Origin of the sequence: Paenibacillus caseinilyticus (assembly GCF_027533645.1) — a bacterium.
Taxonomy (GTDB): Bacteria; Bacillota; Bacilli; order Paenibacillales; family NBRC-103111; genus Paenibacillus_G; species Paenibacillus_G caseinilyticus.
This window is the reverse complement of record NZ_JAQAGY010000022.1, coordinates 55444-112834: the sequence shown is the minus strand read 5'-3', so window position 1 is coordinate 112834 and position 57391 is coordinate 55444. Positions and strand designations below refer to the sequence as shown.

55 protein-coding genes and 1 riboswitch (1 of these 56 cut by a window edge) are annotated in these 57391 nt (G+C 58.5%); of the genes, 41 read left to right on the top strand and 14 right to left on the bottom strand.

Translation table 11 applies throughout. The annotated features are described in order from the left end of the window. The first annotated feature begins 131 nt into the window (after window positions 1-131). The 4 genes from O9H32_RS25750 (at window position 132) to O9H32_RS25735 (ending at window position 3981) form a co-directional block, all read left to right on the top strand. Window positions 132-785: an MOSC domain-containing protein gene (locus O9H32_RS25750; protein WP_269868993.1), complete on the top strand. Its 654-nt coding sequence runs from the start codon at window positions 132-134 to the stop codon at window positions 783-785. Window positions 786-901: 116 nt separating this feature from the next. Next, the gene (gene mobA / locus O9H32_RS25745) at window positions 902-1567 is read left to right on the top strand and encodes a molybdenum cofactor guanylyltransferase (protein ID WP_269868992.1); all 666 of its coding nucleotides are present in this window, start codon (window positions 902-904) and stop codon (window positions 1565-1567) included. A gap of 125 nt (window positions 1568-1692) precedes the next feature. After that, window positions 1693-2700 carry a GTP 3',8-cyclase MoaA gene (gene moaA, locus O9H32_RS25740; RefSeq protein WP_269868991.1) on the top strand — a complete coding sequence of 336 codons (1008 nt, stop codon included), beginning with the start codon at window positions 1693-1695 and terminating at the stop codon, window positions 2698-2700. A gap of 6 nt (window positions 2701-2706) precedes the next feature. Beyond that, window positions 2707-3981 (top strand): molybdopterin molybdotransferase MoeA, encoded by a 1275-nt coding sequence (locus tag O9H32_RS25735; RefSeq protein ID WP_269868990.1) that lies wholly within the window; start codon window positions 2707-2709, stop codon window positions 3979-3981. Window positions 3982-4095: 114 nt separating this feature from the next. Here the strand turns inward: O9H32_RS25735 and O9H32_RS25730 are convergent, their stop codons facing one another. Together O9H32_RS25730 and O9H32_RS25725 are read right to left on the bottom strand one after the other, a co-directional pair. Next, the gene (locus tag O9H32_RS25730; protein WP_014368624.1) at window positions 4096-4188 is read right to left on the bottom strand and encodes a sporulation protein YjcZ; all 93 of its coding nucleotides are present in this window, start codon (window positions 4186-4188) and stop codon (window positions 4096-4098) included. 135 nt (window positions 4189-4323) lie between these two features. Next, window positions 4324-5547, bottom strand: coding sequence for a C40 family peptidase (locus O9H32_RS25725; protein ID WP_269868989.1), 1224 nt, complete (start codon window positions 5545-5547; stop codon window positions 4324-4326). Window positions 5548-6223: 676 nt separating this feature from the next. Here O9H32_RS25725 and O9H32_RS25720 point away from each other — a divergent pair. The 7 genes from O9H32_RS25720 to O9H32_RS25690 all read left to right on the top strand — a co-directional run bounded on the left by O9H32_RS25720 (window position 6224) and on the right by O9H32_RS25690 (window position 14053). After that, complete coding sequence (locus O9H32_RS25720) at window positions 6224-7408, top strand: GNAT family N-acetyltransferase (RefSeq protein WP_269868988.1); 1185 nt, start codon at window positions 6224-6226, stop codon at window positions 7406-7408. A gap of 430 nt (window positions 7409-7838) precedes the next feature. Continuing rightward, complete coding sequence (locus O9H32_RS25715; protein ID WP_269868987.1) at window positions 7839-8609, top strand: HalD/BesD family halogenase; 771 nt, start codon at window positions 7839-7841, stop codon at window positions 8607-8609. Then, window positions 8581-9333: a class I SAM-dependent methyltransferase gene (locus tag O9H32_RS25710; RefSeq protein WP_269868986.1), complete on the top strand. Its 753-nt coding sequence runs from the start codon at window positions 8581-8583 to the stop codon at window positions 9331-9333. The genes O9H32_RS25715 and O9H32_RS25710 overlap by 29 nt, the downstream gene beginning before the upstream one ends. A gap of 13 nt (window positions 9334-9346) precedes the next feature. Continuing rightward, window positions 9347-10606, top strand: a complete 1260-nt coding sequence (locus O9H32_RS25705; RefSeq protein ID WP_269868985.1) for an ATP-grasp domain-containing protein — start codon at window positions 9347-9349, stop codon at window positions 10604-10606. Between the two features lie 12 nt (window positions 10607-10618). Further along, window positions 10619-11821, top strand: coding sequence for an ATP-grasp domain-containing protein (locus tag O9H32_RS25700; protein ID WP_269868984.1), 1203 nt, complete (start codon window positions 10619-10621; stop codon window positions 11819-11821). A 7-nt stretch (window positions 11822-11828) separates the two neighbouring features. Continuing rightward, a complete protein-coding gene (locus O9H32_RS25695; RefSeq protein WP_269868998.1) occupies window positions 11829-13082 on the top strand; it encodes an MFS transporter in 1254 nt (417 codons plus the stop codon). Between the two features lie 179 nt (window positions 13083-13261). Further along, the gene (locus O9H32_RS25690; protein ID WP_269868983.1) at window positions 13262-14053 is read left to right on the top strand and encodes a VOC family protein; all 792 of its coding nucleotides are present in this window, start codon (window positions 13262-13264) and stop codon (window positions 14051-14053) included. Window positions 14054-14100: 47 nt separating this feature from the next. On the opposite strand, the gene O9H32_RS25685 is transcribed toward O9H32_RS25690, so the two are convergent. Further along, window positions 14101-14589 (bottom strand): hypothetical protein, encoded by a 489-nt coding sequence (locus tag O9H32_RS25685; RefSeq protein ID WP_269868982.1) that lies wholly within the window; start codon window positions 14587-14589, stop codon window positions 14101-14103. 241 nt (window positions 14590-14830) lie between these two features. Between O9H32_RS25685 and O9H32_RS25680 the strand changes: the two genes are divergently transcribed. The 9 genes from O9H32_RS25680 to O9H32_RS25640 all read left to right on the top strand — a co-directional run bounded on the left by O9H32_RS25680 (window position 14831) and on the right by O9H32_RS25640 (window position 21156). Next, window positions 14831-15130, top strand: coding sequence for a LiaF transmembrane domain-containing protein (locus tag O9H32_RS25680; RefSeq protein ID WP_269868981.1), 300 nt, complete (start codon window positions 14831-14833; stop codon window positions 15128-15130). Between the two features lie 80 nt (window positions 15131-15210). After that, window positions 15211-15879 carry a PspA/IM30 family protein gene (locus tag O9H32_RS25675; RefSeq protein ID WP_269868980.1) on the top strand — a complete coding sequence of 223 codons (669 nt, stop codon included), beginning with the start codon at window positions 15211-15213 and terminating at the stop codon, window positions 15877-15879. After that, window positions 15876-16385, top strand: a complete 510-nt coding sequence (locus O9H32_RS25670) for a PspC domain-containing protein (protein WP_269868979.1) — start codon at window positions 15876-15878, stop codon at window positions 16383-16385. Before O9H32_RS25675 ends, O9H32_RS25670 begins: the two co-directional genes overlap by 4 nt. A gap of 2 nt (window positions 16386-16387) precedes the next feature. Continuing rightward, a complete protein-coding gene (locus tag O9H32_RS25665) occupies window positions 16388-17083 on the top strand; it encodes a PspA/IM30 family protein (protein WP_269868978.1) in 696 nt (231 codons plus the stop codon). Window positions 17084-17259: 176 nt separating this feature from the next. Next, window positions 17260-17910: a cell wall-active antibiotics response protein LiaF gene (liaF, locus tag O9H32_RS25660; protein ID WP_269868977.1), complete on the top strand. Its 651-nt coding sequence runs from the start codon at window positions 17260-17262 to the stop codon at window positions 17908-17910. A 68-nt stretch (window positions 17911-17978) separates the two neighbouring features. Next, a complete protein-coding gene (locus O9H32_RS25655) occupies window positions 17979-19055 on the top strand; it encodes a sensor histidine kinase (RefSeq protein ID WP_269868976.1) in 1077 nt (358 codons plus the stop codon). Beyond that, complete coding sequence (locus O9H32_RS25650; protein WP_269868975.1) at window positions 19036-19683, top strand: response regulator; 648 nt, start codon at window positions 19036-19038, stop codon at window positions 19681-19683. Before O9H32_RS25655 ends, O9H32_RS25650 begins: the two co-directional genes overlap by 20 nt. 247 nt (window positions 19684-19930) lie before the next feature. Then, window positions 19931-20575, top strand: a complete 645-nt coding sequence (locus tag O9H32_RS25645; RefSeq protein ID WP_269868974.1) for a hypothetical protein — start codon at window positions 19931-19933, stop codon at window positions 20573-20575. Between the two features lie 290 nt (window positions 20576-20865). Then, complete coding sequence (locus tag O9H32_RS25640; protein WP_269868973.1) at window positions 20866-21156, top strand: hypothetical protein; 291 nt, start codon at window positions 20866-20868, stop codon at window positions 21154-21156. Window positions 21157-21266: 110 nt separating this feature from the next. Here the strand turns inward: O9H32_RS25640 and O9H32_RS25635 are convergent, their stop codons facing one another. After that, window positions 21267-21629 carry a hypothetical protein gene (locus O9H32_RS25635; protein WP_269868972.1) on the bottom strand — a complete coding sequence of 121 codons (363 nt, stop codon included), beginning with the start codon at window positions 21627-21629 and terminating at the stop codon, window positions 21267-21269. Between the two features lie 398 nt (window positions 21630-22027). Here O9H32_RS25635 and O9H32_RS25630 point away from each other — a divergent pair, with 398 nt between their 5' ends. Both O9H32_RS25630 and O9H32_RS25625 read left to right on the top strand, forming a co-directional pair. Then, the gene (locus O9H32_RS25630) at window positions 22028-22474 is read left to right on the top strand and encodes a GNAT family N-acetyltransferase (RefSeq protein WP_269868971.1); all 447 of its coding nucleotides are present in this window, start codon (window positions 22028-22030) and stop codon (window positions 22472-22474) included. Window positions 22475-22754: 280 nt separating this feature from the next. Further along, window positions 22755-26345 (top strand): S-layer homology domain-containing protein, encoded by a 3591-nt coding sequence (locus O9H32_RS25625; protein WP_269868970.1) that lies wholly within the window; start codon window positions 22755-22757, stop codon window positions 26343-26345. 142 nt (window positions 26346-26487) lie between these two features. Here O9H32_RS25625 and O9H32_RS25620 read toward each other — a convergent pair whose 3' ends face one another. Beyond that, a complete protein-coding gene (locus tag O9H32_RS25620; protein WP_269868969.1) occupies window positions 26488-26844 on the bottom strand; it encodes a hypothetical protein in 357 nt (118 codons plus the stop codon). A 285-nt stretch (window positions 26845-27129) separates the two neighbouring features. Here O9H32_RS25620 and zwf point away from each other — a divergent pair, with 285 nt between their 5' ends. From zwf to O9H32_RS25570, 10 genes are all read left to right on the top strand, one after another. Next, window positions 27130-28656: a glucose-6-phosphate dehydrogenase gene (gene zwf / locus O9H32_RS25615; RefSeq protein WP_269868968.1), complete on the top strand. Its 1527-nt coding sequence runs from the start codon at window positions 27130-27132 to the stop codon at window positions 28654-28656. 56 nt (window positions 28657-28712) lie between these two features. Then, window positions 28713-29336, top strand: coding sequence for a cyclase family protein (locus O9H32_RS25610; protein WP_269868997.1), 624 nt, complete (start codon window positions 28713-28715; stop codon window positions 29334-29336). Window positions 29337-29587: 251 nt separating this feature from the next. Next, on the top strand, window positions 29588-30631 hold the full coding sequence (locus tag O9H32_RS25605; protein WP_269868967.1) for a metallophosphoesterase family protein: 1044 nt from the start codon (window positions 29588-29590) through the stop codon (window positions 30629-30631). A gap of 55 nt (window positions 30632-30686) precedes the next feature. Then, entirely contained in the window at window positions 30687-32270 is a 1584-nt protein-coding gene (locus tag O9H32_RS25600) for a peptide chain release factor 3 (protein WP_269868966.1), read from the top strand. Between the two features lie 264 nt (window positions 32271-32534). Next, window positions 32535-33659, top strand: coding sequence for a glycosyltransferase family 4 protein (locus O9H32_RS25595; RefSeq protein WP_269868965.1), 1125 nt, complete (start codon window positions 32535-32537; stop codon window positions 33657-33659). A 6-nt stretch (window positions 33660-33665) separates the two neighbouring features. After that, window positions 33666-34433, top strand: a complete 768-nt coding sequence (locus O9H32_RS25590) for a YheC/YheD family protein (protein WP_269868964.1) — start codon at window positions 33666-33668, stop codon at window positions 34431-34433. A 315-nt stretch (window positions 34434-34748) separates the two neighbouring features. Beyond that, on the top strand, window positions 34749-35822 hold the full coding sequence (locus tag O9H32_RS25585) for a LacI family DNA-binding transcriptional regulator (RefSeq protein ID WP_269868963.1): 1074 nt from the start codon (window positions 34749-34751) through the stop codon (window positions 35820-35822). A gap of 35 nt (window positions 35823-35857) precedes the next feature. Further along, window positions 35858-37018: a Gfo/Idh/MocA family protein gene (locus tag O9H32_RS25580; protein ID WP_269868962.1), complete on the top strand. Its 1161-nt coding sequence runs from the start codon at window positions 35858-35860 to the stop codon at window positions 37016-37018. A 44-nt stretch (window positions 37019-37062) separates the two neighbouring features. Further along, window positions 37063-37782, top strand: a complete 720-nt coding sequence (locus O9H32_RS25575) for a ThuA domain-containing protein (protein ID WP_269868961.1) — start codon at window positions 37063-37065, stop codon at window positions 37780-37782. Between the two features lie 24 nt (window positions 37783-37806). After that, window positions 37807-38913, top strand: coding sequence for a Gfo/Idh/MocA family protein (locus O9H32_RS25570; protein WP_269868960.1), 1107 nt, complete (start codon window positions 37807-37809; stop codon window positions 38911-38913). A gap of 131 nt (window positions 38914-39044) precedes the next feature. On the opposite strand, the gene sspI is transcribed toward O9H32_RS25570, so the two are convergent. Continuing rightward, window positions 39045-39248 (bottom strand): small acid-soluble spore protein SspI, encoded by a 204-nt coding sequence (gene sspI, locus O9H32_RS25565; RefSeq protein ID WP_269868959.1) that lies wholly within the window; start codon window positions 39246-39248, stop codon window positions 39045-39047. Window positions 39249-39420: 172 nt separating this feature from the next. On the opposite strand from sspI, the gene O9H32_RS25560 reads away from it, so the two are divergent. From O9H32_RS25560 to O9H32_RS25545, 4 genes are all read left to right on the top strand, one after another. Further along, complete coding sequence (locus O9H32_RS25560) at window positions 39421-40080, top strand: potassium channel family protein (protein WP_406627380.1); 660 nt, start codon at window positions 39421-39423, stop codon at window positions 40078-40080. A gap of 12 nt (window positions 40081-40092) precedes the next feature. Further along, window positions 40093-40926 (top strand): TrmH family RNA methyltransferase, encoded by an 834-nt coding sequence (locus tag O9H32_RS25555; RefSeq protein ID WP_269868958.1) that lies wholly within the window; start codon window positions 40093-40095, stop codon window positions 40924-40926. 288 nt (window positions 40927-41214) lie between these two features. After that, window positions 41215-43626 carry a heavy metal translocating P-type ATPase gene (locus tag O9H32_RS25550; protein ID WP_269868957.1) on the top strand — a complete coding sequence of 804 codons (2412 nt, stop codon included), beginning with the start codon at window positions 41215-41217 and terminating at the stop codon, window positions 43624-43626. Window positions 43627-43701: 75 nt separating this feature from the next. Continuing rightward, on the top strand, window positions 43702-44571 hold the full coding sequence (locus O9H32_RS25545) for a hypothetical protein (protein ID WP_269868956.1): 870 nt from the start codon (window positions 43702-43704) through the stop codon (window positions 44569-44571). 84 nt (window positions 44572-44655) lie between these two features. Here O9H32_RS25545 and O9H32_RS25540 read toward each other — a convergent pair whose 3' ends face one another. Beyond that, entirely contained in the window at window positions 44656-45906 is a 1251-nt protein-coding gene (locus O9H32_RS25540; protein ID WP_269868955.1) for an MDR family MFS transporter, read from the bottom strand. Between the two features lie 252 nt (window positions 45907-46158). Here O9H32_RS25540 and cls point away from each other — a divergent pair, with 252 nt between their 5' ends. After that, on the top strand, window positions 46159-47607 hold the full coding sequence (gene cls, locus O9H32_RS25535; RefSeq protein WP_269868954.1) for a cardiolipin synthase: 1449 nt from the start codon (window positions 46159-46161) through the stop codon (window positions 47605-47607). 46 nt (window positions 47608-47653) lie between these two features. Next, window positions 47654-48979 (top strand): TrkH family potassium uptake protein, encoded by a 1326-nt coding sequence (locus O9H32_RS25530; protein WP_269868953.1) that lies wholly within the window; start codon window positions 47654-47656, stop codon window positions 48977-48979. A 127-nt stretch (window positions 48980-49106) separates the two neighbouring features. Here the strand turns inward: O9H32_RS25530 and O9H32_RS25525 are convergent, their stop codons facing one another. The 6 genes from O9H32_RS25525 to O9H32_RS25500 form a co-directional block, all read right to left on the bottom strand. Then, entirely contained in the window at window positions 49107-49973 is an 867-nt protein-coding gene (locus O9H32_RS25525; protein WP_269868952.1) for an energy-coupling factor ABC transporter ATP-binding protein, read from the bottom strand. Next, window positions 49970-50770, bottom strand: coding sequence for a cobalt ECF transporter T component CbiQ (gene cbiQ / locus O9H32_RS25520; protein ID WP_269868951.1), 801 nt, complete (start codon window positions 50768-50770; stop codon window positions 49970-49972). The genes O9H32_RS25525 and cbiQ overlap by 4 nt, the downstream gene beginning before the upstream one ends. Continuing rightward, window positions 50767-51063, bottom strand: coding sequence for an energy-coupling factor ABC transporter substrate-binding protein (locus O9H32_RS25515; RefSeq protein WP_269868950.1), 297 nt, complete (start codon window positions 51061-51063; stop codon window positions 50767-50769). Before O9H32_RS25515 ends, cbiQ begins: the two co-directional genes overlap by 4 nt. Beyond that, window positions 51056-51832 (bottom strand): energy-coupling factor ABC transporter permease, encoded by a 777-nt coding sequence (locus O9H32_RS25510; RefSeq protein WP_269868949.1) that lies wholly within the window; start codon window positions 51830-51832, stop codon window positions 51056-51058. Before O9H32_RS25510 ends, O9H32_RS25515 begins: the two co-directional genes overlap by 8 nt. A 138-nt stretch (window positions 51833-51970) precedes the next feature. Next, window positions 51971-52167: riboswitch (cobalamin riboswitch) on the bottom strand. 202 nt (window positions 52168-52369) lie between these two features. Beyond that, the gene (locus tag O9H32_RS25505; RefSeq protein WP_269868948.1) at window positions 52370-52618 is read right to left on the bottom strand and encodes a hypothetical protein; all 249 of its coding nucleotides are present in this window, start codon (window positions 52616-52618) and stop codon (window positions 52370-52372) included. Window positions 52619-52705: 87 nt separating this feature from the next. Then, entirely contained in the window at window positions 52706-55381 is a 2676-nt protein-coding gene (locus O9H32_RS25500; protein WP_269868947.1) for a YhgE/Pip domain-containing protein, read from the bottom strand. Between the two features lie 186 nt (window positions 55382-55567). On the opposite strand from O9H32_RS25500, the gene O9H32_RS25495 reads away from it, so the two are divergent. The 3 genes from O9H32_RS25495 to O9H32_RS25485 are packed head-to-tail and all read left to right on the top strand — an operon-like array spanning window position 55568 to window position 56969. Beyond that, complete coding sequence (locus tag O9H32_RS25495; RefSeq protein ID WP_269868946.1) at window positions 55568-56014, top strand: hypothetical protein; 447 nt, start codon at window positions 55568-55570, stop codon at window positions 56012-56014. 15 nt (window positions 56015-56029) lie between these two features. After that, a complete protein-coding gene (locus tag O9H32_RS25490; protein ID WP_269868945.1) occupies window positions 56030-56533 on the top strand; it encodes a hypothetical protein in 504 nt (167 codons plus the stop codon). Continuing rightward, window positions 56496-56969 carry a hypothetical protein gene (locus O9H32_RS25485; RefSeq protein ID WP_269868944.1) on the top strand — a complete coding sequence of 158 codons (474 nt, stop codon included), beginning with the start codon at window positions 56496-56498 and terminating at the stop codon, window positions 56967-56969. Before O9H32_RS25490 ends, O9H32_RS25485 begins: the two co-directional genes overlap by 38 nt. Window positions 56970-57018: 49 nt before the next feature. On the opposite strand, the gene O9H32_RS25480 is transcribed toward O9H32_RS25485, so the two are convergent. Further along, on the bottom strand, window positions 57019-57391 hold the 3' portion of the coding sequence (locus O9H32_RS25480; protein WP_269868943.1) for a hypothetical protein. The gene runs 98 nt beyond the window's last position; only the last 373 of its 471 coding nucleotides appear in the window; its start codon lies off the right edge, out of view; it ends in the stop codon at window positions 57019-57021.

Sequence of the window (57391 nt, the reverse complement as noted above, 5' to 3'; positions counted from 1 at the left end):
GATATCTCGTCAGGGCTCTATCCTGTAATCTTATATATCTTATCAGCGCGCACTGTCCTTAAAGGACGGGGAAGCCGTTTATCTGGTATAGTAAGAAGAAAATGGCGATTCACGAAAAGGAGAGCAGGACTATGAAGCTCGTCTCTTTGAATACGGCAATGCCGGTGAGCATGCCTTACGGGGCCCAAGCGGTGGAAACGGGAATTGGCAAAAAGCCGGTCAGCGGACCGGTGCGGCTCGGATGGGAACAGCTGGCGGGGGACGGTCAGGGCGACCGTGTCCATCACGGCGGCCCGGACAAAGCGGTCTGCGTGTACGCGGCCGAACATTATCCTTACTGGCGGGGGCAGCTTGGTCAGGAGATGCCATACGGGGCATTCGGCGAGAATTTCACCGTAACGGGCTTGACTGAAGACAAGGTGCACATCGGAGACATCTTTGCCGTCGGAACGGCCAAGGTGCAGATTACTCAGCCGCGGCAGCCCTGCTACAAGCTGGCAGCCAAGCACGAGGTGGCGGATCTGGTATTGCAGGTGCAGCATACCGGATACACCGGCTATTACTTCCGGGTGATCGAAGAGGGGATCGTGGAGGCGGGGCTGGAGATTATTCTCGTGGAACGCCACCCTCTGGAAGTCACGGTTGCGGAAGCCAACCGGCTGATGTACCGGGACAAGCGGGACGATGCGGGGATCCGCCGTCTGCTCGAAGTGGATGCACTGTCGGAGAGCTGGCGCAGCGGGTTCGAGAAGAGGCTGGCGGAGGCGAGTAAGCAGCAGGATTGAGACGCGGGAAGATCCGTTCACCCAACCCTAACAGGTGAGAACGGAAAGCGGCCGCGAGCTCGGAATAAAAGCGAGCGGCAGGGCAGCCCGGAACGAGAGAAGGGTGGGGAAGGCACTTGGATGCGGATAAGCAGGTCCACGAGACGGAATCGGTGACCGGCGTGGTTTTGGCTGGAGGCCAAAATCGGCGGATGGGGGGGCAGGTCAAAGCCTTCCTGGCCGTGGAAGGGGAATCCTTCCTGCTCCGGCAGGTGAAAGAAATGGCGGGGAGCTGCAGCGAAATTCTAATTGTTACCCAGAATCCCCCGCTGTATGCCGCAGCGTTGGAGAGCGGGGGTGATAAGGATTGGCCGGTTACGGTTCGGATCGTGCCGGATCTTGTACCTGCCAGGGGACCGCTTGGCGGGCTTCATTCCGCTCTGCATACCGCAAAATCCGACTTACTATGGGTAGTCGGCTGCGATATGCCGTTGATCTCTTCCCGGGCGGCCGGCGAGCTCGTCAAGATCCTCCGCCGGACCGGTGCAGCCGCGGCGGTGCCCCGAATAGGCGGCAAGGTTCATCCGCTGCACGGAATATACCGGAAGGACATCCTACCTCAGGTGGAGCAGATGCTTGAGGCCGGGGACTACCGGATGATGGGTGTGTTCCAACTCACAGCCTGGGAGGCGGTAGATGAGGTAGTATGGAACAAGCTGGGAGTCACGCTTGAATTCGTGCGAAACATCAATACACCAGACGAATATGACGAGCTGCTCCGGGATTGTTCGCTGTTTCCGTGAGATATTTGTCAGAATTCATAACGTGGTTGTGTTCACATACTAGGAATGAGGCCCTTTTTGTGACATAATAAGAAGATAACTTAGACGCGTGAAGATCAAGAGGGGTTCCGAGAGGAGGGACGGGAATGACACAACTACTGGTGGACCGCTTCGGCCGCGTGCACGACTATCTGCGGATATCGGTTACGGACCGCTGCAATCTGCGCTGTGTCTACTGCATGCCGGAGGAGGGAATGGAATTCGAACCGGACGAGAAACTGCTTACCTTCGACGAGATTGCAGACGTTGTCCGGGTACTGGCCGGTTATGGGGTCCGGAAGCTACGGCTGACCGGCGGGGAGCCGCTCGTACGCAAGAACCTGGAGGTTCTTGTCGGCATGCTGTCGGCGATCCCCGGCATCGATGATATCGCACTGACGACCAACGCCATCTATTTTGCCTCCCGCGCGGAGAAGCTCCGGAGAGCGGGATTGACCCGCATCAATGTGTCGCTCGATTCGCTGCGGCCGGACCGGTTCTCCCTCATCACCCGGGGAGGAGACCTCACCCGCGTGCTGGAGGGGCTCGATGCCGCGTACCGTGTCGGACTCGACCCCGTGAAGTTGAACGTGGTACTCATGAAGGGTCTGAACGATGACGAGATCGAAGACTTCCTGGAACTGAGCTTGGAGAAGAACATCCATGTGAGGTTCATCGAATATATGCCGATCGGTCATGAAGACGAAGGCTGGAGAGCCAGGTACCTGCCGCTGCAGGCGGTTCTGGAGCGTGCGGCGCACCGCGGCTGGAAGGTAGAGGGGCTCGAGACGCGAATCTCAGGTAACGGGCCGTCCCAGAATTACCGGATCGAGGGGGCGGTAGGCACCTTCGGGCTGATCCATCCGGTAAGCGACCACTTCTGCCAAACCTGCAACCGGCTGCGCTTGACGGCAGACGGCAATATCAAACCGTGCCTGTACTGGTCCGATGAGTTCAATGTGCGGCGGTATATCGGAGACGACGAAGCGCTGGCCGCGATGTTCTTCCGTGCCCTGGACGTGAAGCCCGAGAGCCACGAGATGGCGCAAGCGCTGCTGAGCCAGTCGCAGAGCCACACGCCGACGGTACGGCGAATGTCACAGATCGGGGGATAATGGGTGGTGAGCGCGTTACGATTCGGACGCCGGACAGTTACGCTGGAGACGGCACAGGCGATGATACTTAAGCAAGCAAAACCCCTTGAGACCGAGGATGCGGAGCTCGGCGAAGCGTACGGTCGGCGGCTGGGCGTGCCCGTAGCGGCGGATTCGCCTGTACCGCACTTCCGCCGGTCGGGCGTGGACGGGTACGCCGTCAGAGCAACGGATACCCGCGGCGCTGCCGGCGGCTGTCCGGTACGGCTGAAGGTCATCGAGACGATTCCTGCGGGAGCGGTGCCGCGGCATGCGGTGAGCGCCGGAGAAGCTTCCCGGATTATGACGGGAGCGGTAGTGCCTGAGGGTGCAGATACGGTGATCATGCTAGAGATGACGGATGCGCCTGAGGGACACCGGCCGGAAGCGGACGTGGGGGTGTTCAAGGAGATGAATCCCGGCGATAACATCACGGAGATCGGCCGGGAGACGGCAGCCGGTGAACCGTTGCTGGAGCCGGGGAGCATCATTGGGCCCGGAGAGGCGGCGATCTTGGCCACCTTCGGCTGGAGCCGGGTCCCGGTCTTCCGCAGGCCGGTCGTGGCCATCTTCTCTACAGGCTCGGAACTACTGCCTGTAGAGGCGGCGCTGGAGCCCGGACGGATCCGGGGCAGCAACTCTTATATGCTGGCCTATCAGGTGCAGGAGGCGGGCGGAACGCCGCGGGTGATGCCCATCCTGCCCGATGATGCGGGCCGGGTGGAAGCGGAGCTGCTGTCCGCCCTGGAATGGGCGGATGTTGTTATCACCACCGGCGGCGTCTCTGTCGGGGACAAGGACGTGCTGGTCGAACTCTTCGACCAGTGGGACGGCGAACTGTGGTTCAACAAAATCGCCATGCGTCCCGGCAGTCCCACCTCGGCAGGAAAGTGGCGCGGAAAGCCCTTGTTCGCCTTGTCCGGAAACCCGGGGGCATGCTATGTAGGCTTCGAGCTTCTGGTGCGCCCCTGCCTAAGAGCGGCAACAGGTTCTTCTTCGCCGCTGCCGCGGGCAAGTCAGGCAGTATTGGGCTGCGACTACGGTAAGGGTTCGGCTTATCCGCGCTATGTGAGAGGAACCACGTATGTACAGGACGGCGTGCTGTATGCCGTTCCTGCCGGACTAGACAAATCGAGCATCATGGTGTCAATAAAAGATGCCGACTGCCTGATTCATCTGCCCGCGGGAGGCCGCGGAACCGCAAAGGGCACGCAGGTTCGAATCGTACAGATAGGTCAGGAAAAAAACAACGGCATATGCTAAGATGAAGAAAACCCCGGAGGGACGCTTGACGTCTCCCGGGGTTTTGTCGCTTGAGACAAACCAGGGGCGCAGTGCCTGGAAGACACTGCGCCCCCTGATCTTACGTGTGTGCAATTAGATAACCAGTGCACGGGAAACGATTACGAGCAGGATAAAGAGTACCAGAATAACACCCGTCGTTGTGTAGTATCCGCCAACTGCGCTCATGTGACATCCCCCTTTCAGAAGACATAACATAACATATGTCTGCGGGATCCCTGCTGATTGGACGTAAGCCTGGTTATCCGCAAGAAAAACACCTGTCTCCCCAGGGGAAACAGGTGTGAGTTATAATCGATATCATTAGTAAGTGGAGCCGCCGAACAAGAAGCGCTTCTCCCACTGGGAACCGGCGATCGTATCGATACGGACCCCGCCGGATTCGATGGAGTAGGTATGCAGCATACGGCCGTCGCCAAGGTAGATCCCGACGTGGGTAATGGTTTCGGTCGTCTTGTCGATGCCTGTATAGCTGGCAGCGCTGGAGCCTTTATAGGACATGAAGAACATGAGGTCGCCGGCTTTCAGCTGTTTCCAGTCGCCGGATGTCTTGCCGACGGATTGAACGTAAGAACCTTGGCTGCGGGAATCCCCCGGCAGCAGCTGGCCGGTGCCGTCAAGGAAACTCTGGCGCACGAAATCGGAGCAGTCGAAGGTCGACAAATCGTAGCGGTTCGAACCGAATTCATAAGGCACGCCGATATACTTCATCCCGGCATCAATGACCTTCTGGGCGGCTACCGCAGGGTCGAGCAGCTTGTACGGCTCAACGAATGTCGTGCTGATATACTGGGAGCCTGTGCTCACATAGCCGATTACGCCGTTCTGGTCCTGGACATTATACCAGTAGTTGTTGGTTTTGTTCAGGATGAGCAGCTTCTCGCCCTTCGCCAAATAGCGGATCCGTGAAGAGTCCGTGGACGGGGCGCTCCGGAACGATACGGAAGACAGTGCGGTGGCATTGGGCTCCGATTGGAACAGCGATTCGGTCGGTTCTTCTTCTACAGCCTGTTCAGCCGCGCCTTCAAACGTAGTGGTGATATACTGCGATGAGGAGCTGACATACCCAACTACGTCATTGGCATCCTGTACCTTGTACCAATAGGCATTGGGACGCTCAAGCACAAGCAGTTTCTCCCCTTCCGCGAGATAACGGATGCGGCTGTCGTTCGTGGACGGGCCTGTACGGAAGGACACGGAAGCGGCAACCTCAGCGTTCGGTTCGGTGTCCACCTGTACCGTAGTCATCCGCACATAAGTGGAAGAATCGGATACATAGCCTACTTGTCCGGAAGCATCACGTACGAGCAGCCAGGAGCTGTTGTAGACGCTGACGAGGTCGAGGAGCTCGCCGACTCGCAGCAGCCGGATCTTTTCGCCGGACGTTGTGGACGGTTGGGTGCGGAAGTTAACGCCCTGCACCACTTTTACTTTGGTTACCTCCGTAGAGAAAGCAAGTGCGTTGTATGGGACGGTAGAGAAGGTTACGGCAGCGCCGAGGACAAGAGCAAGCAGTTGTTTTTTCATGGTGTAGTGAGCCTCCGTTAGTTGTGTTATTCCTCTGCTTATGTAAGGGGCAGTGGTGGTTGATTTGATGAACTGATCATAGCACAGAAAAAACGACAAAAGCATCGGCAAAAGATGTCATAGAAACATTGGAAATCAAGGCGATTGTGGGCAAAAAGGCAGGGGATTCGGCAGAATTTATCCGATTTTTTAGAGCATTCGGAATCATTTTCATGGGACAACGAGCCGAAATCCGGTGTAAATCATTCCAGCAGCAAGGGTGGGGGACGCAAAGTTACGCCAGAAGTCACGGACGGAAACAGGGCTGTGGGGGGCGTTCGCCGCAGAGGTGGGGAGCCCGATTGGAAATGGGGTAAATGATTGGCATGGGCTGACGGATTGACAAAGTGCGCGGGGTAACCGAATCGGGACTAAAGGGCATGAGAAGTCCGGGGTGTGTACTGCAGTGAAAGATACTGCGACGGGGAGGATGTGGAAGTTCGGCTTGCGGCTAGTGAGAAGCCAGGCAACGGAAAGCCGTTGTACGGAGGGGGATAAGGCCTGAGGATTCGGCAAGGAAGATCAGGACAAAGAGGTGCGAAGCTAAGGAGGCGGTAATGGCCTGCGCAGCAGGAGGGAAGGAACGCCTGTTAGGGTGTTCCTTCCCTCCTCCAATTCCCGGGAGAGGATGAGGACGATGAATGATGACCAAGTAACTGTTCGCAAGATCGGCGAGGAAGACTGGAACGAGAGCCTGGACCTGCATTCTTTTGCCTTCCAATACCCATTAACGCCAGAAGAGCGGAAGAAGAAGCTGGCCAAGATGGAGTTTGGCGATCTATGGGGGGCTTATGCAGGGGGGCGCCTCGCGGCGAGGATGTCCGTGCTCAGCCTCCAAACTTGGGTGCAGGGCAAAGTATACGAGTTCGGCGGGATCGCCGGGGTAGCGACTTGGCCCGAATACCGGAGGAGCGGGCTGGCAGCCAAACTGCTCTGCCATGCTTTGACTGTCATGCGCGAACGGGAACAAACGATTTCCTTGCTGCACCCGTTTCAGTTTGCTTTCTACCGCAAGTATGGCTGGGAAATCTTCGCGGAGTACAAGCAGTATGAGATCACTACGGCAAAGCTGCCAAGATTCGAGGCGCAGAGAGGAAGGGTTGTCCGCACCGGGAAGGACGCGAAGCTGCTTCACGGAATCTATGAACGGTATGCCGCAAGCTATAATGGAACGCTGGTGAGAAGCGAAGCGTGGTGGAACAACCAGGTATTCGGGAATACCGGTACGACGGCCGTGTACTATAATCCGGAGGGAGAGCCGACGGGGTATGTATTCTACGAGGTCAAGGAGCGGGTATGCACGGTGCACGAATTGATTCACTTGGATCATGAAGCCCAGCTGGCGCTGTGGCGGTTTCTCTCCGATCATGACTCCATGATCGAGACCCTGACCATCCGGGTTCCTGCCAATGACCGGCTGCCCTTCCTTCTCGCCGATCCGCGGATCAAGCAGGAGATTGTTCCTTACTTTATGGCCCGTATCGTGGATGCCCGATCATTCATCGAAAAATATCCTTTTGTATCGGGGGCCGAAGCCACTTGGGTTCTGAAGATTAGGGACGAGCATGCTCGATGGAATGACGGATGCTTCGCGATAGCCGTCGATGAATCAGGTACGGCCAGGGTGGCGCCCCTTCCCTCCGGTGGAGGCGATCTGCCATATGTCGCCTGCGATATCCAAACCTTGACTGCGCTCTTGATGGGATATCAGCGTCCTTCCTTCTTGCAAGCCATAGGCAGACTGCAGGGAACCGTCGAGGGGCTCGGCATGCTGGAGCGGCTGGTTCCGTACCGGCCGACCTACCTTGCGGATTTCTTCTAAAACAGCGTCGGTTATCAGAAGTTCCTATACGCCACATCGGCGGTAGGAGCTTCTTTTCTTGATGGAAGAAACTAATGTAAAATTAGTATGTTAAATAAGGTTACATACGAATTAAAATATTATACTATATTAACAATATTTAGTTGACAGAATAGAATATTTTCCCATAATATAAATTCAGGTTGCTGGAGAATGGGAGGGATTTCATAATATTATATAAAACATCACACGCGAACCATTTCCTTATGACAGGTTTCTTCCCTTATCTGCAAACGAATAAGAACAGAAAACGCCTGCGGATTTCGCTTGGAGGCATGAATCCGCAGACGTTCAGGCAGGAACTTCCTTGACCGGGAAGCGCCTTCCTCCATTGTAATTTAAAAGCTGCCATAGCCGCAAACTTTTCATTATGCTTAGGAGGATGAGTGTTATGTTCAAAAGCCAATATGACATTATCGTTGAGAATCATCTGAATAGCCTTTCTCCGGATTACGTGGAAGGTCTCAAAGAAGAGTTCAAAAAAAATCAGGTGGTCATCCTGGAAGCGCTCCTCCCCGATCCAATCAAACGGGGGATGATGGCCGAAGCAAAAGTTCTTCTGAACGAGCATGCGGCCAGACGCGATCTGAACATGCGTGTGACCGAGGATACGCCGAGGCATTACTTAAGCGTGGGACGCGACAGTATTCAAGCTCATGGACACCTCATTCCATCGTTCTTCCGCAGCCCGAGCATCGTGAAATTCCTCTCTGAAGTCAGCGGTGAGCCCGTATACCGAGTACCGTATGAGCCCGAGGAGTTCATTATTAACAGCCAGCGCAACCTTGGAGACACCCACGGCTGGCATTGGGACGATTATGCCTTCGCGCTGATCTGGATCGTCGAGGCTCCGGCTGTAGGCGACGGCGCGTTGGTGGAATACATCCCGCACACGGTATGGGACAAGTCCGACCCCGACAACTGTGTATCCAAAGTGCTGAAAGAGCATACGGCGAACAGCATGTATGTGCCGGAAGGCGTATGTTATCTGATGAAGGCCAACACCACGCTTCACCGCATTAGTCCACTGACGGGCGATTCCAAGCGCTCCGTGATTATCTACAGCTATGCGTCCCAAGCGGATCTGGATTCCAATGACATCTCACACGAAACCATGGAGGAGATCTATCCTGATGACACCAGAACAGTCGCTATGGTCTGATAATGTAATTCCGGTGGACAACCCGGCGGATGGATTCAGCATGTCGTTCGTCCAGGCTTCGAAGGGCCTGAACCGTTATGTAACGACGGAAGAAGACGCCCGGCACATCTCCAAGCTTCTCCCCAAAGAAACGTACCCCTGTCTCTTAGACGTATGCTGCGGTTTCGGCCGTTTCAGCGGTGCCCTCCATAAGCTCGGCTATCAGGTGACGGGACTGGACTTGTCCCAGGATCAGATCGAAGAAGCCAGGCGCTCGAATCCGGGTCCGGATTATATCGTGACGGATATGTGCCATCTCCCGGACCGTAGATTCGATGCCGTTATCAATATGTACACAAGCTTTGGCTACTACAAGACCGAAGAAGAAGATCTGCGTGCGCTTGATGCTTGGGGCGCCGCCTTGCGCAGCGGCGGGAAGCTGGTTATGGAACTGGCCGACATGGACCGGGCACGGGCCAAACTGGACCGGACGAAACCGATCATCTACCGTTATACCGGCGACGTCACGGAAGAAGTCCGGATGGACTGGACGAACCGGATTCTGGAGGTTACTTACCTTCAGGAAGACCGCCGATTCACCTGCCACACCCGGCTGTATGAGAAAGAATTTCTGGTTGGCTACCTTCGGGGGATCGGATTCGGCGAAGTGGCGGTCTACGGAGATCTCGAGGGCAAACCCAAAGCGCTTGAGGATAATCTGATTCTTATCGCAACCAAGAAGTGAGGAGAAGAAGAACATGCAGCAACCATTCATCTGTATAGTCGATGCTTATTCGACGGGGGCCGAGCTCGCTTCCGAATTCGCCAAGTATGGGTACCGGGCTGTTCATGTCAAATCTTCTCCTTCTATAGGAGAAGAGTTTGAAGCGGCGTATCGTTCCCATGAATTCGCGGCGTCTTTCGTTCATCTGGGCGACCCCGCCGAAACGGCGGAGAGTCTCCGGGAATTCTCGCCCGCGTATGTCATCGCAGGTACCGAGACAGGGGTCATTCTTGCCGACCAGCTGGCCGATCTCCTCGGGGTGCCCGGCAATCCTCCAAGCTCTTCGGAGCGCAGACGCAACAAGTATAAAATGAACGAAGCTCTCGCGGCCTGCGGCGTACAGGCCGTCCGGCAGGCCTGCTTCACCGAAGCGGGCTCCGCCTCGGCGTGGGCGGATGCCGAGGGGGTATGGCCGCTGGTAGTCAAGCCGCTGGACAGCGCGGGTACCGATGGGGTCTACTTCTGTCATACGCCCCACGAAGTGGAGACGGCCCTCGGCCGCATTCTGTTCCAGACCAACCGGATGGGCTCCTATAACGCCGAGGCCTTGGTCCAGGAACTGCTGGTGGGGCAACAATACTTCATCAATGCGGTAAGCGTGGACGGTACACATGTCATCACGGAAATTTGGAAGGACAACAAAAAGAGCGTGGACGGCGCTTCGATGATCTGCGATGTCGAGGAGCTGCTGCCTTACCACGGGGAAGTGCAGGAACAGATCCGCAGCTATGTGTGTTCCGTATTGGATGCGCTGGAGATCCGGGAGGGGGCTTCGCACACGGAGATTATGTTCACGGACCGGGGACCTATCCTGATCGAAACGGGAGCGAGGATGCAGGGGACGATTCTGCACGAAGCCTTGGTGGAATCGATCGGCAGCAGCCACGTGACCACTTCCGTACTGCGGTATGCCGACCCGGAGCGTTTCCTGAAGGAGCATGCCTCCGGTTATACGCTGCATAAACAGTTGTACTGCGTGACGCTCGCTTCGGAGGAAACAGGGACGCTGGTGGAAAGCTTCCTGGAGACCAAACTGACCTCCCTGCCTTCCTATTATGCCATGTTCCATACCCCCGAGGTAGGCGACCATGTAGAGAGGACCGTGGATTTGTTCTCGAACCCCGGCATTATTTATTTGATGCATAGCGACCGCGATCAGATTCTGGCCGACTACGCGAGAATCCGGGAATGGGAAGCGAACAAAGAGATATTCCGGTTAGCGACACTGGTGTGAGCGAGGGACGGAATGGATACGAGACCCAAGAACAGGCTGGTCATGATCGGCGGTTGGGGAGACCTCTATAAGAAGGCGAAGGATAGAGGGTTCGAACTGACCTTGATCCAGGACAAAGCAAGCCTGAAGGCTGAAGATTACGCTTATATCGATCATTTATTCACAAGCAAGATTGATGACGACCGCATTCCGGCTCTGGTGGAAGCCCTCCATGGCTTCGAGCCGTATGACTGCGTCGTATCCTTTCAGGAGATGGGCGTGCTTAACGCTGCCCTTGTCCAGGAAAGGACGGGGATCCATGGGAACCCCTTGAAGCCAGTCCTGTTGACCAAGGATAAGGGCATGATGCGCAAGCACATGGCGGAGGAAGGGATTCCCTCTATTCCGTATGCCCTGATCCGAACGGTGCAGGAGGCCCACGGTTTCATTGAGGCTCATGGATTGCCCGTCATCATGAAGCCGGTGAAGGGAGCGGGCAGCTTCCAGATTCACAAGATTGAACGGATGGAGGAAGTGGAGGCGGCCGTAAACGGTACGAAGCAGGGGCTCTTCGGCCAAGACGTCATTCTCATCGAGAAGTTCATGGAGGGGACCGAGATTAGCGTCGAGGCCTTCTCCTGCGGGGGGGAGCATGCCATAATCGGGATGACGGACAAGCTGACAACCGGCGCCCCTTACTTCGTCGAGACCGGGCATACCGTTCCGTCGCTGCTTCCGCCGGAACAGCTGCAGGAGATCCGGGAACTGGTGATATCGTTCCTGCATTCCATCGGCCACCGGATCGGGCCGTCGCATACCGAAGTGATGGTAACACAGCAGGGACCCATTATTATCGAGTCCCACACGCGAACTGGCGGAGACTATATCTACGAGCTGGTCAAGCAAGTGTACGGAACGGACTTTTTCGAACTGACGCTCGATGCGCTGCTGGGTAAGGTCTCCGAGATGCCGGAGGCGAAGCCGGAAGGAGCCGCGGTTGTCCGCTACTTGACGCTGCCGGAAGGCACGGTAGGGTCAATCCGGGGAGCCGAGACCGTAAGGCAGAGCGGGAATATCCTGAGGTTCGAGCTCTCCTTGCAGCAGGGCCAAGTGGTCAAACCGTTTACGAATTCCGATGAGCGTCCCGGCTGTATCGCCGCTTACGGGAAGAATCAGAACGATGCGGAGCGCAGGGTCCGGGAGGCTCTGCAGCAACTCCATATTGAAGTGAGCTGATGATGTACTGAACCCGGGGAATGCGTTCAAAAAAAGGCACTTTACCACCTACATCAGTTCGGTATTCGTCTCCTCAATAGGCGACGGGATGCAGTTTATCGCCATGTCCTGGTTCATCCTCGAGCTGACGGGGAGAGCGTCGGCCATGGGCTGGCTGCTCGTGATCGGCAGCCTGCCGGGCATTCTTTTTCCGTGGATCGGCGTCTATGTGGACCGGTGGAACAAGAAACGGATCTGCATGGCGATGGATTGGATCCGTGCCGTGTGCATCGGTGTGGTGCCGCTGAGTTACTATACGGGCGTGCTGGAGATCTGGATGATCTACGCCGTCGTATTCCTCGCGGCGGTCATGGAGCGGTTCCATCTTCCTTCTTCCCTAAGCTTGCTGCAGCAGTCCTTCCCGAAAGACCGGCTGCTTGCCGCAAATTCTTATGGAAGCATGGCAGATCAAGTCGGATTGCTGGTCGGTGCCGCCTTGGGAGGGGTTATCACCGGTTGGTTCAGCCCGCCGGCGGCCATGCTATGCAACGCTCTGTCCTTCCTTCTCTCGGGGCTGCTCATGACGCTTTTTCCGTATCGTCCTGTACAGGAGAAGCATCAAGAGGCGTCTGCCGGGGCAGTCCGGCAGGGAATGACGGCTGAATTTCGCGAAGGATTGTCCTATGTACTCCGACTTCGGGCCCTATATGTCATCATACTCAGCCAACTGTTCATGTTGACCGTGCTGAATGGCTGCAATACCTTGTTACCCGTATTTACAACCCGGATCTTATCCTTGGGGGCCGAAGCGCTGGGGATGATCGATGCGTCCTGGGCAGCGGGCGCCATATTGGGGGGAGCTGCCGTTACTTCCGTGGCCCTGCTGTCCGGCACAAGATTCCTCCAAGGTTACGTCCTGGCGATCTGTGGCGCACTGACTGTGTTTGCGCTCTCTTCTTCCATTGTTCAGGCGTCCGCAGGGTATTTCTTTCTTGGGATGATGGTCACGATGATCCGTATCATTACCGACACGGCGATTCAGAAGACGGTAGATCCGGCCTTCATGGGAAGGGTCGCTGCAGCCATTCAATCCTTAACTTCTTATGCGGGCTTAGTCCTTTATTTGACCGTCAGCTATTTGGCGGATGTGCTCAACATCCGGTACATTTATTTGGCTATTGCCGCGGCAGGACTTCTCTTGGTGACGGCTTGGCTGATCCGGTCCGCTATGCATGGAAGGGAGCCGGTCAAGCAGAGAAGGGATGAATCTTCCACTGGATAAGAAAGGCACCGCTTCTGTACGGCCCGCCGGGTCTGCAGAAGTTTTTTTTGTGCTTGTTGCGACAAGCGGGCAGCCGGGAATTATAAAGATTTGCTAAAGTCAAGGAAAGGGGCAGGAAAAACCTCCCATAATGCGAATATATATTCGTATATTGGGGATCGATAAGGGGGAGACGGAAGATGACGGACAAAAAGCAAATCGGCAGTTCGCTGAGCGTACTGATGGTCTCGGACTTGGAGCGGTCCAAGTCCTTCTACCGGGATGTGCTTGGTTTCAATGTGACGGATTGGTGGGTGGAGCGCGACGGGCTGGGGGGAATGGCCTTGAAGCTGCTGCAGGCGCCGGACCCGTCAGCCGTGCGTCCGAATCCTCCGCAGACCGGAGAGCCCCTGGCGTATGACGTGTATGCCTACGTTGAAAACTGGGAAGCGCTCGATGCGCTGTATGAAGAATTCCGGAGCAAGGGCGCCGTCTTCGGCGGCGAGCCGGTCATCTATCCGGATGGAGGGCCATGGAAGGAGTTCGTCGTGCAGGATTGCGACGGCTACGGACTTGCCTTCGGCGGGATCGACGGACCGAAGGGCGGGGCGGAGGCAGCGGAATCCCCGGTGGAAAGCCGCATCGACTCCGTGGTCCTGTGGGTGCGGAATCTGGACCGCTCTGCAGACCAGTACGGGCGGCTGCTGGGGATCGAGGTGCGTACCGAGGACCGTCAGGAGCAGCAGCATGTCTTCCGGCTGGAGAACGGCACCGATCTCATCCTCGATAGCAGCGGCATGGAGAAGGTTCCGCTTCCAGAGCGGGGAGCTGTGCTCTTCAAGCTGGAGACCGGCGACATCGATGCGGCATACCGCAGGGCGCAGGAACTCGAGTTCGAAGACGTCTTCGGCATCGCCCGGACCCCGCGTGTCTCATTCTTCAACCTTCGGGACGGGGACGGGAATATTCTGACGATCTCGCAGAGCCGCTGAGTGCGCGGCAGCTCGGCGGCTGCACCTTGAACGGGTAGCAGGCAAGATTATTGATAAGGCAAATCGGCCAGGCCGTAGCGTTCCCAGAAGGGCTGCAGCTTGCTCCATGCACAATCGAATACATAGGTTCCATCCCCAGTGCCGAAAGCGAGCAGCTGGGGATTTTCTTTTGCCCCGGGGAGCGGAACGAGTAGGAACAGTTCGCGGCAGTGGAAAGAAAGTCGGGCCTTGGAGACGGCGAGCGGCGGGTGCAGGGGGATCCGAAGGACCAGTCGGCTCTCCTCCCGGATGCGCAGCCCCGGGGAGAGACCGTCAGCGGCGGCCAGCCAAGACGCTGCACTCGAGCGGATCTCTTCCGTGTTCGGGAGCACCCGGACCACCTTGTCCAATAGAGGGGCATAGATTTGTACGGGAGGCAGGTGGTCTCCCGTCACAGCATGTGCAGGCCGGGAAGATGGGAGGAAGAAGGCGGCGGCGGCCAGCAGGAGAAGGGCCGCCGTCCGCGCGGCGGTGCCCGGCATAAGGATCCGTCCCAAGAAAGACGCCCCCTTTCTTAGTGTAACGAATGGGTTTGTTCCTATTGTATACCAGGCGGCTGTCCGTTTATTCCGATGTGTCTTCTACAGGTCCTGCCTCCTTCTGTCCTTCAGCCGGGCAGGGTACTGGACTTAGGTCCAGTGCCAAAAACCGCCGCAGGTCCGTTTTGGAAGCGCCCGGTTTCACCTAGAATAAGGACATAAGCAAGCGACACCCAAACTTGAAAGGCGGTGAATGCACATGAGAATGAACCGGCATACGGGATTCGCGCTTCTCTTCATCGGAGTAGGCGCCATGATCCTCGCAAGCAAGATGGGCCTGCACGTTGGGCATCACTTGATGGGCTTCCTCTTCCCGGCGGCTCTCGTCGGACTCGGCTTCGTCGGAATGAACAACGGCAAAACGTTCATTGGCGCGGCGCTGATCCTGATCGGCGGTATGGTGCTGATCGGCAAAATGTCGGGCGTGATTGCGATCCTGTTCGCGGCGGGCCTTATCTGGTACGGCGTCACACTGCTCCGAGGCAAGTCAGCTTACTAGCCGCGAGGCGCAAGGATGGCATAGAAGAAACCGGCAGCTTCGACCGGGCAAGAATCCCAAACAAAGGTGGTAGAACAAGAATGAGTATCGGCAAACGATTCCGTGATCTTACGGTCGCCCATTTTAACGAAATGCTGGAGCAGTCGGAGGATCCGGTTCGCCTGATCGACAAATATCTGGCATCCCAATCCGAGCAGATCCGGGAATCCGAGCGGCTCCTGCAGCAGTGTCTATCCCATGCTTCCTCTCTCCGCCAGCAATACATAGCGGCGGAACAGCTCAAGGAGCGGCGCGAAGGGCAGGCGCTTCTGGCCCTGAAGGCCGGAGAGGAAGAGGTTGCCCGCCTGGCTCTGCAAGAGAAAATGCAGCAGGAAGAAAAGGCGGTGCAGTACAAAGCGCTCTATGAACAAAGTAAACATGGCATTGTGGAGCTCGAAGAGCAGGTGCAGGGGCTCAAAGCCGACTTCGACGAAGTGGCTTCCAAACGCAGCTATTATATCGCCCGCTTGGAGAGCGTAAGGCTGCAGCAGCGGATGAATGAACGGCTGCGCTCCATGGGCGGCGGAGTAAGCCCGCGGATGTTCGACCGGCTGGAAGAGCGGGTCAGCGACATGGAACTGTCGGCGCGCACGCTGCGTGAAGTCCGGAGCCAGGTCCGGGAGGCCTGGACGGCAGCCGGCTCCGCAGTCGACCAGGAGCTCGCCAAACTGCGCAGCAAACTAGAAGAGGAAGGATGGAACCGTCGATGACGAAACTGTACCGATCCCGCACGGACCGCAAAATTACGGGTCTCTGCGGCGGGCTTGGCGATGTAATGAACGTAGACCCTACCCTGCTCCGATTGACTGTGGTCGTGACGACCTTGTTCACGGGGGGCGCGGTGATTCCTCTGTACTTCATCGCAGCGCTGGTGATTCCCACTGAGCCGTGGACCGGCGGGGGACCTGGCGCGGGATATGGCGCAGGACCTTGCGGTGGGGGAGGGCACGGATATGATCCCTCTTACGGCTCCTGGAAAGATTGGCGCCGCGCTGAGAGACACTACCGCAAAGCTCAAAAATACGGCTGGAGAGGCCACCACGAAGCGGAATATAAGCAGGCAGCCGGCCAAAACGAGCCGCAGGCTGCGGCAAGCGACCTGGATGACATGATGAAAGATATCGAAAAGAAGGCCATGTGGAAAGAGATCGAAGAACTCCGCTCCAAGGTGGAACAGTACGAAAAACAACAAAAACAATCTAAGGGAGATGTGTAACCATGGGTGTATTCTCGAGAATTAAAGATATGACGAAAGCTTCGATGCATGAACTGCTGGACAAAGTTGAAGATCCGATTATTATGCTGAACCAGTATCTCCGCGATATGGAAGAGGAAATCACGACGGCGGAAGTAACGGTAGCCCGCCAGATCGCCTCCGAGCGAAAGCTGAAGGAACGTCTGGAAGAGTCGGTCCGTCTCGCTTCCCAAGCCGAAGCCGGAGCCAAGGAAGCGCTGCAAGCCGGACAGGAAGCGGCCGCCCGCCAGGCACTCGAGCAAAAACTGTATCATGACGGCAAAGTTACGGAATATACAGACCTGTATGAAGGCGCAAAGGCCCAAGCGGCCGAGCTGGTGCAGCAGCTGCATGAGATGAAGGACGCCTACTACCAAATGCGCAACAAGCGCAGCGAACTGGTCTCCCGCGCCCAGCTGGCTAAAGCGAAGAAGCAGATGGCCGAGGTGACTGCGAATAACGTAATCGAAGGCGGCAGTGCCGTCCAAGGCTTCCGCCGGATGGAAGAGAAGATCATGTCGCTTGAGGTGGAAGCTGAGATTGCCCGCAAGCCTTATGTCGGTTCGGCCTACGCCGGTTCCGTATTCGCGGCGGCTCCGGCGGCCGATGCGGCGAAGCAGCAAAAAATCGATGATCAGCTCGCGCTGCTCAAAGAAAAGCTGTCTTCGGAGCAGGCGTAACCGTTCGATCTGCCTTAGCTGAGGGCTGGCGCAAAAACCGCTTGGAGCGGTCAGCCCGTTATGATATGCTATGAAAGGCCAAAGCCATGGCGGGAGAAGTCCGCCGTGGCTTTTGGCGGAAATACGGGAACCTGCCAAGGCTGGACATCCAGAATCTACGAAAGGGGGCGGCGCGGATGTACCGCAAAAGAAACCGCAACATGGCGCTCGTGCTGATCGGTGCAGGGTTGTTCCTGTTGGCGGACAATCATCTTAGTTTCTTCACCGTCCTGGCCCTCTTTCTTCTTCTTATGGGGGTTCACAAGATCCGTTCGGGCGCGGAGCGCAAAGGCTACCTGCTCCTGCTGATCGGCGGGCTGCTGCTCCTGGGAGGGAACCTTCCTCTGATCGCGGCCGTGATCCTGATCTCCCTGGGTTTCTTCTATAATAAGATGCGCAAAGTCCACAAAGACGAGCGCCATGTCAGGAAGCAGAGTCTTATCGAAAGTATCCGCTGGGGCCGGGACCCCTGGATTCTAAGGAACATGTCGATCTGGAATGTGCTCGGAGAGCTTCAGATGGATCTCAGCTACGCGATTACCGAGCAGAAGGAGACGACTATCGTCCTCCAAGGCGTGATCGCGGATATTGATCTCATCGTGCCCGAGGATATGGGCGTGAGCGTAACGGCGTCCGTGCTCTTCGGTCAGACGAGTGTAGGATATGACAAGGAAGCCGGCGTACTGAACAAGATGGTCTGGCAGTCCCCGAACTATTGGACGGCCGAGCGGCAGCTGCGTCTCGAGATCTCGTACATTGTCGCCGACATTGATATAAAAATTGTGTAATTCCCGTCTTTATCGTAATCATATTGGAATACGCTAGGAACTATCCAAACGGTGTTAGGAGCGGGAGAATGGACAGACAAGGCAAACGGCTGGTCAACATGATATGGCGAAGCATGGCGGAGTCGATCGGGCTCAGCCTTGTTTTGTTTGCCGTCCTGATCTACTTCCTTCAATCGGGCGGCTACTTGAGACCGTTCGGGACGTGGCAGGAGGGCATTCTGCTCTCCCTCTCGATGATCGCGGTCGTCGTGCTCATCGGCGGTTCCTACGGCTTATGGTACAGCTCCCGGATGAAGCACCGGCTGGAGACCCTGCGCGAGGTGATGATCTCGCTCGAGAAGGGCAACCTGAGCCGCTCCGTCCCTCCGCTTGGGGAGGATGAGATCGGGCGCCTCGGCGAACAGCTCAATGCCATCACGAAGAAGTGGGAGGAGCAGGTATCGTCGCTCCAGCGGCTGTCGAGCAACAATGCCCAGCTCGCGCAGAAGGCCAAGTATTCGGCCATCGTCGAGGAGCGGCAGCGGCTCGCCCGCGAGCTGCACGATGCGGTGTCCCAGCAGCTCTTCGCCATCTCGATGACGGCCACGGCGGCCCTCCGCACGCTCGATAAGGACTTCGATAAGGCCCAGCGGCAAATCTACCTCATCGAGGAGATGGCCTCGGTAGCGCAGTCCGAGATGCGTGCGCTGCTGCTGCATCTTCGGCCGGTCCACCTGGAGGGCAAACGGCTCTCCGAAGGGCTCATCGAGCTGATGCAAGAGCTGGCATCCAAAGTCCCCATGCAGATGGATTGGGAATTATCAGAAGAGATCAAGCTGCCGAAGGGGATCGAAGACCATCTCTTCCGGATCGCGCAGGAAGCCATGTCCAATGCCCTGCGTCACTCCAAGGCAACCCGCATGGAGTTAAGGCTCGTGAAACCTTCCCCTGATGCAGTACGTATGTTGATTCGTGACGACGGGGTCGGCTTCGACCTCGATACGAAGAAACAGGCATCGTACGGCATCGTGACCATGCATGAACGGGTGAACGAAATCGGCGGCTCGATGAATCTCATTACGGCACCGGGCAAAGGAACCCGGATCGAAATACGCATACCGATCGTAGCGGAAGGGGGGGCTCCCGATGGAGGAGACGACGATTAAGGTGCTTCTCGTGGATGACCACGAGATGGTAAGGATCGGACTGGCGGCCGTTCTCGGTACTGAGGACGGAATCGAAGTGGTAGGCGAAGCCAGCGGCGGGCAGGAGGGAATCCGGCTCGCCTTGGAATACAGGCCGGATGTCGTGCTGATGGATCTGGTCATGGACGGGATGGACGGCATCGAGACAACCCGGCGGCTGCTCCAGCAGCATCCGGACTGCAAGGTGATCGTGCTGACGAGCTTCATCGACGACGAGAAGATCTACCCGGTCATTGAGGCCGGCGCATTCAGCTACCTGCTCAAAACGTCGCGGGCGGCGGAGATCGCACAGGCCATCCGGGCAGCGGTAAACGGACAATCGGTCCTCGAATCGCAGGTGGCTTCGAAGCTCATGAACCGCTTCCGCCAGCCGAAGCCGGCCCATATGCCGCATGAGGAGCTGACCGAACGCGAGATGGAGGTGCTCCGGCTGATCGCCTCGGGCAAATCCAATCAGGATGTGGCCGATGAGTTGTTCATCGGGGTGAAGACAGTGAAATTCCATGTGACGAACATCTTGGCGAAGCTCGGCGTGGAAGACCGGACGCAGGCGGCTATTTATGCGTTCAAGCAGGGATTGGTGGAATAAGAGGGATCATGGACGGGGAGGCGGCAGAGCCGTCCCGCCAAACCGCTGGGGCTTAAGCCAAACAGCGGTTTTTTTGATAGATAAGAGCTTAAGGGGCAATGGGGATTCGTCAGTGCCTAGGAAGATACCAAGATTTACAGTACAGTTTATAGGCCTAATGATCTATTTTCCACTTGAGTCCGAAGGGGTCCTGCCATTACAATAAGTGTATACACACACATATTCAGACACCAGGAGAGGATACGATATGGCACTCGGGATTGTTCCGCTTACGGCCGTACATACGAGAAAAAACGCTTTCGACCTTTATCAGATTCCAGATGGGTATCCCGCTTATCCGCAGCAGGAACAAGGTCCGGAAGTCGGCGACATGAAACCGGTCGAGCCGTTCGACGAGATTGAGAAGAAGAAACAGGAAGCCAAAGAGTGGCAGGAGCAGGAGCAGCGCCGGAAGGAAGGCGACCCGGACGAGGCGGAGAAGAAACGGATGATGCAGCAGCTCGAAATGCTGAAAGCCTTCTACACCCACTTTACGCCGGACGGAGTCGGATTCCAAGCCGACAAGACCAAAGAAGCGCTGAAGCAGCTCCTGAGCAAGGCGATCGAGCAGAACGTCCAGCAGGACAAAATGACCTGGGAGTCGAAGCAGCACCAATTCCGGATGGAAATCAGCCGTGACGCTTACCTGAAGCAAGCGGCTGCCGTAGAACAGGAGAAACAGGCTGCCGCACGATCGGGAGCGGCGGAAGATCTGGCAACGGATCCGGCGCAAGATCAGCTGGAGATTTCGGAGATCCTGGAGGTTACACCTCTAGGCGGAAGCGGCAAGGACGAGAGCAAAGACGACCCGAAAGGCCGGGAACGGAAGTCCAGCTACAGGTGGATGAACTAATCGGACGAAATATATGCCGTTGCTATGTGGGCCGTGCGCTGGGAAGCGACCGGCCTATTCTGCGTTCTCTGGGGGCTCCTGGTACAGCACCTCTCCTTAAAATAACGCCAAAAGCGTCTCCTCTCATCTGTGGCTGACGGCTCCCTCGAGATGAAATCTTAAAGATTTCTTAAGGGATGAGAGGTAGAGGCGCTCCGTGTCGTCTAAACCTGTATGGTGCAAATTCCAGTACGGATGCTGACTGCAGTAGGGGCAGATAGCATCCCTTGGGTTCAGGGAGAGGGGAAGAGATGATGACGGGAGCGGCTTTGGAAGTTAGTGAGCCTGCGGGAATGCGATGGACCATCAAGGCCAAAACCGAGGTGCTGAAAATATACGAAGGTTATGCTTATCAGGTTGCTTACTATCTGCTGCAAAGCGAGGAAGGAGCCTTGGCTGCGGCGAAGGAGGCGCTGCTGGAACTGTACGGGTCCGAACCCTTCTATGAGGCTGCGCCGCAGGAGCGGGAGAAGCGGGTGAAGGCGACAGCCGTGCGTCATGCTTTGAAGGTAAGGAGCCGCGGGGCGCATGAAGAGGCTTGATAGGGGATCGGCAGGGAGCTCCGGGGAATCTGCCGCTGCGGGCATCCACGAAAAAAAAGCATGGGGCGGTCCGTTGGGGGACTGCTCCATGCTGTGCAGGGTAAACCGGACTAGGCATAGGTATCCAGAAGCAGGCCGGTGAAGGAAGCAGGCTTCCCCTGCCCGTACGGATTCGGCCTCTGGCGCAGCACCTGCGAACCGGCCATAGGCAGGTTACCCGGGCCTCCGCCCTGGGCCGGCGGTATGAGTCTGCGGAGGCTTGCGGCCGCCGCGGCCTGGGATACATCCGCAGGTCCCTTGGCCGCCTGCCCGGTCTCGCGGTCATAGGCGGCCGACGTCTGAGGGGAGCGTCCTGCCGGTTTCCGCCGGGCGGCCGCGGCATCCGCCAAGTGGAGGAGACGGCGTTCTTCCGCTTCCTGCCACTGCGCCTCGGAACGGTAAATTCCCGTGACCTTCGCTACTGCTGTAATCATATGACCGCCCTCCGTTCGATTGTTCCGATGATCTGTCTCCATTATACCCCAGCCTGCCGCTGCCGTAAATTACAGTCCTTGACACATTCTTGGCGGATATCGTATGATAATCTATCAATTAGCCTTAACCGAAGGAGCTCGTGCCCCTGATGAACTGGGTTCACTGGATTGTCATTGCCGGCGTATTGGTGTTATCCATCGCCTTTTTGGCTTTTGTTGCCAAGAAATACATGAAGTAGGAAATAGATGCCCCAAGAACCGCGTACCCCCCCCTCCCCCCGAAAGAAGCATCGAATCCACTGCCCCTTCTGCATCATGGGAAGCAATACATTAACCTTCCTCCTCCGCTCCTCATAAGCTAGCAGAGAGAAGCTATGTACAGGAAGGCGGTACTGCCCATGATCCGCAAACGAATCCCCCGCCAGGACGACACCATTATATTCAAATTGATCGAAGACCTGCTCCTGCCTTATGCAAGGCAGACGAAGCCGGGGCTGCAGCTCAGGCCGTCCGCGATCCGCAAGCGGCTTGCAGAAGGCCTGACTTATGTCGATACGGCGGCCGGACGCAAGCCGGCGGGTTTTATTCTGCTGAAGCCGAAGGAACGGGAGAGGCTTCGCGTCGATCTGCTTGCGGTGGGCCGTGCCTACCAAGGCCTTGGCATCGGCCGGAGGCTGATGGAGAAGGCCGAACGGACAGCGGGCATGTACGGCTGCAGGGAGGTCGAATTGTGGGTGGATGAGGCGAATGCCTCCGCCCAGCGCTTCTATGTCCGGCTCGGTTATCAGGCGGTTCATTACGATAGCCGTCTCCGCTGCTACCTGATGATCAAGCCGCTGATGTAGCATATGCTTTGCCGAAGGGAGCTTCCGAGTCGAAACGGGGGCTTTTCTTATTAAAAATCCTTGATCGACAAGGTTCGAGCAAAGGTTATTTTTTTGTAAATTAAGTTCACAGTACCTATTGACGCAACCCACATTCTGGTAAAATGGAGAAAGCGTTATCATGCAGCCTCTGCGCACCTTTGGTTCAACGGTTAAGAAGTATATTGCCCGCAGCCTTATACTGCTTCGTCCGTTCCCGGCAGCTGTTATAACCTAGACCTACAGAATGGAGGGATGATTGATGAAACAATGGATGACACTGCTGTTCCTAACGCTGGGACTGGGAATGGCAGGTTCAATAGGCGTTAGTTCCTCCGCTCATGCGGAAGTGCCGGTCTCACAAGGAAAGAAAGCTGCGGCAAGCAGTGTCACGGGGGCAACCTACGGACCCGCCCGGGCGCTCGATGGGAACATGGGGACCTCCTGGTCGCCCGGGAGCAGCCAGACGCCTCCATGGCTGATGGTGGATCTTGGCCAGCGTTACGATGTACGCCAGATCCGGACTGTGTATACGGACCGCAGCAGCATTTATAAATATGTGATCGAGTTCTCCAGCGACAATGAAACCTGGTACCCTTATGCGAGCCGGATGAAGAATACCACTGTGCCGGCAGGTACGGGCTACGTGGATTCGGGGAATGTGGCGGCCCGGTATGTCCGGATTACGACCTCCGGAAGTACAGGCGGCAAGAGGGCCATTGCGGAATTCCAGGTCTATGGCTCGGCGGCGGAGGTTCCTCCGGAGAGCGCGCTCTCGGAGATCCGGCTCGAAGAGACCGATCTCCAGCTCGAGCAGGGGGATGCCCATCCGCTTCAGGTCCTGGCCGTATACTCGGACGGCCGCACGGAAGATGTGACGGCCTCCGCCGCCTATGTCTCCAGCAAGCCGAAGATCGTCTCGGTAACGGCGGCAGGCGTGCTTAAGGCCAAGACGGAGGGAGAGGCCAAGATTACCGTAACGTACGGCGGGAAGAAAGCTGCGGCTGAAGTTACTGTAGGGACGGCCACAAGCCTGGAGGCGCTCGAAACGAACGCTCCGGCCCGTCTCGGCAAAGGGAAGACCCATCAGCTGGAAGTCACGGCTCTGTACGACGATGGTTCGGAAGAAGCCGTGACGCAGGGGATCAAGTATGCGAGCTCCCGTCCTTCCGTTGTATCCGTGTCCTCCAAGGGAGTCTTGACCGCCCGGGCGGAAGGGGAAGCGGTCATCACTGTCTCGTACGGCGGGATCTCGACCCAAGTGGAGCTGACGGTCGGTCCGCTGCGGGAGCTGCAGTCGATCGGAGTGGACGCACCGGCGCAGCTGGCTATCGGAGACGTTAAGGAACTCACGGCCAGTGCCCTGTACTCGGACGGATCGACCGAGGAGCTGAACAGCGGCGTCACGTTCGCTTCCTCGAATCCGGCTGTTGCTTCGGTCACCTCGCGTGGCACCCTGCGGGCGGTGGCGCTGGGACAGACCGACCTGACCGTCACCTATGGCGGGAAGAGCATTACGGCGCATATTACCGTAGGGGATTCTCATACGACGCTCGATTCGTTATCGGTCGATGTGCCGGCGAATCTCTACCGGGGGCAATCGTACTCGCTGACGGTTACGGCCTATTATGCCGACGGCACCTCGCAGGATGTGACGGACGAAGCCACCTTCTCGAGCAGCTCGACGTGGATCGCTTCCGTATCTTCAGCCGGTGTGCTGAAGGCCGGCAGCACATCCGGCACGACGAACATCAAGGTGAGCTACGGGGGACTGACTTACGACGCATCCGTATCGGTGAGCGGGTCGAGTTACAACGGGATTTCGTCCCTGACCTTCTCTCCGAGCTCCTTCTCGCTGAATGCGGGAGGAAGCAGTTATTTCTCGCTGACGGCCTATTACAATAATTCCTACAATAACGACTATGATTATGACAATGATTACGATTCGGTTGTAACCTCCTCGGCCAGCTACACCAGCTCGAATCCTTCCGTAGCGACGGCCGACACGAGCGGCTATGTGCGCGGGCACGCGGCGGGCAGCGCTACGATCACGGCTTCGTACGGCGGAACGACCGCTACCGCTTATGTCAGCGTATCGGGCAGCAGCGATACACAGACCCCCACATGGGACAGCGGGGCGGAGCTGACGGCTGCGGACGCCGGGGACTCCCAGGTGACCCTTACTTGGGGCGGCGCCACCGACAACGTGGATGTCACGGCCTATAACGTGTTCCAGGGCTCCACGGAGCTCACGTCCCTCTCGGAATCTTCCCGCAGCTATACGGTTACAGGACTGACCGCGGGTCAAAATTACCAGTTCTCCGTGGAGGCGGAGGATGCGGCCGGGAACCGCTCCACGAAGCTCAATGTTTCGGCTACGGCGGGAAGCGCGGGGACGGACGGAACCCAGCTGCAGTCCAATGGCGGGGCAGGGAACGGCAGCCACGGCTACAACAACGGCACCGGTTATGATGGCAGCACCAGCTATACTCCTGCCCCCGCCGGACAGGAGCGGACGATCACGGCGACGATGCAGTCCGGGATGACCCCGGAGGGCGAAGTCCAGAGCCAAGGGACGGTAGATGAGGCGTCGCTGTCCGAGGCGCTGAGCGGCGTTGGCACGGGCACGGTGATTATCCAGGCGGCCGGCGCAGGCGATTCGGCAATCGTGAATCTGCCCGCGGCTCCATTCCTGAACGGGACGACGGCGGCGGGAATCCGGGTGGCAGTCCAGCTGCCTTCGTTCAAAGGAAGCCTGCCTGCGGCTCTGCTGCAGAAGGCTGCGGCAGCCGGTGACGGCTCGGGGATTCTCTCGATCGTGACGAAGGTCCGCACGGACCAGGCGAGCACACTCGCCCAGGAATTGGCAGCCAAAGAGGGCGCCAGTCTGCTGCTTCCGCATCCGGTGGAGCTGCAGCTTCTCAGCGGAAGCCAGGAGGTGACGGATTACGAAGGCCAGTACGTCGAGCGTACGGTGACCCTGGAGGGCGCCGCTGCCGGGGCCGGCCAGCCGTCCGCCATGTGGCTCGATCCGCAGACGGGCAGCTGGGGCTACCTGCCGGCGAAGTCCGGGACGGCTCCGGACGGACGGCAGACGCTGACGGTCAAAGCCCCGCAGGGCGGCATCTTCACCGTCAAAGCCGCGGCGAAGTCCTTCGCGGACACGGCGGCCCACTGGGCGAAGGCGGACATTGAAGAGCTTGCATCCAAGGGCGTCGTCACCGGGCTGGATGAACAGCGCTTCGCTCCGGACCAGGCAATCACCCGGGCCGAACTGTCCGTACTGCTAGTACGGGCGATCGGACTGGAGAATGCGCCGGGAGGGAACGGCGAGTCCGGCTTCCGGGACGTCGGGCCGGACGCCTGGTACGCGGGAGCTGTGGCCGAAGCGGTCAAAGCAGGTCTGATCGACGGCTACGAGGACGGCACATTCCGTCCGATGCAGGTCGTGACCCGGGAGCAGACTGCCACCTTGTTCCAGCGGGCGATCCGCTTTGCCTCCGGCCAGCAGCCGGCCGTGCAGGCGGATCCGGCAGGCGAAGCTTCGCCTCCGGCCGGAACCCTGGCCGGAGCGGACGAGAGCTTCGATGACGGAGCGGCGGACGGTGCCGCCGGAGGCATCATCGGTCCGGGCAGCCCAGCCGTGCCGCCGGGCAGTGCCGCCGGCGGGCCGCTGAGCCGGTTCCGCGACGGGGCGAAGGTAGCCCCATGGGCGCAGGAGGCCGTGGCCTTCGCGCTGGAACAGGGCTTCATGCAGGGCGTGACCGACCGGATGTTCCAGCCGCAGGCGAACACGACGCGCGCCCAGGCGACTGCGATGCTGAAGCGTCTCCTGCAGCGCTTGGATTTTTGATGGCCCGTACCCCACAGAGGGGGCGCGGATGATAGCGTAACAAGCCAAAAAGGGCTGCTTCCCATGGGGGAAACAGCCCTTTTTGTGAACCGCGTCGCATGTGAACCCGCAGCTGTCTTATCCTCGCCTCGGCGCGGGCGAATCAGATCAGCACGAAGAGCAGCGCAATCAGCGCAAGGTCCAGCAGGATCGGGGACGGATAGAAGGGGGTATACGGGTAGGGGCCGGGATAAGGTCCATTGCCTAGGGATTGGGTCGATGCGTCGGGCCGGCCTGCTTTTTTGGCGGTTCTGCCTTTTTTACGGGCGAGGGATTTCTTGCCGGCTACGGCCAGATTGGAAGCGCCGCCGGCTTCTTCGACTTCGTTCAGGACGAGCTTGCCGTCGCTGATCCGGCTCAAGGTGCCGTATATCTCGCTGCCGTCCCGAAGCAGCAGGACGACAGGCTTGCCGTAATGGGGTTTGCATTCTTCTTCGCAGATGTTATGAATCCGTTTCATGGGGGTTCGCCTCCGTAAGGGTGCATTCTACATTCCAGTTTATGCGGCATCTGTCCCGGAGTTCCGGGCGGTCGCCCATTCGGCAGTTGTCCAATGTCTTCCAGAAATAGGAGGGCATTTGCCAGTGGCGGCCGTCATTTGCCGAGTTTTCCGCCCGATTATTATTGAGAATCCTTCTCGCAGTATTGAATCTGCTTCCGGTTTTCGATATGCTAAGGGATGAAGAAGGACAGGCAGCATTTGCCTGTTGCCTCCCATTCCAACTAAAGAAAGAATGAGGTAAACATGACCAGTGCCGTGTACTTGATTTTCGGAGCGACCGGGGATTTGGCCCGGCGCAAGCTTTTTCCGGCGTTCTACAGCCTGTACCGGGAGCGTAAGCTGGGCGACCGCTTCGCCGTTATCGGCCTGGCGCGCCGGCCCCGTACGAACGAGCAGTTTCGCGATGACCTGCATCAGTCGATCGAGGAGTTCGCCCGTTACAAGGTGACGAAGGACGAGCAGTGGGAGTCGTTTGCCGAGCATTTCCAATACATGTCGCTCGATATCAACAATGTGGACGGGTTCAAGCAGCTGCGGGAGCTGACCGATGAGCTCGATGCCAAGTTCGAGATAGGCGGCAACCGCCTGCACTACCTCGCGTTGTCGCCTGAACTCTTCGGGAGCGTATCCCATAACCTCAAGGAGGGCGGGCTGCTGGAGTCGGCAGGCTGGAACCGCCTCGTGATCGAGAAGCCGTTCGGTTACGATCTGCAGTCGGCTGAGAAGCTCAATGCGGAGATCCGCCAGGTGTTCGAGGAGAAGGATATTTACCGGATCGACCACTATCTCGGCAAGGAGATGGTGCAGAACATCAACGTCGTGCGGTTCGCCAATGCCTTCTTCGAGCCGCTGTGGAACAACAAGTATATCGCCAACATCCAGATTACGCTCAGCGAGACCGTAGGTGTCGAAGAGCGGGGCGGATACTACGACCACTCCGGCGCCCTGCGCGATATGGGCCAGAACCATATGCTGCAGATGCTGGCGATCATGGCGATGGAACCGCCGAGCCGTATGCATCCGGAGGATATCCGGGACGAGAAGGTAAAGGTGTTCCGCAGCCTCCGCGGGTTCCAGACGGCGGCCGAGGTGCGTGCCAACACGGTGCGCGGCCAATATGCCGACGGGACGATGAAGGGCCAGCAGGTGCGCGCTTACCGCGACGAGGATTCGGTGAATCCCGAGTCGACGACGGAGACGTACTTCGCCGCCCGGGTGTTCGTGGATAACTTCCGCTGGGCGGGCGTGCCGTTCTATATCCGCACAGGCAAGCGCCTGCCGGTGAAGACCACCGAGGTTGTGGTGGAATTCAAGAATGTGCCGAACAACGTCTATCTCTCCCGCAAGCATAAGCTGGAGCCGAATCTGCTCGTGTTCCGGGTCAACCCGATGGAGGGCATTTATTTCAAAATGAATGCGAAACAGCCGGGCTCCGAAGGCACGATCGTGCCGGTGGCGATGGACTTCTGCCAGAGCTGCCAGGTTGGGCTCAACACGCCTGAAGCGTACGAGCGTCTGATCTATGACGCTGCCCGCGGCGATTCCACTTACTTTACCCGCTGGGATGAAGTGGCGCTGGCTTGGAAGTACGTCGACAAAATTGCCGCCGAATGGGGCGACCGTACCGAAGACCTGCAGCTGTACAGCGCAGGCACATGGGGACCGGAGAAAGCGCAGCAGCTCGTAGCCGAGGACGGCTTCCGCTGGTGGCCGGTGAACGGACAAGACGAAGGCGAAGTGGCTTGGGAGAACGGCCGTACCCTCGTCTAATCCGTCGCTGGAAGGATGACGTGCTGCCGGAAGATAACGAGAGGGAGGCGTTCGGATTGCTGAAGCTGTACGACATCTCGTCGGTGATCCGTCCGCAGATGCAGGTCTGGAAGGACCTGGAACACAACCGTCCCGTCTTCCAGACGGTGCGCAGCCACGATACGGGGGAGACCCACGAAACGCGGATCTCCCTCGATGCCCATACGGGCACGCATCTGGATGCCCCGCTGCACATGCTTCCGGATGGGGCACAGATCGAATCGATTCCGCTGCAGGACCTGATCGGTCCGGCGCGGGTGCTTGATCTCACCCGTGTGGAGGACGGCATCACCCGTGCGGATCTGGAGCCGCTGGCGATTCAGCCGGGGGAGTGGATCCTGCTCAAGACGAAGAACTCCTACTCCGAGGCTTGGGACGACGGGTTCGTTTATGTGAAGCAGGACGGCGCGGAGTATCTTGCGCAGCTGGGCATCAAGGGCGTCGGAGTAGACGGCCTGGGTATCGAGCGGTCGCAGGAAGGGTACCCCACGCACCGCTCCCTGATGCGGCGCGGTGTGCTGATCCTTGAGGGCCTGCGGCTGAAGGACGTGCCGGCCGGAAGTTACTTCTTCGTCTTGGCGCCGCTGAAGCTCGAAGGCATCGAAGCCGCTCCGGCACGGGCCTTCCTTATGGGTTCTTAGAGCGGCGGTAGGCCGATGAGCCAGAAATAGCGAGCACACGAATAACCCGGCGCGGGCTGCGCCGGGTTATTGGCAGTGTCCAGGGCCTGCGGAGGCGGATTCCATCTCGGCCTGCCGTTCAGGTTGGGAGAATCCCGTGCGGCTCATGCTATTTTTTGGCTGGCTGTATGCAATACAAGGCAAAACGCGGTATAATATAGGGATGAACGAATGTAAAGCAGCATAGGAACGACCGGGAGGCTGAGACCATTGTGACACGGCGTACATTTATCCGCTTATTGCTCGGCATTCTGGTGATACTGGGAGCAGCGGGCACCGGTCTGTACAAACTGCTCAAAGCACAGGAAGAGGTTCTGGTGCTGGAGCAGCCTGATCCGCAGCCGGCCGCCGTACCCCCGGCAGACCAGGGAACCGATACGAAAGAACCGCTGTTCTCGATGATGATATTCAGCGACCTCCATATATCCGAGGACGATCCCAATACGATCAAGCATCTGAAGCAGGGCATGGACGATCTGCAGCGTCTGGGCTCTCCCGTCGATGCGCTTGTCATTACCGGGGATCTGACCGAGTACGGGCGGGAGAAGGATTACAGGGAACTGAAGAAGATTCTGTCGGCCTACACGCTTCCTCCCGTGCTGGCGAATATGGGGAACCACGATTATTATGATATCTGGATCGATAAGTTCGGGGCCTTCAACAAAGCGTCGGCGCCGAACGGCAAGACGGACCAAGGGTCGCGCGAGCGGTTCCAGACTTTCTTTGGCCTGGAGAAGCCGTATCATGATGCGTGGATCAACAATCATCACGTCATCCTGCTGTCCCAGGAAACCTACGTGCAGGAGAAGCCGGAGGTCGGCGAAGGGGCCTGGTACTCGGATGAGCAGCTGAACTGGCTGAAGGAGAAGCTCGCGGCACACAAGGACGGCAGACCGGTGTTCGTGATGACCCACCAGCCGCTGCCCCCCGCCGGTCAGGACGGCGGCTCCCACCAGCTCATCCGGGCGAAGAAATTCCGCGAGCTGCTGAAGCCTTACAAGAATGTCTTCGTCTTTGCCGGCCACCGGCATCAGGACTTCCATGGGACGACGGAGCATTACGTCCGGGAAGGGTACCATTATTTTCACAATTCCTCGGTCGGCCGCGTGCTGAACCGCAGCTACCAGAATGCCGCCAAAGAGAAGGCGCAGGCGCTGTACGTTCAAGTATACCGGGACCGGGTTACGCTGCGGGGCAGGGATCTGGCAGGGGGCGCCTGGCTGAAGGAAGCCGACTGGACGGTCAAGCTCGCTTAATCCCCGGGACCCATCCGCAGTTCCAATACAAGTTCAGAGAGGAACTCTTGAAGATATGAGCAACGGAATATCCGAGAAATTGAAAGAAGAAGTACAAAAGCGCCGCACCTTCGCCATCATCTCCCACCCCGATGCGGGGAAAACGACCCTGACGGAAAAACTGCTCCTCTTCGGGGGCGCCATCCGTCTCGCCGGTACGGTCAAGGGCCGCAAAGCAAGCCGCCATGCGACAAGCGACTGGATGGAAATCGAGAAGCAGCGGGGCATCTCCGTTACTTCGTCGGTCATGCAGTTCGATTATAACGGCCACCGGGTGAACATTCTCGATACCCCGGGCCACCAGGATTTCAGCGAGGACACGTACCGTACGCTGACCGCAGCCGACAGCGCCGTGATGCTGATCGACTCCGCCAAAGGGGTAGAGGCGCAGACGAAGAAGCTGTTCCAGGTCTGCCGCAAACGGGGCATTCCGATCTTCACCTTCATCAACAAGCTCGACCGCGAAGGACAGAACCCGTTCGACCTGCTCGAGGAATTGGAACAGGTGCTCGGGATCCGCTCGTATCCGATGAACTGGCCGATCGGCATGGGCAAACAGTTCTGCGGCGTATACGACCGCAAGCTGACCCAGGTGGAGCTCTTCCAGGGGGACGATCACCGGGAGATCCGGGTACGCAAGGTCAGCGGGTATGAGGATCCGATCGTCAAGGAAATCGCTGGGGAGTTCTTCTACGACCAGCTCGTGCAGGATCTCGAGCTGCTGGATGTAGCCGGCGACGAATTCGACTACGAGAAGGTGCGCAGCGGCGAGCTGACGCCGGTCTTCTTCGGCAGTGCGATCAATAACTTCGGCGTACAGACCTTCCTGGAGAACTTCCTGCAGCTGGCGCCGATTCCGACCACGCGCAAGAGCAATGTCGGCGAGATCGACCCGCTGAGCGAAAAGTTCACGGGCTACATCTTCAAGATCCAAGCGAACATGAACCCGGCCCACCGCGACCGGATCGCGTTCCTGCGGATCTGCTCCGGCAAATTCGAGCGGGGCATGTCCGTGAAGCACGTGCGTGCGGGCAAGGACATCAAGCTGGCCCAGCCGCAGCAGTTCCTGGCCCAAGACCGCGATATTGTCGAGGATGCTTATCCCGGCGACATCATCGGCCTGTTCGATCCCGGGATCTTCCGGATCGGGGATTCGCTCGCGCAGGGGGGCGGCATTGAGTTCGACGAGCTGCCTACGTTCTCGCCGGAGATTTTCTCCAAGGTGACGGTCAAGAATGCCTTGAAGCACAAGCAGTTCCAGAAGGGCGTCGACCAGCTCACGGAGGAAGGCACGATCCAGGTCTTCAAGACGATCGGCTTCGAGGATATGATCCTCGGTGTGGTCGGGCAGCTGCAGTTCGAGGTGTTCGAGTATCGGATGAAGGGCGAGTACGGCGTGGATGTGCAGCTCTCGCGGATGAGCTATCAGTTCGCCCGCTGGCTGGTCGGCGACGATATCGATCCGTCGAAGTTCCGCATCAATTCCCAGCTCGTGAAAGACAAGAAAGGCAACCATGTGGCGCTGTTCGAGAACGAGTATGCGCTTCGCACATCGATGGAGAAGAATCCGAATCTGAAGTTTCTGGAAATGGCGCCGTAAGTCTGCGCTTCGTATGGAGAGCCCCGTACCGGTCTGTGGACCGTACGGGGCTTTTTGCCGCGCCATTGCTTTGGGCAGCCTGCTCCTATGACCCGGGAAATGAAGGATCGCGCTGCCCGCAGCGGACGAACTGCGTCTTGCCGGCTGCGGAAGAAAAGGAGTTTAGGCCAAACCGGGTAGGCCGCTATCCCTAACCAAGCGCTCCGGCGGGGCATACAATATGGTGGGTTCCAGGAAGTCAGTTCAAGAAAGGCAGGGCGCACTATGCGGATCTTACTCGTAGCGCCGGAGCAGTATCCCGTCCCGTCGGCCAGCACGTCCGTGGAAATTTGTATGCTGTCGATCGCCAGGCAGCTGGCCAAGCGGCATCAGGTCACCCTTCTGTCCAGAGAAGCTCCGGGACTTCCCAGGCGCTCGGTAGAGGGAGGTCTGACCATAGAACGGGTGAAGACAGGATCTCCGAAGCGATACCTTCATACGGTGCTGCAGGTTGTCCGCGGCCGGTCGTATGACATCATCCAGGTGGATAACCGGCCAAGGTTCATTCTTCCGTTCAAGTCCCTGTTCCCTCGAACGCCTGTCGCCCTGTTTCTTCATTCCTTGAATTTTGTTTCGAGGCGGCGGATTGCACGGCGTGCGGCAGCCGCCTGCTTGGGGCGCGCCGATCTCATCTTGGTGAACAGCTCCTCACTTCGGAAGGAAATCTCGCGGAGGTTCCCTGACGCGGCATCGAAGATTCACCGGATTCCCCTAGGCGTGGATCCGCAGCGCTTCACGCCGTCCCGTCGGAGGACGACGGAGCTAAAGGAGCACAAGCGCCGTCCCTTCACGGTGCTGTACTGCGGCCGGTTGATCCGCCAGAAGGGCATCCCGGTGCTGATGCGGGCGGTGAAGCTGGCGTCGGGGGGCGTCCCGCAATCTGTGCGGCTGGTGGTGGCTGGCGGCTCCGGATCGCCGGCCTACGAGGCGGAGCTGCGAAGGCTCTCCCGCCGGCTGGGAGTCGCGACCCGGTTCCTCGGGACGGTGCCTCACGGCAGGATGCCGCAGGTCTACCAGGGGGCCGACTGCTTCGTCTGTCCGTCCCAAGGGCACGAAGCGTTCGGCCTTGTGAACGCCGAAGCCATGGCCTGCGGCATTCCGGTCATCGCCGCATCGAACGGAGGGATCCGCGAACTGGTAAGGCACGGCCGCACCGGCCTTCTCGTGAAGAACTTCCGCAGGCCGGAGGGGTATGCCTCAGCGATCCGGAGGGTGATGACGTCTCCACGGCAGGCGGGGAGGCTGGCTGCGGCGGGCAGACGGGCGGTGCTGCGGCGTTACACCTGGAAGCGGACCGCCGCCCGGCTCTCCGGGGTGCTCGAAGCCGCAAGGAGCAATCAGGAAAGGTAGGTAGCCATGGAGAAGCGCAAGTTTCCAAGACATGTCACGAGCAAATGGGCCAAAACCCAAGTGCTGTTGAAGAGCAGAATGCTCAGGTCCTATATCCCGGAAACCAGAACCATGTCAAGGCAAACCCTGCAGGAGATGCTTCAGGCGTATGGGATGGTGTATGTCAAGCCGAACAGCGGGACCTACGGCATAGGGGTGATGAAAGTCGAGCGTGGAGATGAGCACGGTTCATCCGGGTATGCGTTCCACGTCGGAACAAAAGTGCGTACGTTCGGCGGATATGACGAGATGTACGATGCCATTGCGAAGCTGGTGAAGTCCCGCTTTTATTTGGCACAGAAGGGGATTCATCTGTTGAAGTACGGGGAGCGAAGGTTCGACCTGCGGGTGATGGTGCAGAAGAATACGTCGGGGTGCTGGGAATGCACCGGGGTCATCGGCAGGGTGGCGGCCGCGGGCAAGGCGGTCACGAATGTTCATAATGGAGGCACCCTGGTATCTGCCGAGAAGCTGCTCTCCGGCCACACATCGGCAAGGGGGCGCAATGCCCTGCTGAAGCGGCTGAGGCGGCTGGGGCTGTCTGCCGCCAAGAGGCTGCATGTCCGATATCCCGGCATCAAGGAAATCGGGCTGGATGTGGCGATTGACGGAAGGCTGCATCCCTGGATTCTAGAGGTTAACACGCGTCCGGATCCGTTCATCTTCCGCAAGCTGAAGGACCGGCGGATCTTCTACCGCATCTACCGATATGCCAAGGCTTACGGCAGACTGTAAGTGGTACGGTAGGCCGGGGGATGTCCGGGCAGGCGGCAGCTCGCAACCTTGGGCCGCCGCTTGCTGCCGCTCCTAAGGGGCGGTTCCGGCGCGCCGCTGATAGCACTGACGATCCGGCCGGAATCTAAGCAGGCAGGCTGTGCCGCTGCGGGGAGCTTGCGGTTAAGGGGCAGAGCGCGGCACCGGACAGGACAAGCTGTGAGAAGACAAGCGGGCGCGCCTGTATCAGGCAAATAGGTATTGACACTTCCGAGAACATCATGAGACAATGTACACGCGTACAGAACGCGCGTACATTGTTGTTGTGAAAGGAAGGTGCCGTCTATCGTTACCCGAAAGGAAGTCGCTGAGTTAGCGGGGGTATCCGAAGCGACGGTCTCCCGAGTGTTCAACGGGGTAGGCCCGATGAAAGAGGAGACGAAGCAGAAGGTGCTTCAGGCAGCTGCGAAATTAAACTATCATCCGAACGCGATTGCTCAGAGCTTTGCCCGCCGTCGAAGCGGCAACTTGGGCGTAGTGCTTCCTTACGTGCCGAAGGTACATATATTCTCGACCTATTATTTCTCCGAAGTGCTCAGCGGGATCGGCGAGCAGGTGAAAGCTTCGGGCTATGACATGCTGCTCATGTTCCGTACGCCTGGCGAAGACAGCGATTACAGCGGGATGTTCCGCTCACAGAAGGTTGACGCCTGCATTATTCTGGGCGCAACCGACAGCCCGGGCGAGAGAGAAGAGCTGCTGAAGCTGCAGCGAAGCGGCTTTCCCTTCTGCCTGGTGAATCAGCACTTCGCGGGAGAGAGCTTCAACGAGGTGGATGCCGATCACGAGGGAGGCAGCTATCAGGCGGTGCGCCACCTGATCGATAACGGCTGCCGGCGGATCGCCTTCCTGAGCGGTTCACCCGAATATTCGAACTCCGCCGACCGTCTGAGGGGCTACACGGCGGCCCTGAGGGAAGCGGGGATTCTGGGCGAAGGCGCGCACCGCCGGGAGGATCTGCCGCCCCATTGGTATTACGAAGGGAATTACAGCAGAACCTCCGGTTATAAGGCTGCCTTCGAACTGTACCCCCACTTAGGGGAGCTCGATGCGGTGTTCGCTTCCAATGACCGGATGGCGATCGGCCTGATTCAGGGTCTGCGGGAGCTGGGCGTCTCCTCTGGAGAGGAACTGCCGATCATCGGATACGATGACTCGGTCGAAGCCAGGGTCACGGATCCGCCCCTCACTTCTGTCGCCGTCCCGTTCTTCGAGATGGGCAAACTTGCCGCCCAGACCCTGCTCCGGCGAGTGACGGGCAGCAGTGAAGAAGTCCCCTCCTCCCCGAGCCGCCACAAGCTGGATACGAAGCTGGTCGTCCGGCTCTCCAGCCGGGTACAGCATTCTTAGTAAGGAAGATCTAGTCAAAGGAGCTGCTAACCGCTATGAAAGAGTTCGGAATCGGAATGATCGGATACAAATTCATGGGCAAAGCCCACAGCCATGCTTACCGGGACCTGCCTATGTTCTTCCCGCAGGTGGCCCGTCCCGCGATGAGAGCGATCTGCGGACGGGATGCGGAAGGCGTCGCCCAGGCGGCCAGGCAGTTCGGCTGGGACAGCTATGAAACCGACTGGAGAAAGCTGCTGGAGCGCGATGACATCGATCTCGTCGATATCAATGCGCCGAGCGATGCGCACAAGGAGATCGCCCTGGCTGCGGCTGCGGCAGGCAAGCACGTCTTCTGCGAGAAGCCTCTCGCGCTGACGCTTGCCGACTCCCGGGAGATGCTGCAGGCGGTCGAGGCCGCCGGCGTGAAGCACATGGTCGGCTTCAACTACCGGTTCGCCCCGGCGGTCCAGCTCGCGAAGAAGCTGGTGCAGGACGGACGCATCGGACAGATCTATCACTTCCGCGCCTGGTTTCTGCAGGATTGGATCGTGGATCCGGAATTCCCGCTCGTGTGGCGCCTGCAGAAGGAGATTGCGGGTTCCGGTTCGCACGGCGACCTCGGCGCGCACTTGATCGACCTGGCGCACTTCCTGGTGGGGGATATGCAGGAGGTGATCGGGATGAGCGAGACGTTCGTCAAGGAGCGTCCGGTACCGAGCTCCATGACAGGCCTCAGCGCCAAAGGAAGCAAGGATGCGCCGAAGGGGCCGGTCACAGTCGATGATGCGACCTTGTTCCTGACCCGCTTCGCGAATGGGGCGCTCGGCAGCTTCGAAGCGACCCGCTTCGCGCCGGGCCACCGCTGCACGAACTCCTTTGAGATCAACGGCAGCAAGGGATCGGTGAAGTTCGATTTCGAGCGGATGAACGAGCTGCAGGTCTACTTCACGGACGATGCGGAGGACGTGCAGGGCTTCCGGCGCGTACTCGCCACCGATCCGGCCCATGCATACGCCGAAGCATGGTGGCCGCCCGGCCATACGATCGGCTACGAGCACACGTTCATCCATGAGACGGTGGAGCTGCTGCAGGCCTTGGCGGAAGACCGCCAGCCCGTACCGAACTTCCATGACGGGGTGAAGTGCCAGCAGGTGCTCGAAGCTGTGGATCTCTCGATCGAACAACGCCGGTGGGTGCGTATCGAGGAACTGTAACCGCTTTAATGGAATGTACAATCCGAGGAAGAGGAGAGATCCCAGTGAAGAAAGCATTAATCGTATGGGGCGGATGGCTCGGCCATCAGCCTGAGGAAGTGGCGGGCGTGTTCCGCCGCTTGCTCGAGAACGAGGGCTTCGAGGTGGAAGTCTCGGATACGCTGCAGGCGTTCGCCGACGCGGAGAAGCTCCAGAGTCTGGATCTTATCGTTCCGTGCTGGACCATGGGGGAGATCTCCCAGGAGCTCGTGAATCACGTCTCCGCTGCCGTCCAGAGCGGTGTAGGGCTTGCAGGCTGCCATGGCGGCATGTGCGACTCTTTCCGCACGAATGTAGACTGGCAGTTCATGACCGGCGGCCAGTGGGTCGCGCACCCGGGTAATGACGGCGTGGAATATACCGTGAACGTGAAGCACAGCTCCTCTTCGCTGCTCGAAGGGATCAAGGATTTCGGGGTGAAGACCGAGCAGTATTACCTCCATGTCGATCCGGCGGTCGAAGTGCTCGCGACTACGCGCTTCCCGGTGACGGCGGGTCCGCACTCGCCGAACGGGGCGGTCGATATGCCGGTCGTATGGACGAAGCGCTGGGGGAGCGGGCGCGTATTCTACAATGCGCTCGGCCATCAGGCGGATATCGTAGAGCTGCCGCAGGTCAGCGAGATGATGCGCCGCGGCTTCCTCTGGGCGGCCGGAGGCAAGGGAGCCGCTGCCGGGCAGGAGGGCACGGCGGCCTACACCGGAATGGCTGACAGTCAGTTGTAACTGCTAGGGAGGGAGATGGGAAGTATGGAGAGGAAGCTGAAAGTAGGTATTATTGGCTGCGGTAAGATCAGCAGCATCTATATGGAGAACTGCCGGACCTATCCGGTATTGGAGGTGGCCGCCTGCGCCGACCTTAACGTCAGCCGGGCCGAGGCCAGCGCAGCGCAGTATGGCATTCCCAAAGCGTGCAGCGTGTCGGAACTGCTGGCGGATCCCGAGATCGACATCATCATCAACCTGACGATCCCCGCTGCCCATGCTGAGATCTGTATCGCGGCACTGGAAGCGGGCAAGCATGTCTATGTGGAGAAGCCGCTGGCGGTGACCCGGGAGGAAGGGCAGGCGATCCTAGCCAAGGCGAGTGAGAAAGGAAAGCTTGTCGGGAGTGCGCCGGATACATTCCTCGGGGGCGGGATTCAAACGTGCATCAAGCTGATCGAAGACGGCTGGATCGGCACGCCGGTCGCCGCCTCCGCCTTCATGATCGGCCGCGGCCATGAGCACTGGCACCCCGATCCTGAGTTCTACTACGCCAAGGGCGGGGGGCCGATGTTCGACATGGGGCCGTACTACCTCACGGCGCTCATCGCCATGCTCGGGCCGATCCGCCGTGTCACAGGCTCGGCGAAGATCTCGTACCCCGAGCGTACGATCCTCAGCCAGCCGAAGTTCGGCAAGGTGATTCCGGTGGAGACGCCGACCCATGTCGCTGGCGTGCTCGACTTCCACGGCGGGGCGATCGGCACGATCATCACCTCGTTCGACGCGTTCGGCGGGGCGGATGTCCCCCGCATCGAGATCTACGGCAGCCAGGGGACCTTGAGCGTTCCGGACCCGAACACCTTCGGCGGACCGGTAAAGGTGCGGCGCTACGACAGCAAGGAGTGGCATGAGCTGCCGCTGACGCACGGCTATGCGGAGAACTGCCGCGGCCTGGGGGTACTGGACATGGCCTATGCCGTGAAGAACGGACGGCCGGCCAGGGCGGGCGGCGAGCTCGCCTACCATGTGCTCGAAGCCATGCACGGCTTCCATGATGCATCCGAGCAAGGCCGGCATTATGAGATGCAGAGCTCTTGCGAGCGGCCCGCCGCAATGCCGCTTGGTCTGGTCCACGGGGTAATGGATTAGGGCGGAGCAGCGGGAGCTGACGAATAAAGAGCGCAGGAGAAGGTCTCCCTGCGCTCTTTATTCATATTCGTATTGCCCGAACAGGTGGTTTATCCGGATGGCCGGGCATCAAGGGACGACAGCCGTCCGATTTAGGCCAGATGTTCTTTTAAGGTCGTTACGAGCTGGTTCTGCAGGTCGCTCTCGCTGTTCTTCCAAATGATCTCGAACAGGACGCCGAGTCCCGGGAGCACGCGTTCTTCCCCGTCCACGGAATCCGCTATGATTTCGAAGATTTCTTCGTCGCTCTTGTCGTGCACCCGTTGGACGATCGCCTGACGCAGATTTAAGTTCATGATCGATTCCTCACTTTTCTCTTGTCGTCATTTCCACTTCTGTTACTATGCGCACTCCGGGCCTTTTTCATGCCGGGGTGCTCTTTTTTGGTGCGGCGGTTTACTTTTGTTATAATGAGGATAATCGTACATAGGAAGCTCTGTCAGGGAGAATCGGAAAGGGGAAGGACTCATGAAAAAGCAGTTTGTGGTCATCGGCATGGGCCGCTTTGGCACTTCCGTAGCCAAGACGCTCTCCAACCTGGGCTTTGAGGTACTCGCAATTGACAGCGACGAGGTGCGGACGCAGGAAATATCCAATATGGTGACGCATGTCGTCCAAGCGGACTCTACAGACGAAGAGGCGCTTCGGGCACTGGGACTGCGGAATTTCGACGTAGTGGTGGTCGCCATCGGTGAGGATATTCAGGCCAGCATCCTGACGACCATCATCTTGAAGGAGATGGGCGTGCCTAAGGTGATCGTGAAGGCCCAGACCGAACTGCACGGCAAGGTGCTCCGCAAGGTGGGAGCCGACAAGGTCGTCTTCCCGGAGCGGGATATGGGTCAGCGGGTAGCGCATCACCTGATCTCATCGAACATTATCGATTATATCGAACTGTCGGAGGATTACAGCATCGTCGAGATTCTGGCTTCGGGGCAGCTCGTCGGCAAAACCCTGCGGCAGCTCGATATCCGGGCCAAGTACGGATGCAATGTCATGGGCATTAAGACCGGCGACCGGATGAATATTGCCCCCTATGCGGATGATATCATCAAGGTGAATGACATCCTCGTGGTCGTCGGCAAGAATACGGATCTGCAGCATTTTGAAATGACGTTCGGAGAGTAGGAGTCGTGTAGCATGGAGAGAAGAGGAACAGGGAGAGCGGGAGCGGAGGAAGTCATCCGTTCTCTTCAAAATCCGCGGGTCAAGCAGTGGACGGAGCTGCAGAGCCGCAAAGGGCGGGAGAAAACAGGACGATTCCTCGTCGAAGGACACCACTTGGTGCAGGAGGCGCTTCAGTCGGATGCGATGCCTGACACGCTGGTCTACTCCGCCGACCGCCGGGGAAGCTGCCGCGAGCTGCTCGTAGAAGCGGCGAGGCAGGGCATCGAGTGCGTGGCGGTAGGCGAGGAAGTGCTCGCCAAGTGTACCGATACGGGGACGCCGCAGCCCGTCTTCGCGGTCGTGCCGCAGCTGCCGTGGCGGCCGCAGGATCTGCTGCAGGCCAGCGAGCGTGACGGCCTGGTCGTCGTCGTCGACGGCATGCAGGATCCGGGGAACCTTGGCACGATCATCCGCAGCGCGGATGCGGTGGGGGCCTCGGGCGTGCTGCTTGGCAAAGGCACGGTAGACTTGTACAACCCGAAGACCGTCCGCGCGACGATGGGGTCGATGTTCCATCTGCCGGTCGTGCAGGGCGACCTCGCCGAATGGCTGCCGGCTGCCGCGGAGCGCGGCGTGCAGGTGGTCAGCACTTCGCTGCAGGGGGCGGTCTCGTGCTACGAGCACGACTTCCGCGTCCCGACCTGGTTCGTCATCGGCAACGAGGGGCAGGGGGTATCCCCCGAGGTGCAGGAGCTGGCGGAGCACCGCGTGCTGATCCCGATGGCCGGCCGCGCCGAGTCGCTGAACGCAGCGATGGCGGCCACCGTCGTCTTGTTCGAGGCGATGAGGCAGAGGGGCAGCAAGTAGGCTTGGTTTATCGGGGAGAAGCAATAATATGGGGAAGAAACTCTCGAATGAAGGAGAGTTTCTTTTTTTTATATGTGGATCATTACGCATTGACATACTATGGGGGGGTATAGTATAAATGAGATATAAGGAATAACGAACCCAGACCAATCCAATTACGAATGGACATGCGAGTGAAGGGAAAGGTCCGTAAGATCGGTAGTAAGTCTATAGTTAGGGCCTGATTATCGGAGACTTCCTCAATAAAAGCATTGAAGCTGGGCTTAAGTATAGAAAGGAGTTGGATTTATGACCACATCACAGGCGACACTTCAAATAACGGGCATGACCTGCGCGGCCTGCGCCAACCGGATCGAGAAGGGGCTCCGCAAGCTGAGCGGAGTAGAGTCGGCGAACGTCAACTTTGCGCTGGAGAAAGCTACGATTACGTTCGACCCGGCCGCCGTAGACCTGAGCCAAGTCGAGCGGAAGATCGGCGATCTCGGCTACGGGACCTTGAAGGAGACGGCAGAGCTGGCGATTACCGGTATGACCTGCGCGGCCTGCGCCAACCGGATCGAGAAGGGGCTGGGCAAGCTTCCGGGGGTCTCGAAGGCTGCGGTGAATTTTGCGATGGAAACCGCCCATGTCGAGTATTCCGGTGCGGAGGTGTCCGTAAGCGACATGCTTCATAAGGTGGAGCAGCTCGGATACAAGGCGGCCCCGAAGGAAGAGAACGCAGGCGCCGCGGAACACCGGGAGGAGGAGATCCGCAGGCATAAACGCAAACTGGCGGTCTCCGCGGTCTTATCCCTGCCGCTGCTGTGGGCTATGGTGGGCCACTTCAGCTGGACTTCCTTCATCTGGGCGCCTGAGATATTCATGAACCCCTGGTTCCAATTGGCCTTGGCGACGCCGGTGCAGTTCTGGATCGGAGGGCCATTCTATACCGGTGCGTACAAGGCACTCCGCAACCGGAGCGCGAATATGGATGTCCTGGTGGCTCTCGGCACGTCGGCCGCGTACTTTTACAGCATCTATCTGACGATCCAATGGTCGGAGTCCGGCGGCCACCATGTGCCCGAGATGTATTACGAGACCAGCGCCGTTCTGATTACGCTGATCCTCATGGGGAAGCTCTTCGAGTCCCTCGCCAAGGGGCGTACGTCGGAAGCCATCAAGACGCTGATGGGGCTTCAGGCGAAGACGGCCCTGGTGCTTCGGGACGGGGCGGAGATCAGCATCCCTGTCGAAGAGGTAGTCACAGGCGATATCGTGCTCGTGAAGCCCGGAGAGAAGATTCCCGTCGACGGAATCGTCCTGCAAGGGAACTCCTCCGTGGATGAATCGATGCTGACGGGCGAGAGCATCCCGGTAGGCAAACAAGAGGGGGATGCGGTCATCGGCGCCACGCTCAACAAGAATGGATCCCTGCAAGTGAAGGCCACGAAGGTCGGCAAAGAAACGGCTCTGGCCCAGATTATCAAGGTTGTGGAAGAGGCTCAGGGCTCGAAGGCGCCCATTCAACGGGTCGCGGATCAAATCTCCGGCATCTTCGTTCCCATCGTTGTCGGGATCGCTCTAATCGCCTTTGGGGTGTGGTACTTCTTCGTATCTCCCGGCGACTTCGCCGAAGCGCTCGAGAAGGCGATTGCGGTGCTTGTCATAGCATGCCCGTGCGCACTCGGGCTCGCTACGCCGACCTCCATCATGGCCGGCTCAGGGCGTTCTGCCGAAGCGGGCATTCTCTTCAAAGGCGGGGAGCACTTAGAGACGACCCACCGGATCGACACGATCATCCTCGACAAGACCGGAACGGTCACCAAAGGCAAGCCGGAATTGACCGATGCGGTTACGGCGGCAGCCGGGAACGAAGAGGAGTTCCTGCGCCTGGTTGGCACGGCAGAGAAGAATTCCGAGCATCCGCTGGCGGAGGCGATCGTGAAAGGGATTCAGGACCGGGGGATCCGGCTCGGGGCGGCAGACTCGTTCGAAGCGGTACCGGGGTTCGGCATCCATGCGGTGGTGGAAGGGAAGGATCTGCTGATCGGCACCCGTAAGCTGCTGGCGCAGCATGCCATTGACTTTGAGCCCATCCTGCCGCTGATGGAGAGCCTGGAATCCGGCGGCAAGACGGCTATGCTGGTTGCCGTTGACGGTTCTTATGCGGGACTGGTGGCCGTCGCCGATACCATCAAAGAGACCTCGAAGGAAGCAGTCGGACGGCTCAAAGAGCTTGGCATAGAGGTCATTATGATCACCGGCGATAACAAGCGCACAGCCGAAGCCATCGGGAGAGAAGCAGGCATTGACCAAGTGCTGGCTGAAGTGCTTCCCGAGGGGAAAGCAAATGAAGTCAAAAAGCTTCAGGCGCAGGGCCGCAGAGTGGCCATGGTCGGCGACGGGATCAATGACGCTCCGGCGCTTGCCACGGCAGACATCGGGATGGCGATCGGCACCGGTACGGATGTGGCGATGGAAGCGGCGGACGTCACCTTGATGAGAGGCGATCTCAATAGTATTCCGGACGCGATCTTCTTGAGCAAGAAGACCATGGCGAATATCAAGACCAATCTCTTCTGGGCACTGGCTTACAACGTCATCGGCATTCCTATCGCAGCCGCAGGCTTCTTGGCTCCTTGGCTTGCAGGGGCAGCCATGGCTCTCAGTTCCGTGTCGGTCGTACTCAATGCGCTCCGGCTGCAGAGGGTGAAGCTGTAACAGGAAAGAAAGATGTTCGAAAGATGTTCTTTAAGTCGATTTATTTTATCCTGAACAGGGAAGGAAGAAATTCAGATGAGTACGATGAAGATGGGAATCCTGCTGCTGGCTCTGCTCCTCGCTGCGTGCGGCTCAGCCAAGAGCGGTGCCAGCGAGCATGCAGGGCATGGACAGGCCCAAGGGCAAGCGAAGACGGAAGGGCACAGTGCGGGCGCCGAGGGGCATGGGGAGCATACGGGGGCGAGCCAGCCGGCTGCAGACACGCAAGTGGTGTGGAAGCTGAATCCGGAGCAGCCTCAGGCGGGCCAGGACACACAGGTATCCATGGAAGTGCGGGACGCAAAGGGGGAGCCGGTCGAGAAGTTCGATACCAACCACGAGAAACTCATGCATCTCATTGTGGTCAGCAAGGATCTGAGTTATTTTGACCACCTCCATCCTGCTTATGAAGGCAAGGGCCGCTTCGACATTACCACCAAGCTGCCCGCGGGGGGAGAATATAAGCTCTTCGCGGACTATGTTCCTGCCGGAGGTTCTGCCACAACGGGCAGCGAGTGGGTGAAGGCAGAGGGGACTGCGCCTGCCGCTAGGCCGCTGGAGCCGGACAGCCAGCTGACCCGTACGGTGGAAGGGAAGGAAGTCACACTGACCACAGGTACTCTGGCGGCAGGCCAAGAGGTGATGCTCACCTTCCATCTGTCCGACGCGGAGACGAAGCAGCCGATCCGGAACCTGGAACCTTACCTGGGAGCTGTAGGGCATGTCGTGATATTGGATGCGGCGGCCGAGCAGTATCTTCATGTACACCCGGTGGATGAGAAAGCCACAGGACCGGAAGCCCAGTTCATGACCACGTTCCCGAAGAGCGGGACTTATAAAATTTGGGGACAGTTTCAACAAAGCGGCCGGACCTTTATTGTTCCTTTCACTGTAAAGGTGGGTTGAGCTCCCCAGCCGTACGTACCCGTGCCCGCGCAAAAAACACCAGCCGCTGCTAGCGATCCGGCTGGTGTTTTGCTGTTATATGTACTAGGAGGCGACTTCCCGCCGGTCCGCCTGTGCCGCGTCGAAGTGCCGATAGCCCCTCCCATAGAACACGACAGAGCTCAGTACCACGGCGGACATCACCGAGAACAGCGTTTCTCCCCCGTACGCGGTCAGCAGATAGCCGCCGATGATCGGACCGATGAATTGTCCGATATTCGAGAACGACTGCGCTCCGAAATAAGTGCCCCTCATGCCCTCCGGCGCCAGCTTGTCGATCAGCACATTCCCCGCGGGGAACGTCAGAATTTCCCCAACCGTGAAGAGGAACATCGAGAGCATGAACGCCCACCAGGCTCCTGAGAGGGCATACCCGAGATTCCCCAGCGCGAAGAATACGGTTCCCGCGGTGATGGCCGTCAGAGCCGTCCGGTGCTGGAACAGGCGCGAGAGCGGTACCTGCAGCGCGACGACGGTCACCGCGTTCAAGGTCATGAGCAGGGCGAACAGGCCGGCTCCGTCGGCCAGGCGGTCACCCACATACTGCGCCAGCGTGACCATCATCTGCGAATAACTGATGGCGCCGATTATCGAAGCGCCGGTATAATAACGCAGGACCTTATCCTCGCGAATGACGCGCCAAGCTGCCGGGATCGTGACCCCGCTGCGCTGCTCCCCCTCGATCCGGTCGATACCGAACACCCGAAGCAGAATGTAGAGGGCGCAGGCATAGACAAGATAAAGGATGCCGGTCAGCAGAAAAGGAAGCCAGGCCTGCGCCGCCCCGGCATAAGCGCCGGCGAGCGGCCCGATGGCTACGCCGATGTTGACGGCGAGGTAGCGGAGGGAGAAGACGTTCAGCCGTTTCTCCCGGTCGGTGACGTCTGCCATCAGCGCCTGGGATACCGGCTCGTACAGCGATCGGGCCAGCCCGTTCAGCATGTTGAGCAGCATGAACGTGAGCGGCGCTGTCGCCGCGGCGAAGCCCGTGAAGACGACGACCCAAGCGAGCAGGGCCGCCATCAGGAGGCGTTTGCGCCCGAAGCGGTCGGAGAGCGCACCGCCAAGGAAGCCTCCTGCGGTGCCTGCGAGGGAGCCGAGGCCGATAATGGCGCCGATGAGCAGCGGGCCGAGCTCCGATTCCCGGGCTAGATAGATGGCAAGGAAAGGCATGCTCATGGAGGAAGCCGCGCGGGCCATGACCGTGCCAAGGAGCAGCACATGCACGATCGGGTGGTAAGCCCGGATGAATCCGGTGAACCGGTATTTTCCGGATTGAAGCAGCGTGAGAAACATAACGGAAGGAAGGCCTCCTTTTTAACCTTAGGTCAAGCCGCGAATAATTGGGTTTCATTATACAGGAAATATTTGGCGGTGCACAGGGGGGCGTGGATAAGGTCTGCCGCCTGCCTGGAAGAGGCCGCTTGCCCCTGGGGAAGCCGCAGAAAAAAGGGGCCCGGCGTCCCGGCATTCGTGCGATTCCGGATTTCTATGGGTAATGTTTGTTATACTACATAGGAGCGTGTCAGATTTTAGGAGGCTTAGGCGATGCACATCCCTTCGTTGCTGCTCGGACTGGTCTTTATTCTGAATATCATCTTGGCTCTGATCGTCATTTTCAAGGAGAGGCGGGATATCGGATCTACCTGGGCCTGGCTTCTCGTGCTGTTCTTCATTCCCCTGCTCGGCTTCGTTTTGTATCTGCTTCTGGCCCAGAATTTGAAGCGGTACCGGCTGTTTCAATGGGAAGATCTGCACAAGATTGGTATCCATGAGATTGTCGGCACCCAGCTGGCACAGATGGACTCGAGGGAGTTCGGGTTCCGCAACCAGGCGGCAAGCCGCAACCGGGAGCTGATCTATATGCACCTGATCAACAATCAGGCGCTGCTTACCGAGGAGAACCGGGTCGAGCTCTTCACCGACGGCAGGGCGAAGTTCGACCGGCTGTTCCGGGATATCGAAGAAGCGCGGGAGTATATCCATCTGCAGTATTACATCATCCAGAATGACAAGCTGGGCAGCAGGCTGATCGAGGCGTTAACGAAGAAGGCGAGAGAGGGGCTGAAAGTCCGCGTCCTGTACGATGAACTGGGGTCCCGGGGACTGAACAAGCGCTTCTTCCGTGACTTCCGCGCGGCCGGCGGAGAGGCGGAGGCCTTCTTTCCGTCGAGATTCCGTCTGCTCAATTACCGTCTGAATTACCGCAACCACCGGAAGCTCGTCATCATCGACGGCACCACAGGGTACGTGGGCGGTTTCAACGTGGGGGACGAGTACCTCGGGCTGCATCCGAAGTTCGGATACTGGCGTGACACGCATGTGCGCATTCAAGGGCCGGCTGTCTATGCCATGCAGATCCGGTTCATCCTGGATTGGAATCAAGCCTCGCAGGATTACGATATCACCTATGGGCCGGGTCTCTTCCCGGCTCTGGAGAGCGGCGGGGAGGTAGGGGTCCAGATTGTCACGAGCGGTCCTGATACGGAGTTCGAGCATATCAAGAACGGATACCTGAAGATGATTTCTTCCGCGAAGTCATCCATTTATATCCAGACCCCCTATTTTGTTCCCGATGCCAGTATTCTGGATGCGCTGCGGATCGCTTCCCTGTCCGGCGTGGAGGTGAACATCATGATTCCCGATAAACCGGATCACCTCTTCGTGTATTGGGCATCGCTCTCCCATATCGGGGAGCTATTGAAGACGGGAGCCCGGGTGTATCAGTACGGCAACGGGTTCATCCATGCGAAGACGCTGGTGGTCGATGAGCAGATCGCTTCGGTCGGGACGGCGAACATTGACGTCCGAAGCTTCCGACTGAACTTCGAAGTGAACGCCTTCCTCTATGATGAAGGAATATCGCGTACATTGACCGCTGCCTTCCAGGATGACATCCGGGTGTCCCGCCTCCTCACGCTGCAGGAGTATGAGCGGCGGTCCGCGTGGATCCGCGCGAAGGAATCGGTCTCGAGGCTGTTGTCTCCCATCTTATAAGGGGGAGGCCGAAGCAATCGCAAGGAATGGAAGGAGAGAGAAAAGGGTGGTTGGAAATCATCGATGGATTACGCCGCCACGCATACTGGCTGCAGGCTTTGCCTTCATCATAGGGATCGGCACGCTGCTGCTTGCCCTGCCTGCGGCTTCGGCCAGCGGGCGGCCGATCGCTGTGATGGATGCTTTGTTCACTGCCGTCTCGGCCACGTGTGTAACCGGTCTGGTCGTCATGGACACGGGAACCAGCTTCTCGTTGTTCGGGCAGATTGTGATCCTGGTCATGGTTCAGCTCGGCGGGATCGGCTTCATGACGACTGCGACATGGATCGCTCTCGCGCTAAGACGAAGGATCTCGCTGCGGGACCGGCTGGTTCTTAAGGAATCCCTGAACCAGAACACGGTGGAAGGGATCGTCAGGTTGATTATCAAGGTATTCATCTATGCAGTTACGGTGGAGAGCGCTGCGTCTGTCGTCTTCGCGCTGCAGTGGTCAGCGGAGATGCCTTGGAAGCAGGCTCTTTACTACGGTCTGTTTCATTCGGTCTCGTTGTTTAATAATGCCGGCTTCGAGATTATCGGGGGCTTCGCTCCCTATGTGCAGCATGTGGGCATCAACCTCGTCTCGATGTTCCTGATTGTGGCCGGCGGCCTGGGGTTCATCGTCATGTCCGATGTCGTCGATTATCCGCGTACCCGGAAGCTGTCCCTGCACAGCAAGGTGGTCCTGGCGATGTCGGGGATTCTGACGGTGATCAGCACGGTCATTTTCCTCGTCTTCGAATACGGGAACGCCCGGACACTGGGCGGTATGGATTGGGATGCGAAGCTGCTTGTATCCGTGTTTCACGCGATCAGCCTCCGTTCGGGAGGTATCAATACCGTAGATATTGCCGGATTGGGCCCGGCAACCCAGTTCATGATGGTCATTATGATGTTCATCGGGGCGGCGCCGGGTTCGACGGGAGGCGGCTTGAAGATTACGACATTCGCCGTGCTGGCCGGTGCCGTAAGGGCTGCCATGGCGGGCAAGGAGGATGTGGTGCTGTTCCGCAACCGCATCCCGAAGCAGGACATTCAGAAGGCCGTGACCTTGACGGTCATCGCCGTGGGAACCATTGTGCTGGCGACGATGCTCCTGTTAACCGTACAGGATGAAGACTTCATGACCGTGCTCTTCGAGACGACATCGGCTTTCGGAACGGTGGGGCTGAGCATGGGGCTGACCCCGAACCTGACACCGGCGGGCCAGGTGATCATTATGCTGCTGATGTTCACCGGAAGGGTGGGCCTCGTCACATTGGCCTTCGCGATTCAGAGCCGGCCGGGCAAGGAATTGTACCGGTATCCGGAAGGCAAAATTACGATTGGATGATGTGATGCGCCGCTGATTGATGTGATGCACCGCGAATACCCCAAAAAGCCGACGCCAGAAGAAGCAGGCGTCGGCTTTTTGGGGTACGACAGAAGGGGCAAGTGTCTGAAGTGAAGAGGGGGCCAGCTTACGACAGGGCGGACAGGATCCGCTGCAGCTCGGCTGCCGTGCGGGGAGGCGTCCGGCTGTCCCGGACGGACGCCGGGAGCGCCTCCCACAGCCCTAGGAGCAGGGGCGGCTCGATACCGATCGCACGCAGCTCATCCTTGCGGGCGAACACCTCGTGCGGCGTGCCTTCGATCAAGGAGCGTCCCCCGTCCATGACGAGGACCCGGTCGGCCCAGGCATACGCCAGATTCGTATCGTGCGTAGCCATGACGACCGTCACGCCGTCCCGGTGCACCCGGTCCAGCTCATCCAGGAGCCCGCGCTCCGAAGCCGGATCCAGGTAGGCCGTAGGCTCGTCAAGCAGCAGCAGCTCGGGCTCCAGTGCGAGCACGCCAGCCAGGGCGGTCCGCTTCTTCTGGCCGAGGCTGAGCTGGTGGATCGGCGTATCGGCCAGCGGGGCAAGCCCCATCGACTCCAGCATGCGGCCGGTGCGGCGCCGGATCTCCTCCTCGGCGACTCCGATATTCCGCAGCCCGTAGGTGATATCCTCGTAAGGCGTATTCAAGATGAGCTGGTGCTCCGGATCCTGGAAGACCAGCCCGACCTGCTGCCGCCAGGCACGCAGGTCTTTGGCGTGATAAGAGACCGGCTGGCCTCTCCGGAGCAGCCTGCCGGCCTCCGGCCGATGGATCCCGATGGCTTGGAGGAAGAAGGTGGACTTGCCGCATCCGTTGTGGCCGCAGATCGCCGTTCTCAGCCCGGTATGAATCGCAAGCGAGAGGCCGCAAAGGGCCTCTGTTCTTGTACCCGGGTAGCGGAAGCTGACGCCGTCCGCTTCCAGCAGGGGAGCCTGCGTCTGAGCCGGGTGGTCTGTGCTGGTCCTCATAGGAGTCCCCCCCAGCGGAGCAGGGCTTCCGCCGTGCAGAGCAGCACCGCGCCGAGAACGGCTTCACGCCGGTAGCGGGCCGGCAGCGGGGTGCCCCGGACAGGGGCCGGCAGAATCTCGCCCGTGTATCCCCGCGAGGCCAGGCCGTGCGATAGTCCTCTATAGCGTTCCATCGTCCGGCCGAACAGGCGGAACACGAGCACAGCCGTGTCCTGCAGCCGTCGCCGGAAGCCGTATTGTCCGCCCCTGGCCTGCTGGGCAGTGTACAGCTGCTGCGCGGTATCCGTGAGGAGGAAGAGGAAGCGGTACATGATCTGCATAAGCTCCAGTACCAAAGACGGCACCCGGAGCGTTCTCAGCACGAGCAGCAGCTTCGGGAACGGCGTCGTCAGCATCAGGAAGAACATACAGCAGAGGCCGGAGAGCATCCGCAGGAACAAAGAGCCCGCTGTCTGCAGGCCCGATTCGGTGAAATAAACGGTCCACGAAGGCAGCGCGGCGAGCGTCCAGCGGGCCCCGGTACCCGGGGATCCGGCGGGAGCGAACTCGATGACCAGCGCAGGCAGGCTTGCGGCATAGAACAGACAGGCGCTGCCGAGCAGCGTAAGGTAGAAGAAGAGCGGAACCCGGGCATGGCGTACCGTCCAGTGTACCATCCAGAGGATGATGAGCAGCTGGACGGGCGCATGGGCCTCGTAGGAGAAGAGCAGCAGGCCGGCAGCCAACCCGCATTTCCACAGCGGAGAGACGTCCTGCATCCGGTTGGTGTACGATATCGTATCGATCTGCCGGATCATGACGCGTCGTTCGTTCCCTTCGATTTGGCTGATCTGCCTTTGAAATAGCCGATGACATAGCCGATGAAACCGGCGCCGGCGGCGGCCTGAAGGGCAAAGAGCATACTCTCGGTTTCGGCCGGAGGCTCCATCAGCGGCGTGAACCAAGGCTTATAGGAAGGGGCGAGCGTGCCGATCATTTCCTCGGCCGCCCCGTCGGCGCCTCCGAACTCTCCCTGGACGAAGAGCAGGGGCGCTGCTGCCAGCAGGACGACGGCGGTGAGCAGCAGCAGGCTTTTGGCGGTATTAGTCATGAGTGCGGACTCCTTTCATTCGGCGCTGCAGCACGGACAGCTCGCCTGGACTGTAAGCCTGCAGCCAGTTCCAGATCAGGACCGTCAGCAGCCCTTCGGTAATGGCGAGCGGCACCTGCGTGACCGCGAAGATGCTTCCGAATTTGACCAGCGAGCCGAGGAAGCCGCCGCTTTCGGCAGGGAACGCCAGGGCCAGCTGTACGGACGTGACGATGTAGGTGGTCAGGTCAGCGGCTGCTGCTGCGGCAAAAATGGACAGCTTCGGTCTGCCGGAGAGGTTCGACAGGGAGCGGTACACCGCATACCCGACCATCGGGCCGGCTACCGCCATGGAGAAGGCATTCGCGCCGAGCGTGGTCAGACCGCCATGGGCCAGCAGCAGCGCCTGGAAGAACAGCACGATGGAACCAAGTACGCTCATGGGGAGCGGCCCGAACATGACGGCCCCGAGCCCGGTGCCGGTAGGGTGGGAAGAGCTGCCCGTCACCGACGGGATCTTGAGGGCCGACAGCACGAAGGTGAAGGCGCCGGCGAGGCCGAGCAGGAGCTTGAGCTCGGGCGCTTCCCGCGTGATCCGGGTGATCGCCCGCAGGCCCAGCACGAAGAACGGCAGGAACGCCGCCCACCAGAACAAGGCCCAGCCGAGCGGCAGGAAGCCCTCCATAATGTGCATAGCATAGACGGATTCCGGCGATCCGAGCAGCAGATAGACGGTGAGTCCGAGGATAAGAAGCAGGGTGTGGACCCCTTTGGAACTTTGGCTGATCACTTGCATTCCTCCCGTGATGATGATGGCATAAACACAAAAAACCAATCCCAGGGGATTGGTCACGGGTACGTCGCAATAGACGGCAACGTGCTCTATTGCCGCATCATGGCTCGTACACCTCACCTTTCCGCGAAGGCGTCTGGGTGCATGGATTAGGTAGGTCTCCTGGCTCTCGGTTCTTCGTCTTGCGCCCGTCTTCCCTGATGTTCTGTGCCATCAAGTGACATGGGTGGGCGGGGACTCCCCGAATACAGTGGCGGGACCGCTCGGGACTTTCACCCGATTCCCTGTTACCCCCGGCACTATGCCAGGGCACCTAATCTTTTCCTCCTCAACGTAACATAAAGTAATGACTTTGTCCAACATATGTGCTACTTTTTAGTTAATTTGTGTCACGAAAAGAAGGGCCGTTTTTTCGCTGCATTACCCGAGAAGGGAGTATGGGGAGATGGCCCTCGTCCCCCACTCCGCTCTTATGACGCGCGGACAGGCCAGCGGATCATCCGCTGGCCTCTTCGGCATACCCGGGCGGGGCGCTTATTTGCGCTTCGCCTTTTTCTTCGGAACCTGGCTGACCGTTGCCTCGACACCCGGGATAACCGGGGAAGGGCAGAATTCGTCGCGGACCGTATACGTTACGATGTGACATGGAACCGGAACGCAGTGATGCCGGTTGACGATCTCCACGTTGTGGATCACTTCCACAATTTGGGGATGGTAGAAGTCGCGGTATACCGTGCGCGGAGGATCGACGACCCGGCGGGTAGGACACTTCGGACAAGACATTTGGTTTCACCCCGTTTCTCTTTGGGAACTCCATACCAGTGTATGTGTCCCCGGGGCATTCGGTCTGTTTGTTTGTCCTGGTCCGCGTCAGGAAATGACTTTGGTTTCCTTCGCTTTCTCCGCCGCCCGCCGGGTATAGGGACCGAGCGGCTTCTTCAGCCCGAGCGCCAGCGCATAGCTGACCGGGATGAAAGCGAGCAGGCCGAGCGTATCCCGGACGACCGTCTTCGGCAGCATGCCGCCGACCGTTTCCCTCAGCAGGGAGATGGCGTACGTGAAGGGGACGTAGGGATTCACGCTCTGGAAGAACGGCGACGCGGTGCTGATCGGGAACGTGCCGCCGGAGCTCGTGAACTGGAGCACCATGAAGATGATCGCGATGCCCTTGCCGGTGTTGCCGAAGACCGACACCAGCGTGTACGTGATCGTGACGAAGACGGCGCTGATCAGGACGGCGAAGAGGACGAACCAAGTCTTATCCACCACGTAGGCTTCGAGCAGCAGCAGATCGCCGACTGTCAGACAGACCGCTTGCATGGCTCCGATCGTCAGGAAGGTCAGCAGCCGCCCAAGGTACAGCTCGTAGCCCTTGTAGAGGCCGTAGGAAGCATCGACATCGATCCGCAGCAGCGAGATGAGCAGCGTGGCGCCGACCCAGAGCGACAGTACGGCATAGAAGGGGGACATCGCGGACCCGTAATTCGGGATGGGGTATTTGCGGTTCTCCTCAATGAGCACGGGGCTCGCAAGAAAATCGCTCTCCTGCCGGATATCGCCCCGCAGCAGACGGGCGAGCTCGTCGATATCGCCGCTGCGTCCCTTCACCTCCCGGATCTTATCCGCCGCCTTGCGTACGGCGCTGTCGAGCGCGGGAAGCTCCGTGCGGACGAGATCTGCCGCCTGATGCACACCGGACTCCACCAGCGGGAGCTTCTCGCGGATGAGAGCGGACATCCGCCGAATCTCCTCCTCGGTCTTCGGCAGGTCGTCCCGCACATAATCCGCCGCTTCGTGTACCCGCTGTCCGACCTTGGGCAGATCATTCTGGATGAAAGGCACCGACCGGTTCAAGGCATCCGTGAACCGCGTCATGTTGTCCCCGATGGCGGCTGCGGCTTCGCTGACGCCAGCCCGGATCTGGGGAAGGTCCCCGGACAGCGCCGCGAGCTGCTCCTGGCCGAAGGCGATCCCGGCCTGGGCGTCCTTGAGCAGTGCCTCGATATTCGGCATCTGGCCGGCTGCCGTCTGCAGCACGTCGGCGGCATTCTTCGCCGCCTGCTCGAGACGTGTCAGCGCTTCGGCGGCCGCGGGGACGATCTCGCTGTCGTAGCGGGCCAGGATCCGGCCGAGGTCCGCGCTGATGTCCTTGGACAGGGCATTCAGGGACTTCACGAGCTCCTTGGCCGGCTGCTCCCCCTGCCGTAGCGCCGAAGCGATACCGTGGGTGAGCCCCAGCTGGCGGTTCATCTTAGCCTGGGTATCCTTCAGCCGCGTGACGGTGTCCGTCAGCACGGGGCTCTGCAGGCTGCCATTCAGCCGCGTCAGCAGGTCGATGGTCGTGCCGAGGGCCTGGGTGCCCGCGGTAAGGCGGTCCTCCACGAAGGAGAGCAGGGCCAGGGCCGCCTGCGGATCGAGGTCCGCCGCTTGGAGCGCCGCCGTCAGCTGGGTCACGGCATCCGCCGTTTGCTGCAGGAGCAGCAGATTCTGCTTCACCACGGGCGGGATCGCGGCGAGGGCCGCATGGTGCTTCTCCAAGAAGCCGGAGAGCCCTGCAGCGAAGGCGCTTCCGTCAGCGGCAAGAGCCCCCAGCTTCGGCAGTGCAGCCAGTGCCGCATCCACTACGGCTCCGGCTTTGCCGGCATCCTCCGAGGCTATCTTCAAGGCATCCTCCACTTTATAGAAGTTCCGGTCAAGCTCCGTTACCAGGCCGGCCGCCCTCTGCAGCTCGGGCAGCTTCCCCTGCAGCCGGACGATGGCGTCCCCCGCTGCCAAGATCTGAGGCCAGTGCTCTTCCACCTTCAAGACGGCGGCGCCCGCCTCCTCGAGCTGCGGAATCCGCTCTTCGAGCCCGGCGACCCGTTCTGCCTTGGCATGGATCTCCGGCAGCCTGGCTTCGAGCGCCAGCACTTTCTGTCCCATAGCGGCGATCTCCGGCAGCTGCGCCTCGAGCGCCAGTACGCCGTTCTCTACCCGGCGGATGCTGGGCAGCTGCTCCTCCAGCTGGATACCGGCCTCCCGAAGCTGGGTCAGGACGGCTTCGCTGGCGGTAGAGATGAAGTTCTCCCGGATCTGTGCCGTTACGGAAGAGGCTCCGCTGCCGGTGATTTTGGGGGCGACGGCATTGATTTTTTCATTAACCGTATAGACAATGGCAGGTTTCTGCGGCTGTCCGCTGAGGATACTGGTCATCTTGGCGGAGAAGTCCGGAGGAATGAGCAGGGAAGCGTAATAATCTCCTTCATCCACGCCCCGCTCCGCTTCCTCCTCGTCCACGAAGGTCCAGCCGAGCTTCTTGTTTTCCTTGAGGCTCTTGATCACCTCTGAGCCCACATTCAGCGTCTTGCCCTGCACTGCGGTTCCTTCGTCCAGGCTCGTCACGGCGACTTTGATGCCGGCGGTGTTGGCGTAGGGATCCCATACCGCCACGAGATTCACCCAGTCGTAGACGGAGGGCAGCAGCATCAGGGCGATCATCAGGAAGATGCCGGTGGGCACCTTGACGATATTGCGCCAGTCTTTGGCATAAATCTCGAAGATCTTCATGACTCGGTTTCCTTCCTTTAGCTCGATTGGTTTAATTTAACCATCGGCAGCGGAGGCGATGCAGTGTAGAGGCCGCTTTAGGGATGCGCCATTCGTGTGTACGGATGAATAAATAAAATGCCAGTTAGTATCCAATGGTTAGCTGACTTCATATAATACACCAACTTGGGCGGGAGGTCTTTTAACGTGCATGACAGCGGTCCATTAGTTGGCATTCAAAGCGAGAAACTGCAGGATATCATCCAAAAGAGCGTCGTGTTGGTAAAACTCTATGAAACGTTACTCATGGAGGCTCCTACCGAAGCAGAAAAGAAAAGGCTGAGGCAAATGCATACCGATAGCATGAAGGCCCTTTCGGACACGGCCTCCCTGTACATGAAATTAACCGGAAAACCGCCGACCATTTTACCAGTCACCCTACCTAGTTTTGCAAAATATATGGACGGGATTGAAACGGCCATACTTTATAACATCTATCTTTCTAGGCAATATGTGCAATTGACATCTACGGTCGTACCCGAGTTATTAAGTTTGGTTTTGAGAATTTCCGCAGAAAAAAACACCCAAGCCGCGAATTTAAGTTTTATTTATGCAACCCGCTTAAGCGGCAAACAGGAATTACTCCATGGATGAACAGGTGGTTTTCAAGTGAATCAATGCGGAACAATCTATGGCGTTTCTTTAGAGCAGTTGCAAGAGCAGGCAAGGCTGCTGCTTGAAATCAACGGATATTACGATCAACTGGTTGGCATGGCCCCCGATCAAGAACAGGCGGATCTTCTGAAGAAGCTCAGAACCGAAAATGCCCTGAACATGAAAAGAATCGGCGAATTATATCAAGCCATCTCCTGTACCGAACTGAAAATTCCACATGTAAAATCACCCCATGTTAAGAATTACTTAGAAGGATTGAGTAAAGTAAGATCGCTCGAAGAGGAAATACTCCCTAAATTTGTAACCATGTATTTAGGAGCTCCAAACATCTACTATACGGCTGAATTTACAAGTATCAGAGGCATCATTGCTGTTCTCGCGTCTACCCCCTTTCTGCACGGATCGCTGCTGCAATACTTGATTACCAAAAATTTATTCCCAAACCGGGGTGAAAATCAATATGACCCAGTGCGGAAAAATGTTGGGAATTACTCCTGAACAAATCATCGAAAACTTGAAATCGGTTATGGAATCCCAGAAGCATAATGAAAGGCTGCTTGCTCTAACAAAAGATCCCAGGCAGGCTGAGATCATAAGGGTGCTCATTCAGGATAACAGAACAAACTTTGACGTATTAAAAGATGTATACAAGCAAATGACATGCGATCCGCTAGTGCTTCCTTCTATCACCGAGCCTACATTTACAAGCTATTTGGAAGGAATTCAACTTGCGATTATGCAGAAAGCTGAACAATTCGATCGTTTGTTGCACCTATATTACACCACGACTTCGGAAACCATTCAAAAAGCTATTCTTTTTCAAGCATCTATGATACTCGTTCATTTGAGATACCTGGATTATCTCCTTATTAAAAATTCAAGCCAACAACAGGATACTCTCAGCCACAGAACCGAACATCCATTTCAAAGATGACGCCCATGCCGGGCATACCAAATAAATCCCGACAGACTCTGGTCGGGACTTATTTTTCCTTTGTCTTTGTTTCTCCAACTGAAATAGCCCTGTACTCCCACAGAACCTTTTCGATTTCTTCAGACTGCGTTTGCCTGCACTGTATGATGACAACCACTTCTGGTTTGGGTCTGCCGGGAGAGCGGGCTGTTTTTTGCTTTTTATGACTAACGATTGCAACTCCCCCAAAACCGATACCAAACCCTAAAATGGCGTAAAACAATCCCCAAAGTATGGGGCCTAATGTGAATACGAATCCAATGCTTGCCCCAACCACCCCGAAAGCTGTGGCCAGAGCCATTCCGACTTCAAAGGCGCGGGCATTCCGTTCTTCCGATCTGAATGTGAGCTGTCTGGGATCGGGTGCGTATAGTTTCATCGGT

What these genes read in the sequence shown, in the direction of transcription:
- O9H32_RS25750 (WP_269868993.1), top strand. Translation starts at nt 132, where the DNA reads ATGAAGCTCGTCTCTTTGAATACGGCAATGCCGGTGAGCATGCCTTAC.
- moaA (WP_269868991.1), top strand. Translation starts at nt 1,693, where the DNA reads ATGACACAACTACTGGTGGACCGCTTCGGCCGCGTGCACGACTATCTG.
- O9H32_RS25730 (WP_014368624.1), bottom strand. Translation starts at nt 4,188, where the DNA reads ATGAGCGCAGTTGGCGGATACTACACAACGACGGGTGTTATTCTGGTA.
- O9H32_RS25725 (WP_269868989.1), bottom strand. Translation starts at nt 5,547, where the DNA reads ATGAAAAAACAACTGCTTGCTCTTGTCCTCGGCGCTGCCGTAACCTTC.
- O9H32_RS25720 (WP_269868988.1), top strand. Translation starts at nt 6,224, where the DNA reads ATGAATGATGACCAAGTAACTGTTCGCAAGATCGGCGAGGAAGACTGG.
- O9H32_RS25715 (WP_269868987.1), top strand. Translation starts at nt 7,839, where the DNA reads ATGTTCAAAAGCCAATATGACATTATCGTTGAGAATCATCTGAATAGC.
- O9H32_RS25710 (WP_269868986.1), top strand. Translation starts at nt 8,581, where the DNA reads ATGACACCAGAACAGTCGCTATGGTCTGATAATGTAATTCCGGTGGAC.
- O9H32_RS25705 (WP_269868985.1), top strand. Translation starts at nt 9,347, where the DNA reads ATGCAGCAACCATTCATCTGTATAGTCGATGCTTATTCGACGGGGGCC.
- O9H32_RS25700 (WP_269868984.1), top strand. Translation starts at nt 10,619, where the DNA reads ATGGATACGAGACCCAAGAACAGGCTGGTCATGATCGGCGGTTGGGGA.
- O9H32_RS25690 (WP_269868983.1), top strand. Translation starts at nt 13,262, where the DNA reads ATGACGGACAAAAAGCAAATCGGCAGTTCGCTGAGCGTACTGATGGTC.
- O9H32_RS25680 (WP_269868981.1), top strand. Translation starts at nt 14,831, where the DNA reads ATGAGAATGAACCGGCATACGGGATTCGCGCTTCTCTTCATCGGAGTA.
- O9H32_RS25675 (WP_269868980.1), top strand. Translation starts at nt 15,211, where the DNA reads ATGAGTATCGGCAAACGATTCCGTGATCTTACGGTCGCCCATTTTAAC.
- O9H32_RS25670 (WP_269868979.1), top strand. Translation starts at nt 15,876, where the DNA reads ATGACGAAACTGTACCGATCCCGCACGGACCGCAAAATTACGGGTCTC.
- O9H32_RS25665 (WP_269868978.1), top strand. Translation starts at nt 16,388, where the DNA reads ATGGGTGTATTCTCGAGAATTAAAGATATGACGAAAGCTTCGATGCAT.
- liaF (WP_269868977.1), top strand. Translation starts at nt 17,260, where the DNA reads ATGTACCGCAAAAGAAACCGCAACATGGCGCTCGTGCTGATCGGTGCA.
- O9H32_RS25655 (WP_269868976.1), top strand. Translation starts at nt 17,979, where the DNA reads ATGGACAGACAAGGCAAACGGCTGGTCAACATGATATGGCGAAGCATG.
- O9H32_RS25650 (WP_269868975.1), top strand. Translation starts at nt 19,036, where the DNA reads ATGGAGGAGACGACGATTAAGGTGCTTCTCGTGGATGACCACGAGATG.
- O9H32_RS25645 (WP_269868974.1), top strand. Translation starts at nt 19,931, where the DNA reads ATGGCACTCGGGATTGTTCCGCTTACGGCCGTACATACGAGAAAAAAC.
- O9H32_RS25640 (WP_269868973.1), top strand. Translation starts at nt 20,866, where the DNA reads ATGATGACGGGAGCGGCTTTGGAAGTTAGTGAGCCTGCGGGAATGCGA.
- O9H32_RS25635 (WP_269868972.1), bottom strand. Translation starts at nt 21,629, where the DNA reads ATGATTACAGCAGTAGCGAAGGTCACGGGAATTTACCGTTCCGAGGCG.
- O9H32_RS25630 (WP_269868971.1), top strand. Translation starts at nt 22,028, where the DNA reads ATGATCCGCAAACGAATCCCCCGCCAGGACGACACCATTATATTCAAA.
- O9H32_RS25625 (WP_269868970.1), top strand. Translation starts at nt 22,755, where the DNA reads ATGAAACAATGGATGACACTGCTGTTCCTAACGCTGGGACTGGGAATG.
- O9H32_RS25620 (WP_269868969.1), bottom strand. Translation starts at nt 26,844, where the DNA reads ATGAAACGGATTCATAACATCTGCGAAGAAGAATGCAAACCCCATTAC.
- zwf (WP_269868968.1), top strand. Translation starts at nt 27,130, where the DNA reads ATGACCAGTGCCGTGTACTTGATTTTCGGAGCGACCGGGGATTTGGCC.
- O9H32_RS25600 (WP_269868966.1), top strand. Translation starts at nt 30,687, where the DNA reads ATGAGCAACGGAATATCCGAGAAATTGAAAGAAGAAGTACAAAAGCGC.
- O9H32_RS25595 (WP_269868965.1), top strand. Translation starts at nt 32,535, where the DNA reads ATGCGGATCTTACTCGTAGCGCCGGAGCAGTATCCCGTCCCGTCGGCC.
- O9H32_RS25590 (WP_269868964.1), top strand. Translation starts at nt 33,666, where the DNA reads ATGGAGAAGCGCAAGTTTCCAAGACATGTCACGAGCAAATGGGCCAAA.
- O9H32_RS25580 (WP_269868962.1), top strand. Translation starts at nt 35,858, where the DNA reads ATGAAAGAGTTCGGAATCGGAATGATCGGATACAAATTCATGGGCAAA.
- O9H32_RS25570 (WP_269868960.1), top strand. Translation starts at nt 37,807, where the DNA reads ATGGAGAGGAAGCTGAAAGTAGGTATTATTGGCTGCGGTAAGATCAGC.
- sspI (WP_269868959.1), bottom strand. Translation starts at nt 39,248, where the DNA reads ATGAACTTAAATCTGCGTCAGGCGATCGTCCAACGGGTGCACGACAAG.
- O9H32_RS25560 (WP_406627380.1), top strand. Translation starts at nt 39,421, where the DNA reads ATGAAAAAGCAGTTTGTGGTCATCGGCATGGGCCGCTTTGGCACTTCC.
- O9H32_RS25555 (WP_269868958.1), top strand. Translation starts at nt 40,093, where the DNA reads ATGGAGAGAAGAGGAACAGGGAGAGCGGGAGCGGAGGAAGTCATCCGT.
- O9H32_RS25550 (WP_269868957.1), top strand. Translation starts at nt 41,215, where the DNA reads ATGACCACATCACAGGCGACACTTCAAATAACGGGCATGACCTGCGCG.
- O9H32_RS25545 (WP_269868956.1), top strand. Translation starts at nt 43,702, where the DNA reads ATGAGTACGATGAAGATGGGAATCCTGCTGCTGGCTCTGCTCCTCGCT.
- O9H32_RS25540 (WP_269868955.1), bottom strand. Translation starts at nt 45,906, where the DNA reads ATGTTTCTCACGCTGCTTCAATCCGGAAAATACCGGTTCACCGGATTC.
- cls (WP_269868954.1), top strand. Translation starts at nt 46,159, where the DNA reads ATGCACATCCCTTCGTTGCTGCTCGGACTGGTCTTTATTCTGAATATC.
- O9H32_RS25525 (WP_269868952.1), bottom strand. Translation starts at nt 49,973, where the DNA reads ATGAGGACCAGCACAGACCACCCGGCTCAGACGCAGGCTCCCCTGCTG.
- cbiQ (WP_269868951.1), bottom strand. Translation starts at nt 50,770, where the DNA reads ATGATCCGGCAGATCGATACGATATCGTACACCAACCGGATGCAGGAC.
- O9H32_RS25515 (WP_269868950.1), bottom strand. Translation starts at nt 51,063, where the DNA reads ATGACTAATACCGCCAAAAGCCTGCTGCTGCTCACCGCCGTCGTCCTG.
- O9H32_RS25505 (WP_269868948.1), bottom strand. Translation starts at nt 52,618, where the DNA reads ATGTCTTGTCCGAAGTGTCCTACCCGCCGGGTCGTCGATCCTCCGCGC.
- O9H32_RS25500 (WP_269868947.1), bottom strand. Translation starts at nt 55,381, where the DNA reads ATGAAGATCTTCGAGATTTATGCCAAAGACTGGCGCAATATCGTCAAG.
- O9H32_RS25485 (WP_269868944.1), top strand. Translation starts at nt 56,496, where the DNA reads ATGACCCAGTGCGGAAAAATGTTGGGAATTACTCCTGAACAAATCATC.